Source organism: Pseudomonas mosselii, assembly GCF_019823065.1.
Taxonomy (GTDB): domain Bacteria; phylum Pseudomonadota; class Gammaproteobacteria; order Pseudomonadales; family Pseudomonadaceae; genus Aquipseudomonas; species Aquipseudomonas mosselii.
Map to the genome: position 1 here is coordinate 5136196 of NZ_CP081966.1, position 56661 is coordinate 5192856.

Sequence of the window (56661 nt, forward strand, 5' to 3'; positions counted from 1 at the left end):
GCACGAGGCGGTCCGCAAGAGACTCATGAGCGATCTCCATGCGCGGTGGCGGCACTCAGGCTCCACGGCCCAATTCGCTTGATTCCAAACAGGACTTCGTAAAGCAACGGAATCAAGCCCAACGTCACCAGCGTTCCGAGCGCCAGCCCACCGATCATCGCGATCGCCATCCCTGTCCATAACGGTCCGGAGAAGAGCATGAGTGGCACCAGTCCCGAAATGCAGGTGACCTTGGTCATCACGATTGGACGAAGTCGTTGTATCGCGGCCCCAACCAAGGCTTCATGGCGCGGCAGGCCTTCCGCTAAGCCCTGGTCGATGCGTTCCAGCAACAGCACGGCGTTGTTGACAATGATCCCGAACAAGGCCAGTACGCCGAAGGTCGCCATGAAGCTGAAAGGTGTGCCGGTTAGCTTCAGAGCCAATACCACGCCGATAAGCGTGAAAGGGATCGTCGCGAGGATCACACCGAGCTTGCGGAAGGAATTGAACTGCCATACGAACAGCATCAGCATCGCCAGAAATGCGAGGGGCATGTAGGTCGACAGCGCGGCGTTCGATTCGGCAGCTTCCTCGATCTCGCCGCCAAGTTCGACCGAGTAGCCCGCGGGCAGGTCCAAGGCAGCGACGCTAGGCACCAGGCGGTTGACGATCTCCTGGGCGGTGTAGGAGGTGTTCTGTCCTTGCACGGTGATCGTGCGGATGAGATTGCGCCGTTGGATGACCGATGGCTCGCTCGCGAGCGATACGTCTGCGACCTGGGCCAGCGTCACCGCCGGACCGCCGTTGCTGGGATAGATGAGCGTCGCGCCTACGTCTGCCGTGCTGCGACGCTCGCTTACGATGCTGCGCAGGACGATCGGAACGGAGGTGTCACCGTCGCGAATCACCGAGATCGATCGGCCGCTGTAGCGGACATCCAGCCCGCCAGCGATGTCTTCAGTCGTTACGCCCGCCCGACGCGCGCGGTCCTGGTCAACCTTTACGTCGATGCGGCCAATGCGCGTATCCCAATCGTTCTTGACGTTGATGGTTCCGGGCAGCTTGCGCAGTGCTGCTTCGATTTTGGACGCAGCCTCCAACAATACCTCCTCATCCGGACCGCTGACACGATAGATGGCGGTCCCTGATTCGGTCGCACCGAGCGAGAAGCGCTTGGGCTCGGCGCGCACGTCGCCATGTGCGTGCGCAAAGTAGCTGCGGGTTCGGGCGAGGACAGCGTCGATGTCGCTCTTCGGCTTCAGTGTGACAACGAAGTACGCGATGTTCGATGCCGGCAGCGGTGGATTCAGGCTAAGGATGAAGCGAGGTCCACCATCGGCGACGTAGCCGATGTGATCGGAGACTTCTGGATTGATGTTCTTGTCGCCCAGCCAACTACTGATCTGCTTCACGCGTGCGAGCGTTTCGCGCGAATCCGTACCTGGGGCGAGCTGCACCGGAATCTGGAACTGAAGCCGGTCGGACTTGGGCATGAAATCGTAAGGCAGGGTGGTGAAGCCATACAGCGCAATGGCAAGCGCCGCGATCATCGACGCTACATAGACCGCCTTATGGTGGAGAACCCACTCCAGTACGCGCCGGTAGCCACGGTAGAAGCGGGTGTCATACGCGTCGCCATGCTCCTGCTTGTGGTGGGGTTTGGCGAAGTGGTAGCACAACAGGGGCGTGACAGTCAGGCACAGCAGCCACGATGCGAACAACGTCAGTGCCAGCACGACCACGAGATTGTGCAGATACTCGCTCGTGGCGTTCTGGCCAAAAAAGAACGGCGAGAACACGATCACGATCACGAGCGAGGACGTGAGCAGCGGAATGGCGAGCGTGCGGCCCGCCTCGAGGCAGGCATGCTTACGATCTTCGCCACCGGCTAGGCGGCGTTCGATGTCTTCGGCAATCACAATGCCGTTGTCCACCAACAAGCCGAGCGCAATGATGATGGCGCCCATCGAGACGTTCTGAAGCTCGATGTTCATCGCGCGCATGACGATGAGTGCACTGAGGATCGTCAACGGCACGATCATGCCCACGATGATCCCGGTTCGCCAACCGAGGAATAGCACGACGACACCGAGGACGACGATGATCGTCTCCATCATGACGTGGTTCATTTTGCCCATCTCGTGCTTGACGACATCGGCCTGGAAAGTGACGTATGACAGATCGAAACCCGCCGGCAGCAGCTTCTCCTGGTCTGCAACCCGTGCTTTGAGCGCTTTTCCGAACTGCTCCACGTTTTGACCAGAGGCCATCGAAACCGCCATGACGACCGCGGGCTGGCCTTTGTAGATGGCGGCAGACTCCGGCGGATCGGCTGGCCGCACACTCACCTGCGCCAGTTCACCCAATGCGATCGTCGGCATGGGCGCCGTACTACTTTGCGGTCGCGGCAGCGCGATCGGCATTGCTCGCAGGGAGGGAGCGTCACTCACTTCGCCACTGACCGCCAAGGTTGCATTGATGCCGCCGACGACAATTTGTCCACCCGAAGCGACGACGTTCTGTTTGACGAGTTGGTCGATCACCCCCTGTGGTGTCAGCTCCAATCGCGCAAGCCTAGGCCGATCGAACTCGAGATAGACGCGCTCTTCCTGCAGGCCGTAGAAAGTGATGCGCTCAATACCAGGCACGGTGTACAGGCGGTCGCGCATCTGCTTGAGCGCGACGCGCATCTCGCTCATGGAGTAACCTGGTGCAGTGACCGCAATCGAGGCAACCGCGACGCGGCCGAAGTCTTCGTCGACGAAAGGCCCCATCGTGCCCTGTGGTAAGGCATCCTTCGAATCGGCGACCTTGGCCCGGACGCGCTGCCAGATCGGTGCCAAGTCGGTGTAGCGGTCCCAGATCGTGACCTGGATCATGGCGCTGCCTGCGCGCACGGTGCTCGTCACGCGCTTGACCTCTGCCAGTTCGCGCAAGCGCTCCTCGATCGGCCGGGCAATGAGTTGCTCAACGCGTTCGGCGGGCAGCCCCGGGTTCAACGCCGTGACCATCGCATCGCGGACCGTGACAGTCGGCTCCTCCTGAGAAGGAAAATTCAGGAAGGTCGCGATGCCGGCGACGAAAATGATAAGCGCTACAAAGTAGGTAAGTCGACTGGCGCGCAGCGCCATCTCGGTGATCTTCATGATGAAGTAACCTGGTGGATCGCGTTAGCGCTTGGTCAATTGAGTGGTGGCTTCCAGTGGTGTCACTGGCTGTCCATCGGTGAGCCATCCGCCTCCGGCGGCAACCACCGTCTCGCCGGGCTTAAGTCCAGCGAGGACGCGCGCGCTGTCTCCTTCCTGTGCCGGCGTGAAGCGCACCGCGCGACGGTGCACCTTCTTATCTGCAGGGGTGTAGACGAAGACGGAAGCCTCACCCGGCTTCGTGCCGAGCACCAGCGAGGCATAAGGGACGGATACAGTCTCGGGCCGAGAGGTCTTGGAGGTCGCCGCAGGTGCGTCGAGCACGACCTGTACGGGAATACCTGGCCGAAGTGCGCGCGCTTGCGCGTTATCTTCAGGCACTAGCACCACGGGTAGGAGCGAGCCATTTTCGGCGCGCAGACCGACACGACGTACCACCGCTCGGATTGGTTGTTCGGCTCCGCTCCAGAACAGTTCTGCGCGTTGGCCGACATCTATGTGAGGTGCCTGTGTAGTAGACGCGTTCGCGATGATCTCAGTGCCACTGCGCACACCGTCGACCTGAAATACCGGCGCACCAGCAGCAATGTCGGTGAACGCCAAAGCCAGCTTTTCCGCCACGACACCATCGAAAGGAGCGACGATCATCGTGCCACGTTGTGCTCGTTCGGCCAGGCCAAGCGCTGCCTTGGCAGTGCGCGCTTGGCCCTCTGCGACCGCTAGCTGCGCCTTGGCGCTCTCGAACGCAGCAGGGGAGATGACTTCGCTTTCGAGCAACCGGCGCTGTTGATCTGTCTGTACACGTCGATCCATCAGGCCGGCTTCGGCGGCCGCCAGGGATGCTTGCGCTTGCGTCACGCGAAGCCGGTCAGGTTCCGCATCAAGTTCTGCCATGACTTGACCGCGGGCGAACCGTTCACCCACGTCGACGTTCAACTTGGCGATCCGTCCTCCTGTTTCAAATCCTAGGATGCTGCGCTCGGTTGCTCGCGCCGAGCCAGTCAATTCGATGCGGGAGCTATGCGGAAGATCCGACTGCGCGGCGGCGAGCTTCACTGCGCGCGGAGGCTCGGATACGGTGGATTGCGAGTTTCCGCACCCTGAGACCAGGGTCGAAATGAATAGTGTGCAAGCAACCGTCAAGGAGCGCAGTGCGCACGCGGTCATGAAAGCTCTACGGACGCGACTCATGGGTGTCCTTTCGCAGGGATCAGTTCGAGATGGCCCGAGGCGAGATCCTGGAGCGCCCGAAAGAAATGCCGCCGCTCTGCGGGTGCGAGTATCGGCAGACCCAGGAGATCGGCGAACAGGGCGCCATCCAATGCCAGCATGATGAGTGCCGCGGTCTCGGTGCCACGCGGGGATCGACGCACGCGTTCGTACTGCACGCGATAACACTCGCGCAGTGGGTCGAGAAGTGTTGGATCTTCCGCAGCTGCCGCGAGCAGCGCTGCGCCCATCTTCTGCATCTCGTCGTCGGGTATCGCTTCCACCTGGCTCGACAGCCAGGGGTCCGGGTCTCCGGCAAACCTGCGCTCGTGATTGGCTTGTACCGCGTCGAACGCCCGGATCATCTCGTCGATCAGTGTCACGAACAAATCGCGTTTGGTCTTGAAATGATAGAGAAACGCCCCTTTGCTCAACCCGGCCCGCACGACGACGGCGTCCAGCGTCAGACGACTGGCGCCTTCCTCCAGCACCAGTTCGCGAGCGGCCTGCAGGATGCGCTCGCGAGTTAGCTGGGCTCCTTGCTGGAGAACGGGCTGCGCATCGGTGCTGCTATGGGCGGTGGACGGGGGGGGCAACTTTGTTTTCGCGCGAGGCGGCATGGTCGTGCTCCAAAAAAAGCTTGAGTCATATACAGTCCAGACGGTATAGTAGAAGGCGTAAAACAGTCCGTCAAGACTTTTTCGGAATGCAAGGACCTGCCATGTCTCAAATTCTTGAACGCTATCGCCTCATGGCCATGATTTCGCCGCTAATGCTTCTTGCGGCTTGCAGCCATGCTCCGCACTCTGCCGATCCGCCTCGCCTGGATGTACCGGCCCATTTCTCAAATGAAGAGGGAGGTGAAGGCATCCTGGACAAATCATCCCGCCGTACTCTTCCCGTCGACTGGTGGACGGCCTACGGCGATCCACAGCTCAATGTCCTAGTCCGGGCGGCGCTGGAGCGCAACACCGAACTGTCGATTGCGCGCGCGCGCGTCGACGAGGCCTCGGCCGCCACGCGGCGAGCACGGGCCTCCCTGCTCCCCTCGTTGTCCGCGGGCACGCAGGCAACTCGAGGACGCGACTATTCAGAGAACGTTGCGATCGGCAATGATGGCCGCGCCACGTTGTCTGCATCGTGGGAGGCAGACCTGTCGGGGCGGCTTTCGCAGGCAGCAGAAGGTGCGCGCCTGGATGCGGTGGCAGCCGAACAAGCGTGGGTTGCCACGCGTTGGCAGGTCGCGTTTGAAACAGTGTCGGCGGCTGTGCAGCAGCGCCAAGCCAGTGAACTCGAAGCGCTCGCCACGGCGCGGCTGGCATCCGCCGAGCGACTCGTCTTGCTGACACAACGGAAGTTCGAGGCCGGACAAGCTACCGGCTTCGACATCGAGCGAACCCGCTCCGGCGTCGTCGCACTGCGTGTGGAGCAAGAGCAACTTCGGCGTGCGCGCGGCGAGGCGACGCATGCACTTGATGTACTAGCGGGACAAACGCCCGGAGCGTCTGCAGCTTCTCCGACTCTTGCTTCACTCGCCGCCCCCAATTGGACACCGACACGCATACCTGCGGACCTGCTGAGTGAGCGGCCCGACGTGCGCGCCGCCGAAGCGAAGTTCGCAGCCGAAACCGCGCGCTGGAACGCAGCCGAAGGCGAACGCTTCCCTAAGCTGGTGTTGGACCTGAGCGGCGGACGGCAGCGCGTTGAGAGTGCGGGGACGCGCATTACCGGCAACATTTTTTCACTTGGGGCCGGGGTTTCGTTGCCGATCTTCGATGGTGGCGCGATCCGTGCCGGCATCGAGACCGGAGAGGCGCGCAGCCGAGCTGCGCGCGCGGAGTTCGAGCGCACTTTGTTGAGTGCATTGCAGGACGTAGAGAACGCATACCTCGGTTGGCATACGCAGCACGCCGCACTGGAGCATCAGACCGAGGGGGTCGCAGTCGCGGAGCGTCAGCTCGATCGCAGCCGCCGTCTGTTTGAGGCGGGACAAGTGGACGCCACGGTGGTGGCCGAGGCTGAGGCGGGGGTGATGTCAGCGCAGGCTTCGCTGATCCGCACGCGGGCCGAGACAGCCGTGCAATGGGGTGTGCTGGCAAAAGCACTATCCGGCCCACCTGTTTGATCGGGGAAGCTTGCTGGAGCAGCTTGCGAAGGCTAGATAGCGTGGCGCAAGGCGAAGGTGGTGAGGCCTAAGTGAGGAGGAATGCGAACATGGAAATTCGGCATCTGCGCTACTTTCTAGCGGTGGCAGAGGAACTGCACTTTGCCCGAGCCGCAGAGCGCCTCCACATCGAGACATCGCCGCTGTCGCGCGCCATCAAAGAGCTTGAAGAGGAGTTGGGCGTAGCGCTATTTGCGAGAACCACTCGGAGCACCCGCTTGACTCGTGCAGGCAGACTCTTCTTTGAGAGCGTACCCCGTGTCTTCGCAGCTTTGCAGCAGGCGCGCGACAGTGTGAACGCCGCAGCCAATGGCTTTCATTGCCAGCTCCGTATTGCATTGTCTGATGGAATCACGCCATCGCGCCTGCCTGCGTTGTTGGCGCTCTGCCGGCAGGAAGAGCCGGAAGTGGAAGTTCGCTTCTTCGAAGTGCCTTTGTCACAGCAAATCAAGGGATTGTGTGGCGAACTGTACGATCTCGGCTTCGCTCAATCGGATGAAGTCGGCGAAGGCATCATCGCCGTGCCGGTGTGGAGTGACCCTCTGATGGTAGCTGTGCCCGCACGGCACCCCTTGCTATCCCACAAACAGATTCCCCTGGAAGAGCTGTTGCGGTATCCGCTGGTGCTCTGCGACGCGGTGGCGTGTGAGGGCCATGCTCGGCAAGTTGAACGGGTGCTACGTCGCGTGGACATTGAGCCTCTAATTGCCGAACGCGTGACTTCCAGCGATCTAATGATGGTCCTGGTTTCGGCGGGACTTGCACTAGGCCTCACAGGAGGTGCGCATATTACTGCCAGCAGGGAACAGGGTGTGGTCGCACGGCCGCTGACTGGAGGTTCGCCCATGCTCACGACCTATCTGCTACGACCGGCCAGCGAGCCGTCAGAAATACTGACTCGCTTCATGGAACGCGTTCATTCGATCAAATCTCCAGACGCCAAAAGTCGGCGGTAAACCATCACACAATCTCCCAAGGAAACTTAACCATGAAGAAGATTGCTCTCATATTGCTTTCCTCGACACTGGCAGCCTGCAGCCCATCCGGGAAACCAGATAAAGGCAACCTTCCGACGGTCGATGAATTAGCGCTCAATCCTGAGCGGCTGAAAAAGTTGCGCCAGCAATGCAAGTTGGATCGTCCTATGCTGGGCGACCAACTATGTAACCGGGTTGCCGAGGCTACGCGAAAGCGCTTTTACGAAGATGGCGATGTGCCCTACACCACACCTAAAGAGCCGCCGAAGTTCTAAGCTGGTGGTCACGCTGGAGTATGTATGCCGGATATGAAAAACTTGAAGGAGAATTGCAATGGGCTGGATCTATCTTGTTTTGGCTGGATTGTTTGAAATCGGATGGCCGGTCGGGCTGAAAATGGCGCAAGAGCCAACATCGCGTTGGAGTGGGGTCGCAGTAGCCGTCTCTTTCATGACAATTAGCGGCGCCTTCCTATGGCTTGCTCAGCGTCAGATACCGATTGGGACTGCTTATGCGGTGTGGACGGGTATCGGAGCGGCGGGAACGTTCTTAGTCGGAATTCATTTCTATGGCGACCCAACCTCCCTGATGCGATACCTTGGCGTGGCGCTGATCATCCTGGGCGTTATCACGCTCAAGTTATCGAGTTGAGTACTAGCTCCTTTGATAGCGTAGTCACTGGGACACCCTGCGACACAGACTGGATCGGGTTCTGGGAACTCGCACGGTCACCTCCTCCTAGTCGTTATATGTGGTGAGCTTGCCGCAGCCTCGGGAGAGTTCGAGCCAGTGCGCGTAAGGCGGTGGAGCAGCCATTCCGGGTGCTCCACCTTCAGCTCCTGCAAAGGTGGAGAAAGAGTGTGGGTTGGCTAGCATGGCGCGGCCAAGAATCACCAAACCCATCTACCTGCCAGCGATCACGTGCTCGGCCATTCGCGGATCGTCGATGCCCCAACTCACTGCCACAGGTAGCCCAGTCTCGCGGCTCATGCGTTTGGCAAAGGGGCTGACGCGACGGCCGGCAACCAGCGGCTGGCCATTCGCTTCCTTGACATTAACCAGTCCGGCTCGGCCGTGGCAGGCCGCCGCGACCACCCTGCCGTCAGCCCAAGCGCCCGACAGCAGATTGACGAGCGCCCCGCTCCGGGTAAGTCCCACATGGTGCCATGGCCGCCGGGCAGGAACATCACCGCACCCCCTTCCGGGGCGATGCTGTCGATCTTCAGCGAGCCTTCGAGCTTGTCCATCGACACCTTGTCATCGAGGAAGCATTCCACGCTCGGCGGGTTCATGCCTTCGCTCGCTATGGAATGAGGATCCACCGGAATCTCGCCGCCGGCGATTGACGCAATATCCACATTGGCACCTGCATCGACCAAGGCGTAGTACGGGGTGGACTGTTCCTCGAACCACACGCCGGTCAGGCGCGGGTCGTCGCCCATCGTTGCCTGCGAAGTCAAAACCAGCAGAATCTCGAGGGGAGTTCCCATCATGGTTTTCTCAGTTCAGACGCTTGGGATCAAGCGGCCAGCGACCATTACGCCTGCTTGGCTTTGCGCGCTGTCTCGACCAAGCTGTCGAGCCAGTCCTGATGGCCGTTGATCATCGGGTTGGGTTTGGCGTTGTGCAGCTCCTCGGCCGGCTTGCCCTTCTGCGTTTCCTGCGTGAGGATGCGCACGCGCCCGCCGTCCAGGTTCTCGACCAGCCAGGCGTGATGCACATCCAGGCGCGTATCTGTGCCTTCCTCGCCGGACCAGCCGTGCCAGGCCACGCGGCCGGGTTGCCCATCCGCAGGTGCCACGTACTCGTTGCACTGCCCCTCTACCGGGAAGCCGAAGGTCTCGAAATAAAATCGATCGCCGTCGGCCAGTACCGGGCCTTTGCCGCCATGAAAGCGCACGTTAGCCGAGTTGGCGTAGTAGCTTGGCCACAGCGATGGTGTGACGAGTAGCGGCCATACGTCGGCCGCGCTCAAGCCGGCGGCGATGATCTCATTAGAGGCGAAATTCTCAGTAAAGCCCGGCGTGTAGCCTTCGGGCCAGAGGATGGCGTTCTGTTGCTTGCTCATATCGAAGCTCCTTCACAAAATGTCAATGACGCAACAGGGGTGGCTGCGTCATTCAAGTGGTCATAGAGCAATCATGAGCCTCCCTGTGAAATAAGTGAAATCCTAATTTTTTATTTTTGAAATCATATAATTTGATATCAGCGTCTAGGTTCTGCCATCCGCCGACAAGGCTATCTCGCAGCGGTGCTACGAAAGGGTCCGTCTCCAATTGAGCCGGCTGATTGCATATTTGTAGTGCGAGGCAGAGTTGTGCTGAGCATGACGATGAGAGCCATCTTGCCTACTTGTTGTTAGCACAGGAAGTGAACAGCAGTGCTCGTATCCAGCGATGTGCTGGATCGTGATGGGTGCGTTCGTGCCAAGCAGCCGTCTTGGTGAACCCCGGTATCTTCATCGGCGGCAGGGAGATAGCCAGCTTGTCCATACCGGCGACCAAGCGGCTCGGCAAGATCGCGACCATGTCACTGGCACGCAGGATGTCTGGCAAGATCAGAAAGCTCTTGACCGACAGTGTGACGCTTCGTTGTTTGCCCAACTGTTCTAGCGCATCGTCGGTGACGCCGCGGAAACCTCCACCATCGTAGGAAACAAGCGCATGGTCGAGAGCACAGAACTGCTTAACTGTCAGCTTGCGCCCCATAGCCGCTGGATGGTCTTCCCGCAGGACACACACGTAGTGCTCCTTGAATAGCTCTCGGGCATGCAGATTTGGCGGAGTGATCTCTGGCGTCAGGAGGGCTAGATCGATTTGACCGCGCTCAAGCTGGTTCTGTAGCAGTCCGCTCTCGACTGGCACTAATGAGACTCGAACGCGCGGTGCGTGCTGTTTGAGTGCCGATAGAAATGGGACAGCAATGGCACGCAGCGCATAGTCCGTCGCGGCGATGGAGAAGGTCAGTTGTGCGGTGGCCGGGTCGAAAGAAGGTGGCTGGAGCAGCGCGTCGATTTCCGCTAGCACCTGTTTGACAGATATCCCTATGTCTAGCGCCCGCTGCGTCGGAACGATGCCCCGCTGCGCACGCGCGAACAGCGGGTCGCCGAAGCTTTCACGCAGCCGCGCAAGCATGCCGCTCAAGGCCGGTTGGGTTAGTCCAAGACGTGCTGCCGCCCGTGTCACGTTGCGTTCGTCCAACAATACGTCCAGCGCCTTGAGTAAGTTGAGATCCATGCTCTTGATATCTTTCATTCTTATCCAGATTTCAATAAATAATTCTTTCCCATGATATCTAGATTCTGCTCATGAGGGGAGCGAGACCCAGCGAGAATTTTTTTCTGGGCAACCTCTTGGAAACTCCAAATGCGCCATAGGGTGCTTTAGTTTGCGGCGTTTGTCTTCGACTCGCCCCGCCGCTCATTCTTTCTTTTCCCTCGACCGTTGTGCTCAAAACGGTCTTTGACGGGCACCCACGCGGCACCGATCCTCGCTCTATGCGGCACGTTCCTGTGCCGCTTTTGAACGAGGAATCAGTGCAGGGAAATCGGAGGCCAGTCAATGCAAGCTCAGGGCGTACTGTTCGGGCAGATCGCCGCCGTATTCGGCATCGTGATCGCCGGCGTGTGGGGTGCAACGCAATGGACAGCCGCCGCCCTGGGCTATCAACTACGCCTTGGCTCGCCATGGTTCGACTTCTTTGGAACCCCGGTCTATCACCCTTGGCGGCTGTTCGAGTGGTGGTTCTTCTTTGATGCCTACGCGCCGCACGTCTTCGATATCGGCGGGGCCATCGCGGGTGGAAGTGGTCTGGTGGCCGTGGTGGTCGCCATCGCCATGTCGGTGTGGCGCTCGCGGCAAGCGCGCCTTGTCACCACCTACGGTTCGGCACGCTGGGCCGATGCGGAAGACATACGCAAAGCTGGGCTGATCCAGCCCGACGGGGTTTTCCTCGGGCTGCATCGCGGCCAGTACCTCCGCCATGAAGGCCCGGAACACGTCCTGACCTTCGCACCAACGCGCTCGGGCAAGGGTGTGGGCCTGGTCGTTCCCACCTTGTTGAGTTGGCCCGCATCCGTCGTCGTTCACGACATCAAAGGCGAGAACTGGACGCTCACCGCAGGCTGGCGTTCGCGGTTTAGCCACTGCCTCCTGTTCAACCCCACGGATGCGCAGTCGGCAGCCTACAACCCGCTGCTGGAAGTGAGGCGCGGCGCGCACGAAGTGCGCGACGTGCAGAACGTGGCCGACATTCTTGTCGATCCCGATGGCGCACTCGAACGCCGGAACCATTGGGAAAAGACCAGTCACGCGCTGTTGGTCGGCGCCATCCTGCATGTGCTGTACGCAGGCGAGGACAAGACGCTGCGCGGCGTCGCCAACTTCCTCAGCGACCCGGCGTGTCCGTTCGAGCTGACGCTGCACCGGATGATGACGACGAAGCACCTGGGCGATGCGCCTCACCCGGTTGTCGCATCCGCTGCCCGCGAAGTGCTTAACAAGTCGGACAACGAGCGATCGGGCGTGCTCTCCACCGCCATGTCGTTTCTCGGCCTGTACCGCGACCCGACCGTGGCCGAAGTCACATCGCGCTGCGATTGGCGCATCGCCGACCTGATTTCCGCCGAGCACCCGGTATCGCTCTATCTGGTGGTGCCGCCCTCCGACATAAGCCGCACCAAGCCGCTGATCCGGCTCATCTTGAACCAGATCGGGCGGCGGCTGACCGAATCGCTCGACGGCAGCGATGGCATCGCGCGCCGGCACAAGCTGCTGCTGATGCTGGACGAGTTTCCGGCGCTGGGCCGCCTCGATTTTTTCGAGTCCGCGCTTGCCTTCATGGCCGGGTACGGCATCCGCAGCTTTCTCATCGCTCAAAGCCTGAACCAGATCGACAAGGCGTATGGGCAGAACCATTCCATCCTCGACAACTGCCATGTCCGGGTGACTTTCGCCACCAACGACGAAAGGACGGCGAAAAGGATTTCAGAAACCCTCGGCACCGCCACCGAGCTTCGCGCGCAGCGCAACTACGCCGGCCACCGGCTCGCTCCGTGGCTGGGGCACCTGATGGTGTCGCGTCAGGAAACTGCACGGCCGCTGTTGACGCCCGGCGAGGTGATGCAGCTTCCACCTGATGACGCCGTGGTCATGGTGTCCAGCGTCGCCCCGATCCGCGCGAAGAAGCTGCGCTACTACGCCGACGCCAATTTCAAGAATCGCGTCCTGCCACCGCCCGCGCTCGTAGCCGGGAGGTACGCCGACGCGCCGCCAGCCCGCCCCGACGACTGGAGCGGCTTGGCGATCCCGGCCGTACCTGCGGCGCCGGCCTCGGCATCCGCCGATGGCCTGGGCGGCACCGATGACGGCGGCCCACGCCGCCAGCCCGAACTCTCCGAAACCGTCGCCTACGACCCCGAGCCGGACGCACATGCGAACGACCTGGCGCTGCTCGATGACGACGACCTGGCGCTGCCGCTTCCCGGCCAGCTCGACCCGGCCATGCAGCGCACGGCCCGGCTGGCTTCCCTCGACCCCAACGACGGAATCGACCTATGAGCCAATACCGCCTCAATCTTTTCATCCAGCCCGAGCACGCCCAGCGCCTGGACGAACTGGCCGCCAAGAAAGGCGTGTCCAAGTCGTCCATCGTCGCAGCGGCCTTGGCGTCCTGGCTGTCGCCCGATGCTGGCGACCAGCGCGAGGCCGCCATTGCCAAGCGGTTGGATCGACTGTCGCGGCAGACCGAACGCCTGGAGCGCGACCAGAACATCCAGATCGAAACGCTGGCGCTGTTCATCCGCTACTTCCTGACCGTCAGCACGCCGGTGCCCGAAGCCCATCAGGATGCGGCACGCGCCCAGGGCAAGGTGCGCTTCGAGCAGTTCGTCGAACAGTTGGGTCGCCACCTTCTGCGTGGCCGCAGTCTGGTGCGCGACGTGGTGGAGGAACTGCACCCCGATCCGATGCAGATGGATGACGCAGCAGCGATGGCCTCCGCCCATGAACGAACTGCGGAGCGTGCGTCATGAGTGCCGTTCCACAGATCCAGCCCGAACCTCGCTCATCCGCAGCAGCGTCCCAGGATCGCCGCATCCAGATGCTGCGCACTGCAATGGGGCCGCTGATCGCCGCTGCGCTCGAAGACCCGGATGTGGTGGAAATCATGCTCAACCCCGATCGCACCCTGTGGGTGGATCGGCTGTCGTCGGGTCGCTCGCCGCTGGGCGTGGAGATGCCCGAGGCCGATGGTGAACGCATCATCCGCCTGGTCGCCGCGCATGTCGGCGCGGAGGTGCATCGCGGCCAGCCGCTCTTGACCGCCGAGTTGCCGGAAACCGGCGAGCGTTTCGAGGGCATCCTGCCTCCGGCCGCCCCGGGGCCAGCCTTCGCGCTACGCAAGCGGGCCGTGAGCATCATCGGCCTGGATCGCTACGTGGCCGACGGCATCCTGACCGCCGGGCAGGCCGAGTTCCTGCGCCGCGCCGTGCGCGAGCGGCAGAACATCCTAATCGCCGGCGGCACCAGCACCGGCAAGACCACGCTGGCGAACGCGCTGCTGGCCGAGATCGCCGCCACAGGCGACCGCGTGCTGGTGCTCGAAGACACCATCGAGCTGCAATGCGCGGCCCGCGACCATGTGCCGCTGCGCACCCGCGCCGGCGTCGTCACCATGACCGAGCTGGTGCGGGCCACGATGCGCCTGCGGCCTGACCGCGTGATCGTCGGCGAGGTGCGCGGCGGCGAAGCCCTCGACCTCATCAAAGTGTGGGGCACCGGCCACCCCGGCGGCATTGCGACCATCCATGCCGGCTCCGCGCTGGGCGCGTTGCTGCGCCTCGAACAGTTGATTCTCGAAGTCGCTGTGAATCCGCCGCGGGCGCTGATCGCCGAGGCGGTCAACGTCGTCATCAACATCGCCGGACGCGGCCGCAAGCGCCACGTCGAAACCATCGCCCGTGTCGTCGGCTTCGACGGCACCGGCTATCGCCTGGCGGACGCACTGGAAACGCCGTTTCCCGAGCTGACGCCGGTTCCTCTCGCAGCCGACGCCGCTGCACATTCCCGTCCCCCAACCAACTTGGAGAACTGCCATGACGCACGTTGATTCTTTCCGCTTTTCCGTAAATCCGCTTCCTCGCCTGTCCGGCCTGGCGCGGCTGCGCAGCCTCACCCGCCCTGCGAGGCAGGGGCTGCTGCTGGCCGCGCTGCTGCTGTTGCTGGCCGGAACGGCGCAAGCCGCCGGTTCCTCGATGCCGTGGGAGGGGCCCTTGCAGTCGATTCTGGAGTCGATCCAGGGGCCGGTGGCACGCATCGTCGCGGTCATCATCATCATCGCCACGGGCCTGGCGCTGGCCTTCGGCGACACCAGCGGCGGCTTTCGCAAGCTGATCCAGATCGTGTTCGGGTTGAGCATCGCGTTCGCCGCTTCCTCGTTCTTCCTGTCGTTCTTCTCGTTCTCCGGCGGGGCCGTCGTATGAGTACGGCCAGCGACCTTCCAGGCTTCGAGGTGCCGCTGCATCGCTCGCTGACCGAGCCAATCCTGCTGGGCGGCGCGCCGCGCACCGTGGCAATTGCCAACGGCACGCTGGCCGCCGCCGTCGGGCTGGGCCTGCAACTGTGGATTCCCGGCGTGGTGCTCTGGATCGTCGGCCACTCGCTGGCCGTATGGGGTGCGCGCGTCGATCCGCAGTTCATGCAGGTCTTCGCGCGGCATATCAAACACCGCCCGCTTCTGGACGTGTGAGGGGAGGACGCCATGCTGAACCTTGCCGAATATCGTCAGCGCCCGGCCTTGCTTGCCGACTGGCTGCCCTGGGCCGGGCTGGTCGCGCCGGGCGTTGTGCTGAACAAAGATGGTTCGTTTCAACGCACGTTCCAGTTTCGCGGCCCCGACTTGGACAGTGCGACACAGGGCGAGCTGATTGCCACGTCGGCGCGGCAGAACAACGCGCTTCGCCGTACCGGGTCTGGCTGGGCCTTCTATATCGAGGCCGAGCGGATGCGGGCATCGAGCTATCCGCAATCCTCCTTTCCCGAACCACTGTCCTGGCTGGTGGATGAGGAGCGACGCGCGGCGTTCGAGGAGTCGGATGGCCATTTCGAGAGCGTCTATCACTTCACGTTGCAACACCTACCGCCGCAAGAGTCTCGCGCCCGTGCGGCTGGGATGCTGTACGAGAACCGGCCCACTGAGGGTGTGGACTGGCGTGGTCGGCTTGATTCCTTCGTGGCAGAGACCGATCGCGTGTTCGACCTGCTCGATGGTGTGATGCCGGAGATTGCCTGGCTGGACGATAGCCAGACGCTGACCTACCTGCATGCCACAGTCTCCACCCGGCGCTATCGCGTCGGCGTGCCCGACGTGCCGTTCCATATCGACGCACTGCTTGCCGATGCCGCGCTGGTCGGCGGCCTGGCGCCCATGCTGGGCGATCAGCACCTGCGCGTGGTGTCGGTACGAGGCTTCCCGACCTCGACCTGGCCGGGGATCTTGGACGACCTCAACCGCCTGGGCTTTGCGTATCGCTGGAGTACGCGCTTCCTGTGCCTGGACAAAGCCGAGGCGGAACGGGAATTGGGGCGCTTGCGGCGCCAATGGTTCGCCAAGCGCAAGAACGTCATCGCGCTGCTGCGCGAAACGATCTTTCAGCAGGAAAGCCCGCTGGTCGATACCGATGCCAGCAACAAGGCCGCCGACGCCGATGCCGCCTTGCAGGAGCTGGGCAGCGATCAAGTCGCCTTCGGCTACCTCACCGCCACGGTGACGGTGCTCGACGCCGACCCGGCCGTGGCCGACGAGAAGCTGCGCATGGTGGAGCGCGTCATCCAGGGCCGGGGTTTCGTGACCATCCCCGAAACCCTCAACGCAGTCGATGCCTGGCTGTCGTCCGTCCCCGGCAACGCATACGCGAACGTGCGTCAGCCCATCGTTTCGACGCTGAACCTGGCGCACATGATGCCGATGTCAGCGGTATGGGCTGGGCCGGAGAAGAACGAACACCTCGATGGCCCGCCGCTGATCGTCACCCGCACCGATGGCGCGACGCCGTTCCGGCTGGTGACGCACATCGGCGACGTGGGGCACACCCTTGTCGCCGGGCCGACCGGCATGGGCAAGTCGGTGCTGCTCGCCATCTTGGCCATGCAGTTCCGGCGCTACTTCGGCTCGCGGATCTTCGCCTTCGACATGGGCCGCTCGATGCGCGCCACCATCTTCGGCCTTGGCGGTGAGCACTATGACCTCGGCGCCGATGGCGGCATCGCCTTCCAGCCACTCGCGCGAATTGCCCACGAGGGCTACCGCACCTGGGCCGCCGAATGGGTGGAGGGCCGGCTGCTGCACGAAGGCGTGACGGTCGGCCCGGACGAGAAGGCTGCCATCTGGTCGGCGCTGAGAAGCCTTGCCGGTGCGCCGGTGGAGCAGCGCACCATGACCGGCTTGTCGGTGTTATTGCAGTTTAACGCGCTGCGCCAAGCGCTCGCGCCCTATGTGCTGGGCGGCGCACACGGCAAGCTGCTGGACGCTGACCACGACCGGCTGGGCATGGCCGACGTGCAGGGCTTCGAGATGGAAGAACTGATGCACAGCCCGGCCGCCGTGCAAGCGGTGCTGCGCTACCTGTTCGCCCGCTTCGACGAACGTTTCGACGGCGCGCCCACGCTGTTGATCCTCGATGAAGCGTGGCTGTTCCTCAATGAGCCGTCCTTCGCGGCCCGCATCCGGCAATGGCTCAAGACGCTCAGAAAAAAGAACGTCAGCGTCATCTTCGCCACGCAGTCGCTGGCCGACATCAAGGACTCGACCATCGCGCCAGCCATCATCGAAAGCTGCGCGAGCAGGATCTTCTTACCTAACCCGCAGGCCACCGAGCCGCAGATTCGCACGATCTACGAAGGCTTCGGCTTGAGCAGCCGCCAGATTGAGATCGTGGCGACCGCCCAGCCCAAGCGCGATTACTACTACCAGTCGCGCCTCGGCAATCGCCTGTTCGACCTCGACCTGGGGCCTGTCGCGCTCGCATTCGCGAGCGCATCCACCCCTCAAGACCAACGCGACATTGACCGCGTGCTGACGCAGGCCGGCGCTCCCGGCTTCGCCGGCGCGTGGCTGCGCCATCGCGGCCTCGGCTGGGCCGCCGACCTGCTGCCGTCCGCTCCGGCGGCAGCTTCCTTTCTCGCTTCTCAACCGCTGGAGGTTTCGCCATGATGACCAAGCCCCGTTTGCTCTCTGTCTCACTCGCTGCTGTGCTGTCGGTATCGCTGTTGGCCGTGCAGCCCGCATCCGCGCTGACGGTGTTCGACCCGTCCAACTTCGTGCAGAACACGCTGACCGCCGTGCGCACGCTGGAACAGATCAACAACCAGATCAACCAGCTCCAGAACGAGGCGCAGATGTTGATGAACCAGGCCAGGAACCTGGCAAATCTCGACTTCAACATCGTCAACCGCCTGCGCTCGACGCTCGCCACCACCGAGCGCCTGATCGCCGAGGCGCGCGGCTTGGCCTACGACGTGCAGAGCATGGATGCCACGTTCGCCCGCCTGTACCCGGAACAGTACGCCTCCACCATCAGCGGCGACCGCATGGCACAGGATGCCCGCGAACGCTGGCAGAACACCTTGAACGGCCTGCACACCGCGATGCGGATGCAGGCGCAGGTGTCGCAGAACCTCGCCCAAGACGAAAGCGCGCTGGCCGACCTCGTGAGCCAGAGCCAGTCGGCCACCGGCGCGCTGCAAGCGATGCAGGCGACGAACCAGCTCCTGGCTTTGCAGGCCAAGCAGTCGATCCAGGCGCAGCAGCTCCAGATCACGCAAGACCGGGCCGCTTCGCTGGAACTGGCGCGGCAAGCGGCGGCTATGGAGCGCGCCCGCGAAGTGCGGCGGCGCTTCCTCGGCACCGGCACGCCGTACACGCCGCAGTCCGTCAACTTCTACAACAACTGACCGGAGGCGGCCATGCGATGCGCTTCCGTCCTGCTGGCCGTGCTGCTGACCGCGTGCGGCCAGCAGCCGGCCGAGAACCTGGCCGACGCCCTGGCCGCAGATCCGGTGCGGCTCAAGGCGTTGCGCGGGCAATGCGCGGTCGACCGGCAGGCCATGGGCGAGGATGCCTGCCGCGCCGCCGCCGAAGCCTTCCGGCGGCGCTTCTTCGCCGGCCATACCGGGCCGGATGAATACAACTCGCTGGCTGAACTCCCGCCGATTCCGCCGAGCTTCGATACGCCCGCAGATGAATTGCCAGAGGGCGCCGTTCCGCTCACTCCGCCCGAGGATTCGCCATGAACGACGTGACCATCATCGACCGTTTCCTCGATACGTTCTCGCGCTACATCGACTCGGGCTTCGGCTTATTGCAGGGCGAAGTGGCATTTCTCACCGCCACGCTCATCGTCATCGACATGACGATCGCTGGCCTGTATTGGGCCATGAGCCACGCCACCGGCCAGGGCGACGACGTGATCGCCAAGCTGCTGCGCAAGGTGCTCTATGTCGGCGCGTTCGCCTACATCATCGGCAACTTCAACTGGCTGGCGAGCATCGTGTTCCGCTCGTTCGCCGGCTTGGGAATCACCGCTACCGGCTCGGCCATCACGATGGAGAACTTTCTTCAGCCGGGCCGGCTGGCGAAGACCGGCATCGACGCAGCCGCGCCGATTCTGGAACAGATCGGGGACATGGCTGGGTTCCCCGAGGTGTTCGTGAACATCGACCCTATCGTGGTTCTGTTCATCGCCTGGCTGGTGGTGATCCTCTGCTTCTTCGTGCTGGCCGTACAGCTTTTCATCACGCTGATCGAGTTCAAACTGACTACGCTCGCCGGCTTCGTCTTGATCCCGTTTGCACTCTGGAACAAGACCTCGTTCCTCGCGGAAAAGGTGCTAGGCAACGTGGTGTCGTCAGGCATCAAGGTCTTGGTGCTGGCCGTCATCGTCGGCATTGGTTCCGGGCTGTTTGCCGAGTTCCAGGTACATCCCGACGAACCATCAATCGACCACGCGCTGGTCGTGATGCTGGCCTCGCTCGCGCTGCTGGCGCTGGGCATTTTCGGCCCCGGTATCGCCACCGGCCTGGTGTCCGGTGCGCCACAGCTTGGTGCGGGCGCGATGGCTGGTGCTGCGGTCGGGGCTGTCGGCACCGGCGTTGCCATCGGAGCCGCCGCAACGGGAGTGGGCGGCGCCGTCATGGCTGGGGCACGAATGGCCCCGGCGGCCGCAAAGCTGGCCGGTGCCGGCGCGCGTGCCGCGACTTCGGCGGCCGGCAGTGCCCGATCGGCGTTCCAGGCCGGTTCCGCTGCGGCCGGCGGCGGTGCCAAGGGCGCGGCGGCTGGCCTCGGCAATGTCGCCAAGACCGGCGCACAAGCCGCAGGCCGCAGCGTCACCTCTGGTGCTTCCGCTGTTGGGCAGAAGGTGGCCGACTCCTTCCGCGCTGGCTGGAACGGCACAGAAGCCGGCAGCGACGGTGCTGGCCGCGGCCAGACCGCAGACGGCACCGCAGGCTCGCAGAAGCAAGAGCAACCGGCCTGGGCCAAGCGGATGCACCGCCGCCAGCAGGCTACCCATGCCGCGACCACTGCCGCCCACACGCTGCGCGGGGGCGACGGCGGCGGCTCCGGGCAAGGCCCGAGCCTGCGGGATTCCGATACCTAACCTTCAAGGAGAACACCCATGCGATTCAAACGACCGCAGGTGCGCTACGCCGATACGCCGCAGCCTGCCACCCCGTATCAAGCCGCCGCCCAGGTGTGGGACGACCGTATCGGCTCCGCCCGCGTGCAGGCGAAGAATTGGCGCCTGATGGCCTTCGGCTGTCTAGTGCTCGCGCTGTTGATGGCCGGCGGCCTGGTGTGGCGCTCGGCGCAGTCCATCGTGACGCCCTATGTCATCGAGGTCGATCAGGCCGGGCAGGTGCGCGCTGTAGGTAAGGCCGCTACGCCGTATCGGCCCGGCGACGCGCAGATCGCGCACCACCTGGCGCGCTTCGTGACGCTGGTTCGCTCGCTGTCCATCGACCCCATCGTGGTGCGGCAGAACTGGCTCGATGCCTACGACTACACCACCGACAAGGGCGCGGCGGTGCTCAACGACTACGCCCGCACCAATGACCCATTCGCCCGCATCGGCAAGGAATCGGTAACGGTGCAAATCACCAGCGTGGTTCGCGCCAGCGACACGTCTTTCAACGTGCGCTGGACAGAGCAGCGCTATGTCAACGGTGCGCCCGCCGGCACCGAACGCTGGAACGCCGTGCTTTCGACCGTCCTGCAAACCCCGCGTACTGAACAGCGCTTGCGCAAGAACCCATTGGGTATCTACGTCAACGGCCTGTCATGGAGCCGCGAACTGGATTCTTCCGAAGGAGCCAAACCATGAAACTTCGTTTCTGCCTTTACGTTTTTCCTTTGACGCTGCTGGCCCTCGCGGGCTGCGCCTCGCAGGGCAAGCCGCCGCCGTCCATCTCGCTCGACGAGCCGGTGCTGGCCCAGCCATTGCCCGAACCGCCCAAGCCCGTCGAAGTCGTCGCCGTCCCTGAACCGCTGGCGCTGCCGGCGCAGTTGAAGCCGCTGCCGGAACTCGATGAGGCCCCCGTTGCGCCGGAGCCGGCCGACGAAAAGGTGCGCGTTTCCCGTGCCAATGCAGAAGCGCGTATCGCGCCTACCCGTGAGGGCTACGTCAACGCGATTCAGGTGTGGCCGTTCACCGATGGCGCGCTTTATCAGGTCTATGCGTCGCCGGGGCGCGTGACGGTGGTTTCGCTTCAACCGGGCGAGGAACTGGTGACGGTCGCCGCCGGCGATACCGTGCGCTGGATCGTGGGCGACACGTCCAGCGGCGGCGGGGCCGATCTGCGCGTCAATGTGCTGGTCAAGCCCATCCGTTCCGGCCTGAAAACCAATCTCGTCATCACCACCAGTCGGCGCACCTACCTGCTGGAGCTGACCTCGACCGAGAAGGCATGGATGGCGTCGGTATCCTGGGACTACCCGAAAGACCGGATGCTCGCGTTGCAGCGCCAGGCGCAGGCTGCGCAGGCGACAACGCCTGTCGATACGGGCCTGTCGCTGGACAAGATCCGCTTCCGCTACGCGGTATCGGGCAGCAACCCGCCGTGGAAGCCGCTACGCGCCTTCGATGATGGAGAGAAGGTCTATATCCAGTTTCCGGCGGGCATCGCCCAGGGCGAGTTGCCGCCGCTGTTTGTCATCGGCGCGCAGGGCGACGGGCAATTGGTGAACTACCGTTTCCGCGCGCCGTACTACGTCGTGGATCGCCTGTTCGGCGCGGCCGAACTGCGGCTGGGCGGCGACGGCGGCGACGTGGTGCGGATCGAGCGCACCGATGGCGTTGCGCGGAGGAACTGACCATGAGCCAGGATGACACTCCCGACCTTGCCGCGCCGCAGGCGGCGGGCAAGATCGCTCCCGAGGCGGTCGCGCTTCGCGCCCAGCCGCGCCCGGTCACGCGCCTGAATCGGCGCACGCTGGCCATCCTCGCCGGCGTCCTGGCGGTGGCCGTGCTCGGCGCGGTGATGTGGTCGCTGCAACCTCAGCGGCGCGGTGCGGGCGAGCAGACCGAGCTTTACAACGTCGATCGTGTCTCGAAGTCTGAAGGACTGGATGCGCTGCCGACGGACTACTCCAAGCTGCCGCCGGCGTTGCCGCCTGCCGTTCCCGAACTGGGGCCGCCGCTGCCGGGCGATCTTGGCCCGGCCATCGTGAAGTCGCAGCAGCCGGCGACGGCCGCCTACGCGGCCCCCGGCCACGACCCGAACGATGCTCTGCGCAAAGAAGCCGAAGCGGCCGCGGCCTCGTCCGTGTTCTTCCGCTCGGGAGGGCAGAATGCGGCGCCGGTGGCGCAGACACAGGTGGCCGCTGCGCCGGGCTTCGCCGCCAATGCGGTGTTTGACCCGCTGGCGGCCGGGCCGGTCTCCACGGCGGCCCAGCCTGCTGACCCGACAGCGGTGCAAAACCGGCAAGACCATAAAGAGGCTTTCTTGAAAGGTGGCTCCACTGAAACCCGTAATTCCGGCAATCTGACCCTGCCAACTTCGCCGTATCAGGTCATGGCCGGAACGGTGGTCGCAGGTGCCTTGGTGACGGGGATTAAGTCGGACTTGCCCGGCGACGTGATCGCCACGGTGACGGAGCCGGTCTATGACACAGCCTCCGGGCGCTTCCTGCTGATTCCGCAGGGTTCGCGCATCCTGGGCAAATACAACAGCCAGGTCAGCTACGGGCAGAGCCGCGTTCAAGTCGTCTGGAACCGGATCATCCTGCCGGACACGTCTTCGCTCACGCTCGACAACCTGGCCGGCACCGACCCAGCCGGCTATGCCGGGCTGGAGGACGATGTGGACTACCACTGGGGCCGCATCTTTGCCGGTGCGGCACTCACCACGCTGCTGGGCGTCGGTGCCGAGCTGGCCGCGCCGGAGAACCGGCAGGATGGTGATCGCGTCATCATCGCTGGGCGCGACAGCGCGCAGGACAGCATCAATCAGGTCGGCCAGGAGATGACCCGGCGCAACCTCAACATCCAGCCGACCTTAACGCAACGGCCGGGCCTGCCGGTTCGCATCATCGTCAACCGGGATCTGGTGCTGCGGCGGTACCAGCCGCTGTTCTTCAACCGGGGGACTTCACGATGAGCACGACCAAGAAGCTGCGGCTCGGCCCGCTGCCGAAGACCGAGAGCACCAAGCTGACTTTCGTTTGCCCGACCAGCTTGAAAGCCGACCTCGACCGCTACGCCGCGCTACACGCGCAGGCGTATGGCGAGGCCGTTGATGCGGCGACGCTGATCCCGCATATGCTGGAAGCGTTCATGGCGGGGGATCGAGGATTCAGGAAGGGCACGGCGACCCGCAGCACACCACCGAAGCCGCCATGATTGCACCGCATGCTATTCAACGGCATCCATCGAACGCGCAGCCCAGGCTGCGCGTTCTTCATTCTGGATGCCGCCGAGCCTGTTGGGCTATGATGATGCGACAGGCCCGCCGTTCCTCGGCAATCCAGCACTACACAGTGCGATGCGGCTTTCTCTCCCAACGCTCCTATGTCGCTCCTAGCCGACAACGCCGCTCTTCTTCTAAGCGGCCCCGAAAGGAGCTAACCTACTGTCCCATATACGGTTTCAAGTCCTTCTTGATTTGCGCGAAAGACTTGACACCGGCACTTTTTTGTTGCCCGGCAGGATGCCGTCGAATTCGGCAACGACATACCTGACAGAAATATTTGCAACCGATCCGCGCGCTCTTGCTCAGACCGCATAGCGCGCTAACATCAACCATCTGGAAAGTTGACGCAGCGCACTCAAGTCGCATGACCGCTCGACCGATACAGAGCCAAGGGCATTTCCATCAACGGACGGGTTGCCTGACGGGGTCACGGGCCGATAGTCTCTCGCCATGGTTGATGGCAAAATAATGGCATGCGCATGGATTAAGGAAACCCCATTGAAGCTGGAATTTCGAAACAGCTTATCGGTCAAGCTGCTGAGGGTCGTACTGCTCTCGGCGCTGGCTGTCGGCGTCGTACTCAGCTGTGCGCAGATCGTCTATGACGCCTACAAGACCCGCCAGGCGGTGAACAACGATGCCCAGCGCATCCTCGACATGTTCCGCGACCCATCGACCCAGGCGGTGTACAGCCTCGACCGGGAAATGGGCATGCAGGTGATGGAAGGCCTGTTCCAGGACGAGTCGGTGCGCATGGCCTCCATCGGCCACCCCAACGAAACCATGCTGGCGGAAAAGTCACGGCCGCTGCAGGACATGTCCATGCGCTGGCTGACCGACCTGATCCTCGACCAGGAGCGCACCTACACCACGCAACTGGTCGGCCGTGGCCCTTACAGCGAGTATTATGGCGACCTGAGCATCACCCTCGACACCTCCTCCTACGGCGAGGACTTCCTGATCAATGCCGTGATCATCTTCATCTCCGGCGTGCTGCGCGCCCTGGCCATGGGCCTGGTGTTGTACCTGGTGTACCACTGGCTGCTGACCAAGCCGCTGTCGAAGATCATCGACCACCTGACCCAGATAAACCCCGACCGCCCCAGCCAGCACCAGATTCCGCAACTCAAGGGCCACGAGCGCAATGAGCTGGGCCTGTGGGTCAACACCGCCAACCAACTGCTGGCCTCCATCGAGCGCAACACCCACCTGCGCCACGAGGCCGAGAACAGCCTGCAGCGCATGGCCCAATACGACTTCCTCACCGGCCTGCCCAACCGCCAGCAGTTACAGCAGCAGCTGGACAAGATCCTGGTGGACGGCGGCCGCCTGCAGCGCCGTGTCGCCGTGCTGTGCGTGGGCCTGGACGACTTCAAGGGCATCAACGAGCAGTTCAGCTACCAGGTCGGCGACCAGTTGCTGCTGGCCCTGGCCGACCGCCTGCGCGCCCACAGCGGGCGGCTCGGCGCCCTGGCTCGCCTGGGCGGCGACCAGTTCGCCCTGGTCCAGGCCAACATCGAGCAACCCTATGAAGCCGCCGAGCTGGCCCAGAGCATCCTCGACGACCTCGAAGCGCCCTTCGACCTCGACCAACAGCAGATCCGCCTGCGCGCCACCATCGGCATCACCCTGTTCCCCGAGGACGGCGACAGCACCGAGAAGCTCCTGCAGAAGGCCGAGCAGACCATGACCCTGGCCAAGGCCCGCTCGCGCAACCGCTATCAGTTCTACATTGCCAGCGTCGACAGCGAGATGCGCCGCCGTCGCGAATTGGAAAAAGACCTGCGCGAGGCCCTGTCACGCAACCAGCTGTACCTGGTGTACCAGCCGCAGATCAGCTACCGAGACCACCGTGTGGTCGGCGTAGAAGCGCTGCTACGCTGGCAGCATCCGGAGCTGGGCATGGTCCCGCCCGACCAGTTCATCCCGCTGGCCGAGCAGAACGGCAGCATCATCGGCATCGGTGAATGGGTGCTCGACCAGGCCTGCCGGCAGCTGCGCGAATGGCACGACCAGGGCTTCAGCGAGCTGCGCATGGCGGTCAACCTGTCCACGGTGCAACTGCACCACAACGAACTGCCGCGGGTGGTCAACAACCTGCTGCAGGCCTACCGTCTGCCACCGCGCAGCCTGGAGCTGGAAGTCACCGAGACCGGCCTGATGGAAGACATCAGCACCGCCGCCCAGCACCTGCTGAGCCTGCGCCGTTCGGGCGCCTTGATCGCCATTGACGACTTCGGCACCGGCTATTCCTCGCTCAGCTACCTGAAGTCGCTGCCGCTGGACAAGATCAAGATCGACAAGAGCTTCGTTCAGGACCTGCTTGACGATGACGACGACGCCACCATCGTTCGCGCCATCATCCAACTGGGCAAGAGCCTGGGCATGCAGGTGATCGCCGAAGGCGTGGAAACCGTCGAACAGGAGAGCTACATCATCGCCCAGGGCTGCCACGAGGGTCAGGGCTACCATTACAGCAAGCCGTTGTCGGCACGCGAACTGACCAGCTTCCTCAAACAGGCACAACGCAACCAGGTTTCCGCCCTGTAAGCCCTGCCAGCCTTGGCGGTGCACCTTGAACGGGCGTTTGCATGAAATGCACGCCCGCCCCTTTACAGCAAATGCAAATCTTTCGCATGATGTATTGGTTTCGCGTGCCACGGCGCACGGTCCAACCACACCACGCAGGAAACCAACAATGATTCGAATGCCTCTGGCCTCCGCCAGTCTGCTGGCCATCGCCATCGCTCTCGCCGGTTGCGGCGAAGGCAAGGACGACAAGGCCGCCGCACCGCAAGCCCAGGCACCTGCCGCCGCCAGCACCACCGCCGCGGCGCCGGGGGCTGTCGATGAGGCGGCCGCCAAGGCTGTGGTCAAGCACTACGCCGAAATGGTCCATGCCGTGTACAGCGACTCGCTGAGCACCGCCAAACAACTGCAGACCGCCGTCGACGCGTTCCTGGCCAAGCCCGACGAGCAGACCCTGAAAGCCGCCCGTGATGCCTGGGTCGCCTCGCGCGTGCCGTACCTGCAGAGCGAAGTGTTTCGCTTCGGCAACACCATCATCGACGACTGGGAAGGCCAGGTGAACGCCTGGCCCCTGGACGAAGGCCTGATCGACTACGTCGACAAGAGCTACGAGCACGCCCTGGGCAACCCGGCGGCCAACGCCAACATCATCGCCAACACCGAGATCCAGGTCGGCGAAGACAAGATCGATGTCAAGGACATCACCCCCGAGAAACTCGCCACCCTCAACGAACTGGGCGGCTCCGAAGCCAACGTCGCCACCGGCTACCACGCCATCGAGTTCCTGCTCTGGGGTCAGGACCTCAATGGCACCGGCCCTGGCGCGGGCAACCGTCCGGCATCCGACTACCTGGAAGGCAAGGGCGCCACGGGCGGCCACAACGACCGTCGCCGCGCCTACCTGAAAGCGGTCACCGACCTGCTGGTCAAGGACCTCGAAGAGATGGTCGGCAACTGGGCGCCGAACGTCGCCGACAATTACCGCGCCACCCTCGAAGGCGAGCCGGCCAACGACGGCCTGCGCAAGATGCTGTTCGGCATGGGCAGCCTGTCGCTGGGCGAACTGGCCGGCGAGCGCATGAAGGTCTCGCTGGAAGCCAACTCGCCGGAAGACGAGCACGATTGCTTCAGCGACAACACCCACTACTCGCACTTCTACGACGCCAAGGGCATCCGCAACGTCTACCTGGGCGAGTACACCCGTGTCGACGGCACCAAGCTGAGCGGCCCGAGTCTGTCGTCACTGGTGGCCAAGGCCGACCCGGCCACCGACGCCACCCTCAAGGCCGACTTGGAAGCCACCGAGGCCAAGATCCAGGTGATCGTCGACCACGCCCTCAAGGGCGAGCACTACGACCAGCTGATCGCCGCCGACAACGCCGCCGGCAACCAGATTGTGCGTGATGCCATCGCCTCGCTGGTCAAGCAGACCGGCGCGATCGAACAGGCCGCTGGCAAGCTGGGCATCGACAACCTGAACCCGGATACCGCCGATCACGAGTTCTGATCAGCGTCGCGGTTCAGCAGAGGCGGCCCTTGGGCCGCCTTTTTGTTTTCCAGCAGCACCACTGCTCCTACAGGTACGGAACTCGCCGATAACGGCCAACTGACAGTGATTTCATCCAGCAATTGCAAATTGCTCTTATTCAAACACCCCCAGCCTGATAAGCTTGCACGCCGGTTTTTCGCCCATGCCCAGGATCCTCGATGTCCTTGCTCCGCCTAAGCCCCCTGCTCTTGGCCTTCGCCCTCGCCGCCTGTGACGACGCCCCGCGCTTCACCCAGGCCGAACCCGGCGAAGCCCTCTCCGGCGGCAAGGCCACGGTGCAACGCAGCGACCGCAACGCCTATTCGCTGCCCTCGGCCAACCTGACGCCCGAGCGGCGCCTGGATTTCGCCGTGGGCAACAGCTTTTTCCGCAATCCCTGGGTAATCGCCCCCTCCACCACCACCGCCCGCGATGGCCTCGGCCCATTGTTCAACACCAACGCCTGCCAGAACTGCCACGTGCGCGACGGTCGAGGCCATCCGCCGGAGCCGGGCGACAGCAACGCGGTGTCGATGCTGGTGCGCCTGTCGATCCCCGACCAGCCCTACTACGCCCGCGAAATCGAACGCCTGGGTGTGGTTCCCGAGCCGGTCTACGGCACCCAGCTGCAGGACATGGCCATCCCCGGCGTGGCCCCGGAAGGCAAGGTGCGGGTGAGCTACGACAAGCACAGCGTCACCTTCAAGGATGGCCACCAGGTCGAACTGCGCCGCCCGACGCTGCAGATCACCCAGCTCGGCTATGGCCCGCTGCACCCGGACACTCGCTTTTCGGCCCGGGTCGCCCCGCCGATGATCGGCCTGGGGCTGCTCGAGGCCATCCCCGAAGCCGACCTGCTGGCCAACGAAGACCCGGACGACCTCAACCGCGATGGCATCCGCGGCCGCGCCAACCGGGTATGGGACGACGCCCAGGGCAAGACCGTGGTCGGCCGCTTCGGCTGGAAGGCCGGGCAGCCCAACGTCAACCAGCAGAACGTGCACGCATTTGCCGGCGACATGGGCCTTACCACCACCCTGATGCCGAAGGACGATTGCACCGCCGCGCAGGTCGATTGCCTGGCCGCGCCGAACGGTGACGGTCAGGACGGCGAGAAGGAAGTCAGCGACAACATCCTGCGCCTGGTCACCTTCTACACCCGCAACCTCGCCGTGCCGGCCCGACGCAAAGTGGATACGCCCGAAGTGCTGGCGGGCAAGAACCTGTTCTACCAGGCCGGCTGCCAGGGCTGCCACACCCCGCAGTTCACCACCGCCGCCGATGCGTCCGAACCGGAACTGGCCGGCCAGGTGATCCGTCCCTACAGCGACCTGCTGCTTCACGACATGGGCCCGGGCCTGAGCGATGAACGCACCGAGTTCGCCGCCAATGGCCAGGACTGGCGCACCCCGCCACTGTGGGGCATCGGCCTGAGCGAGACCGTCAGCGGCCACAGCCAGTTCCTCCACGACGGCCGCGCCCGCAACCTGCTTGAAGCCGTGCTCTGGCACGGTGGCGAGGCCCAGGCGGCGCGCGATCACGTGTTGACCTTCAATGCCGAGCAGCGCGCCGCGCTGCTGGCGTTCCTGAATTCCCTTTAAACCGCACAAGGAGCCGGGCATGTTCCGACCCAAACTGTTGTTCACCAGCCTCGCCGCACTTGCCCTCGGCGCCTGCTCGCCGCAAGATCCGCAGGCGGTGACCTCCGCTGCCATCGCCAAGCAAGTGATCCTGCCGACCTATAGCCGCTGGGTCGAGGCCGACCGGCAGTTGGCCGCCAGCGCCTTGGCCTACTGCGAAGGCAAACAGTCCCTGGAGACCGCCCGCACCGACTTCCTCCACGCCCAGAAGGCCTGGGCCGAACTGCAGCCATTGCTGGTCGGCCCGCTGGCCGAGGGCAACCGCCCGTGGCAGGTGCAGTTCTGGCCGGACAAGAAGAACCTGGTCGGCCGCCAGGTCGAGCAGTTGGTCAACGGCGAACAGGCGGTCACCGCCGAGTCGCTGGGCAAAGCCAGCGTGGTGGTGCGTGGCCTGTCGGCCTACGAATACATCCTGTTCGACAGCAAGCCGGACATCGCCAGCGCCGAGCAGAAAGCCCGCTACTGCCCGCTGCTGGTGGCCATCGGCGAACACCAGAAGGCCCTGGCCGAGGAAATCCTCAAGGGCTGGAACAGCACCGACGGCATGCTGTCGCAGATGACCAAGTTCCCCAACCAGCGCTACGCCGACTCCCACGAGGCGATCGCCGACCTGCTGCGGGCCCAGGTCACCGCCCTGGACACCCTGAAGAAGAAACTCGGCGCGCCGATGGGCCGCCAGAGCAAGGGGATCGCGCAGCCGCTGCAGGCCGAGGCCTGGCGCAGCCACTCGTCGATCAAGAGCCTGGAAGCCTCGCTCAAGGCCGCCCAGACGGTTTGGGTCGGGGTCGACAACCAGGGCCTGCGCGGCCTGCTGGGCAAGGATCAGGCGGCACTGGCGCAAAAGATCGACGACGCCTACGCTGCGGCGATCAAGCTGCTGGCCGACAACCAGAAGACCTTGGGCGAACTGCTGGCCGACGACGCCGGCAAGCAGACCCTCAACCAGATCTACGACGCACTCAACGTCGTCCACCGCCTGCACGAAGGCGAGCTGGCCAAGGCGTTGAACATCCAGCTGGGCTTCAATGCCAACGACGGTGACTGATCATGCTGCGACGCCAGGCCCTGAAACTCGGTAGCGTGTTGCTCAGCGCCCTGACCCTGGGCGGCTGGAGCCTGTTCCGCGGCAAAGGCAGCGAACCGTTGCTGCTGTCGGCGCGCGACGACAGCGACGGCAAGCACTACGCCGTGGGCTTTCGCCTGGACGGCACCCAGGTGTTCAGCACCCAGGTGGCCCAGCGTTGCCATGCGATCATCAACCACCCGACGCTGCCGATCGCCTTGTTCGTCGCGCGCCGCCCCGGTACCGAGAGCTACCTGGTCGACCTGCGCGACGGCCGGCTGCTGCAGACCCTCGCCTCGCAACCGCAGCGGCACTTCTACGGCCATGCGGTGATCCACAAGGACGGCGAGTGGCTGTACACCACCGAGAACGACACCACCGACCCCGGTCGCGGCGTGCTGGGCGTCTATCGGTTCGAAGGCGAACGTCTGGTGCACAGCGGCGAGCTTTCCACCCACGGCATCGGCCCCCATGAGGTGGCCTGGCTGCCCGATGGCGAAACCCTGGTGGTGGCCAACGGCGGTATCCGCACCGAGGCCGAAAGCCGGGTGGAGATGAACCTCGACGCCATGGAGCCGAGCCTGGTGCTGATGCAGCGCGACGGCACCCTGTTGAGCAAGGAGACCCTGGCCCAGCAGATGAACAGCGTGCGCCACCTGGCGGTGGGCGACGATGGCACCATCGCCGCCTGCCAGCAGTTCATGGGCGGCTCCGAGGAGACCGCCGAGCTACTGGCGATCAAGCGTCCGGGCGAGCCGTTCAAGGCCTTCCCGGTGCCGGAGCGCCAGCTGCAGTCGATGGCCCAATACACCGCCAGCGTCGCCATCCACAGCGACCTGCGCCTGGTGGCCTTGACCGCGCCACGGGCCAATCGCCTGTTCATCTGGGATCTGGACAGCGGCGCGGTGAAGCTCGATGCACCGATGCCCGATTGCGCCGGGGTCGGGGCGGTGAAGGATGGCTTCGTCGTTACCTCCGGGCAGGGGCGTTGCCGGTTCTACGATTGCCGCAAGGCAGAGCTGATCGGCCAGCCGATGAACCTGCCTTCAGGCTTCTGGGATAACCACCTGCATCTGGTCTGATTTGTCGTAAAAGCTATCGCGGTGCGCCGATGCGACTTGCACCGCGATTTGGCCGGCACACGTTTGTCCCTCCTCTTTTCCAGAAAACCGACAATACTTTCCCTCACCGCACGTGGGCCGGATCGCCCGAGGTCGTGCCCGATAAATAACAAACCCACCTCCAGGGAACCGGACCATGTTGCGCCGCCGCATGCTGATCATGTTGGCCGTCGTCCTGCTGATCGTATTGATCCTGGGGGGCATCAAGGCCTTTTCCATCTACAAGCAGGTGCAGATGTTCTCGCAGCCCCGGCCGCCGGTCAGCGTGGCCGCGGCCCAAGCCGAGCGGCGCCAATGGCAGGAGCGCCTGCCAGCGGTTGGCAGCCTCAAGGCCTATCAGGGCGTGGAACTGAGTCTGGAAGTTGCCGGTACCGTGAAGTCGCTGCACTTCGAATCCGGGCAACAAGTGAAAGCCGGCCAGTTGCTGCTGCAACTGGACAGCGACCAGGAAACCGCCCTGCTCGGCACTGCGCAGGCCGACCTGGGGCTGGCCAAGGTCGACTTCGGCCGGGGTAGCCAGCTGGTCGGCGATTCGGCCATCTCCCGCGGCGAGTTCGACCGCCTGACCGCCCAGTACCGGCGTAACCAGGCAGTGGTCGAACAGCTCAAGGCCTCGCTGGCGAAAAAGAGCATCAGCGCCCCGTTCAGCGGCACCATCGGCATTCGTCAGGTGGACGTCGGCGCCTACCTGGCCAGCGGTACGGTGATCGCCACCCTGCAGGACCTGTCCAGCCTCTATGTCGACTTCAATGTGCCCGAGCAGGCGCTGCCGCACCTGAGCCTGGGCCAGCGAGTACTGGCACAAGTGGCCGCCTACCCCGACCAGACCTTCTCCGCCAGCCTCAGTGCAATCAACCCCAAGGTCGAGGAAAGCACCCGCAACCTGCTGGTCCGCGCCACCCTGGCCAACCCCGAAGGCAAGCTCCTGCCGGGCATGTTCGCGAGCCTTCAAGTGCTGTTGCCCGACCCGCAGCCGCTGGTGGTGGTGCCGGAGAACGCCATCACCTATACCCTCTACGGCAATTCGGTGTACCGGGTCAGCGAGAAAAAGGGCGAGGACGGCCAGCCCCAGCGTGACGCCAACGGCCAGCCAAAGCTGATTGCCGAACAGCTCACCGTGCAGACGGGCGAGCGCCGTGAAGGCTGGGTCGTGGTGCTCAAGGGGCTGCAGGCCGGCGATCAGGTGGTCACTGCCGGCCAGCTCAAACTGAGCCCCGGCGCGGCGATCCGCATCAGCGCCGACAACGCCCTCAAGCCCGCCGCGCCCGGCGCGAAGTGAACGGGAGGCGGCCATGGCGTTCACCGACCCGTTCATCCGCCGCCCGGTGCTGGCCTGCGTGGTCAGCCTGCTGATCCTGCTGCTCGGCCTGCAGGCTTGGAACAAGCTGCAGATCCGCCAGTACCCGCAGATGGAAAACGCACTGATTACCGTCACCACCGCCTACCCCGGGGCCAATGCCGAAACCATCCAGGGCTATATCACCCAACCCTTGCAGCAGAGCCTGGCCAGCGCCGACGGCATCGACTACATGACCTCGGTGAGCCGGCAGAACTTTTCGGTGATCTCGGTCTATGCGCGAATCGGCGCCGACACCGACCGTCTGTTCACCCAGTTGCTGGCCAAGGCCAACGAGGTGCGCAACAAGCTGCCCCAGGACTCCGAGGACCCGGTGCTGAGCAAGGAGGCCGCCGATGCCTCAGCGCTGATGTACATCAGCTTCTACAGCGACGAAATGAGCAACCCGCAGATCACCGACTACCTGTCCCGGGTCATCCAGCCCAAGCTGGCCACGCTGCCCGGCATGGCCGAGGCCGAGATCCTTGGCAACCAGGTGTTCGCCATGCGCATCTGGATCGACCCGGTGAAGCTGGCCGGCTTCGGCCTGTCGGCGGTGGACGTGACCAACGCCGTGCGCCGCTACAACTTCCTCTCCGCCGCCGGTGAGGTGAAGGGCCAGTACGTGGCCACCAGCATCAACGCCACCACCGAGCTGAAATCCGCCGAGGCCTTTGCCGCCCTGCCGGTCAAGACCAGTGGCGACAGCCGGGTGTTGCTGGGCGATGTGGCGCGGGTGGAAATGGGCGCGGAAAACTACGACACGGTCAGTTCGTTCGACGGCACGCCGTCGGTGTACATCGGCATCAAGGCCACGCCGGCAGCCAACCCGCTGGAGGTGATCAAGGAGGTGCGGCGGATCATGCCGCAGCTCGAAGAGGCGCTGCCCGCCAGCCTCAAGGTGTCCATCGCCTACGACGCCACCCTGTTCATCCAGGCGTCCATCGACGAAGTGATCAAGACCCTCGGCGAAGCGGTGCTGATCGTCATCGTCGTGGTGTTCCTGTTCCTCGGCGCCCTGCGTTCGGTGGTGATCCCGGTGGTGACCATCCCGCTATCGATGATCGGCGTGCTGTTTTTCATGCAGATGATGGGCTACTCGCTGAACCTGCTGACGCTGCTGGCCATGGTGTTGGCCATCGGCCTGGTGGTGGACGACGCGATCGTCGTGGTGGAGAACATCCACCGTCATATCGAGGAGGGCAAGTCGCCCTTCGACGCAGCCCTGGAAGGTGCCCGCGAGATCGCCCTGCCGGTGGTGTCGATGACCATCACCTTGGCCGCGGTGTACGCGCCCATCGGTTTTCTCACCGGGTTGACCGGTGCCCTGTTCAAGGAGTTTGCCCTGACCCTGGCCGGGGCGGTGGTCATTTCCGGCATCGTCGCCCTCACACTGTCACCGATGATGTGCGCCCTGCTGCTGCGCCACGAGCAGAACCCCAGCGGCCTGGCCCATCGCCTGGACCTGATCTTCGACGCGCTCAAGGTGCGCTACCAGCGCCTGCTGCACGGCACCCTGAACAGCCGCCCGGTGGTGCTGGTGTTCGCCGTGCTGATTCTGTGCCTGATCCCGGCCTTGCTGATGTTCACCCGCACCGAACTGGCGCCGGAGGAAGACCAGGGGGTGATCTTCATGATAAGCAGCTCGCCGCAGACCGCCAACCTGGACTACCTCAACGCCTACACCGACCAGTTCACGCCGATCTTCAAGCGCTTCCCCGAGTACTACTCGTCGTTCCAGATCAACGGTTTCAACGGTGTGCAGAGCGGGATCGGTGGCTTCCTGCTCAAGCCCTGGAACGAGCGCGAGCGCACGCAGATGCAGTTGTTGCCGCTGGTGCAGGCCGAGCTTGAGCAGATTGGCGGGCTGCAGATCTTCGGCTTCAACCTGCCGTCGCTGCCCGGCACCGGCGAGGGCCTGCCGTTCCAACTGGTGATCAACACCGCCGGTGACTACCCAGCCCTGCTGGAGGTGGCCCAGCGGGTCAAGGAACGCGCCCAGGCGTCGGGCAAGTTCGCTTTCCTCGACATCGACCTGGCCTTCGATAAACCCGAGGTGGTGATCGACATCGACCGCGCCAAGGCGGCGCAGATGGGGGTGTCGATGGACACCCTGGGCAGCACCCTGGCGACCTTGCTGGGCGAGGCCGAGATCAACCGCTTCACCCTGGAGGGCCGCAGCTACAAGGTAATCGCCCAGGTCGAGCGTCCTTACCGGGCCAATCCTGGCTGGCTGAACAACTACTACGTGAAGAACGAGCAGGGCCAGTTGCTGCCGCTCGCGACCCTGATCACCCTCAACGACCGTGCCCGGCCGCGCCAGCTCAACCAGTTCCAGCAGTTGAACTCGGCGATCATCCAGGGGGTGCCGCTGGTGAGCATGGGCGAGGCCCTGGAAACCGTGCGCGCCATCGCTCGCGAGGAGGCGCCTGAGGGGTTCTCGCTGGACTATGCCGGGACGGCGCGGCAGTTCGTCCAGGAGGGCAGTGCGTTGTGGGTGACCTTCGGCCTGGCGCTCGCGATCATCTTCCTGGTGCTGGCGGCGCAGTTCGAGAGTTTCCGGGATCCGCTGGTGATTCTGGTAACGGTGCCGTTGTCGATCTGCGGGGCGTTGTTGCCGTTGTTCCTGGGGGTTTCGAGCATGAACATCTATACCCAGGTGGGGTTGGTGACCCTGATCGGGCTGATCACCAAGCACGGGATTCTTATTGTCGAGTTTGCCAATCAGCTACGGGACGAGCGAGGGCTTGGGGTGCGGGAGGCGATCGAGGAGGCCGCCGCGATTCGCCTGCGGCCTGTGCTGATGACCACGGCGGCCATGGTGTTTGGCATGGTGCCCCTGATTTTGGCCTCCGGGGCCGGGGCGGTCAGCCGGTTTGATATCGGGATGGTGATTGCGACCGGGATGTCGGTTGGGACGCTGTTTACGCTGTTTGTTTTGCCTTGCATTTATAGTGTTTTGGCGCATAAGGGGGGGCACGGTATTGTTGATGCTCGCGGGTGATTTGCTTTGGTTTTTTATGCGCATTCGTAGAATATACCGACATTTAGTCACCTTTTCGCCTTTACGGCGACCTACTTTTCTCTAGGGAAAAGTAGGCAAAACCGTTCCGCTCCGTTCATCCGGCCCTGCGCTTCGCTCCGGGGTTCCCTCGCTCCTGAAGTCGCAATTGGCGGTGCCTGAACTGTCGCGCGCTTAGAAGCAAGAGCAAGAACAGGAAAATGCGAAGTTTACTGTTTGAAAATTAGTTATATATTGGCTGTTCCGGCCTATCGCGGGCTTGCCCCGCGAAACAATCGAGAGATTAATTCCGCTTCAACTAGCGACAGCTGCGCCAGTCCAGTCGCCGCCCGTAACTTCGCGACTTCAGGAGGCCGAACGCAGGTCTTGCGAAGGGAGGTGACGGGCATGGATGCCCGTCAAGCGCTGCGCCCCAGGATGGGGCGTTCAGCGCGGTCCTCCCGGGAGCAAGGCCGGAGTGAGGGAACCCGGAGCGAAGCGCAGGGCCGGATGAATGGAGCGAGGATTTTTTGGTTCCTTTTTGATCCTTCAAAAAGGGACCCGCCGTAAGGGCGGAAAGGTGAATAAGCGTCGACATCAAAAATGAATGCGCATACAACTTCCAAAACCACCAAACAACAATAACAACAAGGGGCGAATCAGAAGTCAAAATAACCAACCCCAATCCGCCCCCAGTCAAACCCCTGAAATCAATTCAAAGCATCAAGCAAAGCCTGGTTCATCTCCGGCGTCCCAACGGTAATCCGCAGGAACTGCGCAATCCGCTCCTGTTTGAAGTGCCGAACAATCACCCCCTGCTCACGAAGCCGCGCCGCGATCCCGGCAGCATCCTGCCCGGGATGCCGGGCGAAGATGAAGTTCGCCGCCGAAGGCAACACCTCGAACCCACGCGCCACCAACTCGGCAACCAGCACGTCCCGGCTTTCGATAACCTTGCGACAGGTCTGATCGAAATACGCACGGTCATCGAACGCAGCCGCCGCCCCGACAATCGCCATGCGATCCAACGGATAGGAGTTGAAGCTGTTCTTGATCCGCTCCAACGCCTCGATCAGGTCAGGATGCCCCACCGCCAGGCCAACCCTGAGCCCCGCCAGCGACCGTGACTTGGACAAGGTCTGGGTCACCAGCAGGTTGTCGTAGCGATCGACCAGGCTGATAGCCGTCTCGCCACCGAAATCGATATAGGCCTCATCGACCACCACCACCGAATCCCGGTTGGCCTGCAGCAGTTGCTCGACCGCCTCAAGCGGCAACAGGCAACCGGTCGGCGCATTGGGGTTGGGGAAGATGACCCCGGCATTGGGCTTGCTGTAATCAGAAACCCGAATCTGGAACTGCTCATCCAGCGCCAACTGCTCGAACGCGATACCGTACAGGCCGCAATACACCGGGTAGAAGCTGTAGCTCACGTCCGGGAACAGCAGCGGCCCACGGTCATGCTGGAACAGGCCGTGGAAGATGTGCGCCAGCACCTCGTCCGAGCCATTGCCAACGAACACCTGCGCCGGCGTCACGCCGTAATACTCGGCCACCGCCTGCTTGAGGCGGTCACCGTTCGGGTCCGGATACAGCCGCAGGTTGTCGTTAAGCTCGCCGCGCATGGCCTCCAGCGCCTTGGGCGACGGTCCATAAGGGTTCTCGTTGGTGTTCAGCTTGACCAGCCGCGCAAGCTTGGGCTGCTCGCCCGGCACGTAAGGCACCAAGTCCTTGACGAAGGGACTCCAGAAACGACTCATGCTCAGTTCCCCTTCTCGTTGAGGATGCGGTATTCGGCGCTGCGCGCATGAGCGGTCAGCGATTCGCCCCGGGCCAGCACCGAAGCGGTGTGACCCAGCTCGGACGCGCCCTGCTCGGAGCAGAAGATGATCGACGAACGCTTCTGGAAGTCATACACGCCCAGTGGCGAAGAGAAGCGCGCAGTGCCGGAAGTCGGCAGCACGTGGTTGGGGCCGGCGCAGTAGTCGCCTAGCGCCTCGCTGGTGTGGCGGCCCATGAAGATCGCGCCGGCGTGGCGGATCTGCGGCAACCAGGCCTGTGGATCAGCCACCGACAGCTCCAGGTGCTCGGGGGCGATGCGGTTTGCCACCTCGATGGCCTGCTGCATGTCACGCACCTGGATCAGCGCGCCTCGGCCGTTGATCGACTTCTCGATGATCTCGGCGCGCTCCATGGTCGGCAGCAGCTTGTCGATGCTGGCGGCCACCCGATCGAGGAACTCGGCATCCGGGCTGACCAGGATGGCCTGGGCGTCCTCGTCGTGCTCGGCCTGGGAGAACAGGTCCATGGCGATCCAGTCCGGATCGGTCTGGCCGTCGCACACCACCAGGATCTCCGAAGGGCCGGCGATCATGTCGATGCCGACCTGGCCGAACACATGGCGCTTGGCGGTGGCCACGTAGATATTGCCCGGACCGACGATCTTGTCGACTTGCGGCACGCTTTCGGTGCCGTAGGCCAAGGCCGCGACCGCCTGGGCGCCACCGAGGGTGAACACCCGGTCGACCCCGGCGATGCAGGCCGCGGCCAGCACCAGCTCGTTGACCTCGCCACGCGGGGTCGGCACGACCATCACCACCTCGGCCACACCGGCGACCTTGGCCGGAATCGCGTTCATCAGCACCGACGACGGGTACGATGCTTTTCCGCCCGGCACGTACAGGCCGGCGCGGTCAAGCGGGGTAACTTTCTGGCCGAGCACAGTGCCGTCGGCCTCGGTGTACTGCCAGGAATCCTGCTTTTGCCGTTCGTGGTAGATACGCACACGGTTGGCGGCTTTTTCCAGGGCTTCGCGCTGCACCGGGGTAATGCGGGTCAGGGCCAGCTCCAGGCGTGCGCGGTCCAGGATCAGATCATTGATCGATGTGGCATCGACACCGTCGAAACGCTGGGTGAACTCCACCAACGCCGCGTCGCCGCGCTCGCGCACGGCCTTGATGATGTCGAGCACGCGCTGGTTGACCGCGTCATCGGACACGCTTTCCCAGCTCAGCAGATGATCCAGATGTCGGGCGAAATCCTGGTCAGCGGCGTTGAGACGGGCAATTGCAGTGGACACGGTCATGGCGAGGGCCTCGTTATTAGCGGATGTTCAGGCGCCCTAAAGCTACCACTCCATCCGCGCGGGCACCTGAGAAAATTGGCTATGACGCGGATAGACGGGCGCGACAGCGGAGGTCGCGCGCAGAGGTCAGCCGCGGTGTCGCGATTCGACGGCGTTGCGCAGGGTGTCGATCAGGCTCTGGATACGGGCGTGCTGCATTTTCATGGAAGCCTTGTTGACCACCAGGCGCGAGCTGATCGTGGCGATCAGTTCCTGGGGCTCGAGGCCGTTGGCGCGCAGGGTGTTGCCGGTGTCGACCACGTCGATGATCTTGTCGGCGAGGTTGATCAGCGGGGCCAGCTCCATGGAGCCGTACAGCTTGATGATGTCGACCTGGCGGCCCTGCTCGGCGTAGTAGCGCTTGGCTACGTTGACGAACTTGGTGGCCACGCGCAGGCGGCCCTTGGGCTCGGGCGCGCCGGTCACGCCGGCGGTCATCAGCTTGCACTGGGCGATCTGCAGGTCCAGGGGCTCGTACAGGCCCTGGCCGCCGTATTCCATCAGCACATCCTTGCCGGCCACACCGAGGTCGGCGGCGCCATGCTCGACATAGGTCGGCACGTCGGTGGCACGCACGATGAGCAGGCGGACATCATCCTGGGTGGTCGGGATGATCAGCTTGCGGCTCTTGTCCGGATTCTCGGTCGGCACAATACCGGCTTCGGCCAGCAGTGGCAGGGTATCGTCGAGAATCCGGCCTTTGGATAGCGCGATGGTCAACATTGGAACGTCGGTCCTTAAGCAGCTATAGCCAGCCGGGCACTGCCCGGCCGCATAAAATTCGGGGCGCGTCCCTGCGCCATGCAGACTAGCCCGGTACGCGACGGATCTTCGCGCCCAGCATCTGCAGTTTTTCCTCGATGCACTCGTAGCCACGGTCAATGTGGTAGATGCGGTCGATCAGGGTGTCGCCTTCAGCGACCAGCGCCGACAGTACCAGGCTGGCGGAAGCGCGCAAGTCGGTGGCCATCACCGGAGCACCTTTGAGCGCCTTGACGCCAGTGACGATGGCGGTGTTGCCCTCGACCTGGATCTGCGCGCCCATGCGGTGCATCTCGTAGACATGCATGAAGCGGTTTTCGAAGATGGTCTCGATCACCGCGCCGGTGCCTTCGGCGATGGCATTGAGCGAGATGAACTGCGCCTGCATGTCGGTCGGGAACGCCGGGTACGGAGCGGTACGCAGGTTCACGGCCTTCGGACGCTTGCCGTGCATGTCCAGCTCGATCCAATCTTCACCGGTGGTGATATCGGCGCCGGCTTCCTTGAGTTTCTCGAGGACGGCTTCGAGGATGGTCGGATCGGTGTCCTTGACCTTGACGCGGCCGCCGGTCACGGCAGCGGCGACCAGGTAGGTGCCGGTTTCGATACGGTCAGGCATGACCCGGTAGTTGGCCGAGTGCAGGCGCTCGACGCCATCGATGGTGATGGTGTCGGTGCCAGCGCCCTGAATCTTCGCACCCATGGCGATCAGGAAGTTGGCCAGGTCGACCACCTCCGGCTCGCGGGCGGCGTTCTGCAGCACGCTGCGGCCCTTGGCCAGGGCGGCGGCCATCATGATGTTCTCGGTACCGGTGACGCTGACGGTGTCGAAGAAGAAGTGTGCGCCGCGCAGGCCGCCCTCGGGTGCCTTGGCTTTGATGTAGCCGCCTTCAACGTCGATTTTCGCACCCATGGCCTCCAGGCCGCGGATGTGCAGGTCCACCGGACGCGAACCGATGGCGCAACCGCCCGGCAGCGCCACTTCGGCCTCACCGAAGCGGGCGACCATCGGACCGAGTACCAGAATCGAGGCGCGCATGGTCTTGACCAGCTCATAGGGCGCGACGAGGGTCTTGATGGTGCGCGGATCGATTTCCACCGAGAGCTTCTCGTCGATCACAGGCTCGATGCCCATGCGACCGAACAGCTCGATCATGGTGGTGATGTCGTGCAGGTGCGGCAGGTTGCCGACCGTAACCGGACCATCGGCCAGCAGGGTGGCCGAGAGAATCGGCAGGGCAGCGTTCTTCGCGCCGGAAATGCGGATCTCGCCGTCGAGGCGCGGGCCGCCAGTGATAATCAGTTTGTCCATACGTATCTCGCCGCCAAGTTGGCTCAGGTGCGCTCAGCCCAGGCTGCGCTGCTGAAGAATTTCATGGTTACCGCGTGAATGCTGCCGTTGGCGATCCACGGATTGAGGTGAGCATAAATCGCCTGCTGGCGCTTGACCGGGCTCTGGCCGGCCAGCTCATCGCTGATCACGTTCAACTGGAAGTTGCAGCCTTCGCCTTCAACTTCGACCCGGGTTCCCGGCAATTTCTCTTCCAGAAAGCTTTTGACTTCTACGGCCTGCATGCTCAACCTCGATCGGCGCCCAACGCGCGCGGGTCGGCCATCATACAAAAAAGCCCCTCGCCTGCGAAGCCCATGAGTGGGCGCGCTGACCGAGGGGCCTTTCGCGAACGGCAGGGCATCAGCCTGCCAGCACTTCATCAAGGTCATAGACCCCGGCGATTTCCCGCATATCCTCCGGGATACCGCGCAGTTCCCAGGTCTTGCCGGCCGCCTGCGCATCGCGCATGAAGCCCAGCAGCAACGACAGGCCGACGCTGCTGGACTTCTCCACCGCAGAGCAGTCGAGCACCAGGCGTGGTTCGCGGCACGCCGTGACCAGCGCCTTGCCCTGCTTGCGCAGGGCCGGACCGCTGCGATAGTCCAGCACGCCTGCCAGGGAGAGGACGCCCGGCTCGGCCATGCTCACGGCGGCGTCACTCATTTGACTTCCTTATCCGGCGAGCTGTCCGCCGCTTCCTTGGCCTTGGCCACTTCGCCGGCCCAGCCGTCGATGGTCTTGTCCAGGTTGTTGCCGTTGCGCTGCATGGCGTCCTGGAACTGGTCGCGGAACAGCTTGCCGATGTTGATGCCGTTGACGATGACGTTACGCACCTTCCACTCGCCGTCCAGCTTGACCATGGTGTATTGCACCGGATAGACCGCGCCGTTGGTGCCGGTGATCTTCATGCCGACGCTGGTGCGATCATCACCCTCGGCCTTGGCCGGATCGACGGTGATGCCCTGGTTGTTGTACTCCAGCAAGGCGTTGCCGTAGAACTGCATCAGGCTGCGTTTGAAGTTCTCCTGGAAGCGCTGCATCTGCGCAGGGGTCGCCTTGCGCGAGTACTTGACGGTCATGATGCTCTTGGAAATACCGTCGGCATCGACCACCGGGCCAAGGTTGCTGTTAAGCGCGCTGTAAAAGGCCTCGGGGTTGGCCTTGTACTGCTCCTTGTTGGCCTTCAGGTCGCTGAGCAACTGCGTGGTGGTGCCCTGGATCACATCACGGGCGGATTGCCCCGGCGCCGCCAGGGCCAGCAGGGGGAAGGCCGCCAGCAGAACCAGCAAGCCACGTCGCAGGATCGAAATCATGGAAACTCCTTAATTAGCCGGTTGCGCTTCTTTCGGTTCCTTGCCCACCGAGTTGAGCAGGAACTTGCCGATCAGGTCTTCCAGCACCAGTGCCGACTGGGTGTCGTGGATGGTGCTGCCATCCTTGAGTACCGCGTCCTCGCCGCCCACGCTGATACCGATGTACTTCTCGCCCAGCAGGCCTGCGGTCAGGATCGAGGCAGTGGAGTCGGTCGGCAGGTTGTCGACATGCTTGTCCAGCTGCAGCGTAACCCGGCCAGTGTAGGAATCGCGGTCCAGATCGATGGCCGTGACCTTGCCGATGGTCACACCGGCCATGGTCACCTTAGCTCTGACCGTCAAACCGGCGATATTGTCAAAATAAGCATAAACTTTATACGTGTCGCTGCTCGGGCTGGCCGACAGCCCGCTGACACGCAGGGCCAGCAGCAGCAGCGCCAGGATCCCGGCCAGGAGGAACAGGCCGACACCGATTTCCAGGGTGCGGTTTTGCATCAGAAATCTCCAAACATCAAGGCGGTCAGAATAAAGTCCAGACCCAGGACTGCCAGCGAGGCATAGACCACGGTCTTGGTGGTGGCACGGCTGATCCCTTCTGAGGTGGGCTCACAGTCGTACCCCTGGAATACGGCGATCCAGGTGACGACGAAAGCGAACACCAGGCTCTTGATCAGCCCGTTGATCACGTCGTCGCTGAACGAAACGCTGTTCTGCATGTTGGCCCAGAACGAACCTTCATAGACGCCCAGCCAGTCCACGGCGACCCACGAGCCACCCCAAATGCCGACCACGCTGAAGATAAGCGCCAGCAGCGGCAGCGAGATGAAACCGGCCCACAGCCTGGGGGCGACGATGTACTTGAGCGGGTCGACGCCGATCATCTCCAGGCTCGACAGTTGCTCGGTGGACTTCATGTTGCCGATCTCGGCGGTCAGCGCGGAGCCCGCGCGGCCGGCGAACAGCAAGGCGGTGACCACCGGCCCCAGCTCGCGCAGCAGGGTCAGGGCGACCATTTGCCCCACAGCCTGCTCCGAGCCGTACTTGGTGAGGATGCTGTAGCCCTGCAGGGCCAGTACCATGCCGATGAACACGCCGGACACGACGATGATTGCCAGCGACAATACGCCCACCGAGTACAGTTGCTTGACCAGCAGTTGGAAACCGCCGCCGATGCCGCTGCGTCCACCCAGCGAATGGCCGAGGAACAGGCACGAGCGTCCCAGCACGGCCAGTACATCGATGGCCGAACGGCCGAACAGACGGATACGTTCGAGTAAGGATTTTCTGCGCATCAACGCGTCCCCAACAGATCGGCGCGGTAGTCAGGCGCAGGGAAGTGGAAAGGTACCGGGCCGTCCGGGTCGCCTTTCATGAACTGGCGGATGCGCGGGTTGTCCGAGCCCATTAGTTCGTCCGGCGTGCCCTGCCCCAGCACCTGGCCGTCGCCAACCACATAGATGTAGTCGGCGATGCTCGCGGTTTCCGCGAGATCGTGGGAAACCACGATACTAGTGATGCCGAGGGCGTCGTTGAGCAGGCGGATAAGGCGCACCAACACGCCCATGGCGATGGGGTCCTGCCCGACGAACGGCTCGTCGTACATGAGGATCTGCGGATCGAGGGCGATCGCCCGTGCCAGCGCCACGCGGCGCTTCATGCCGCCGGACAACTCGTCGGGCATCAGGTCGATGGCGCCGCGCAAGCCCACGGCCTGCAACTTCATCAACACGATGTCACGGATCATCTCGTCCGACAGCTGCGTATGAACCCGCAGCGGGAAGGCCACGTTCTCGAACACATCCAGGTCGGTGAACAGCGCACCACTCTGAAAGAGCACGCCCATCTGCTTACGCGCGTCGAACAGGTCGCTGCGCGACAGCGCGGGAAGGTTCTGCCCGTTGACCCAGACCTCGCCACCGGACGGGCGCAACTGCGCGCCCATCAGGCGCAGCAAGGTGGTCTTGCCGCATCCCGAAGGCCCCATGATGCCGGTGACCTTGCCGCGGGGAATGCGTATGTCCACGTTGCTGAAAATGCTGCGCGAACCGCGCTTGAAGGTGACACCCTTCAACTCGACCGCGTAGGCGCTATCCACACTCATCTAGACTCCTTGCTAGTGCAGCCTCGTCATGTGGACGCCTGCCTTCATCTTGAAGGCACACAGGTCCCCTGCGGGCCGAATAGCGGCGAACTATAGCACCGCTGATAGGCCCGCCCCAAGGGCGTCCCCCCACTCGTTCAGGCCGCAGACAGGCTGGTGTGGCATCCATATGACATTCGAAGGATGAGCCTTTCACACATTACGGCTATAATCGCCGCCTTTTCATCAGGCATTGCGTTTCAACATGACCCAATCCAGCGAGCTGATCCAATCCGCCCAGCGCACCCTGCGCCTCGAACTCGAGGCCGTGGAGGCCCTGCTGGCCCGCATCGACGGTGACTTCGTCAAGGCCTGCGAGCTGATCCTGGCCAGCAAGGGACGGGTCGTGGTGGTGGGCATGGGCAAGTCGGGGCATATCGGCAACAAGATCGCCGCCACCCTGGCCAGCACGGGCACCCCGGCGTTCTTCGTGCACCCGGCCGAGGCCAGCCACGGCGACATGGGCATGATCACCCGGGACGATGTCATTCTTGCCCTGTCCAACTCCGGCAGCACCGCCGAGATCGTCACCCTGCTGCCGCTGATCAAGCGCCTGGGCATCCAGATGATCAGCCTGACCGGCAACCCGGGCTCGCCCCTGGCCCAGGCCGCCGAGGTCAATCTCGACGCCAGCGTCGCCCAGGAAGCCTGCCCGCTCAACCTGGCGCCGACCTCCTCCACCACCGCCGCGCTGGCGCTGGGCGACGCCCTGGCCATTGCCCTGCTCGAGGCCCGCGGCTTCACCGCCGAGGACTTCGCCTTCTCCCACCCCGGTGGCGCGCTGGGTCGTCGCCTGCTGCTGAAGGTCGAGAACGTCATGCATGCCGGCGAGGAGCTGCCCCTGGTGAAGCGCGGCACCCTGCTCAAGGACGCGCTGCTTGAAATGTCTCGTAAGGGTCTGGGCATGACCGTGGTCCTGGGTGACGACGGCAAGCTCGCCGGCGTGTTCACCGACGGTGACCTGCGCCGCAGCCTGGACCGCAACATCGACGTGCACAAGACCCTCATCGACGAGGTCATGACCGTGCACGGCAAGACCGCCCGCGCCGAGATGCTCGCCGCCGAGGCGCTGAAGATCATGGAAGACCACAAGATCAGCGCGCTGGTGGTCGTCGATCAGGAAGACCGCCCGACCGGCGCCCTGAACATGCACGACCTGCTGCGCGCCGGAGTGATGTAAATGAACCAGGACCTGATGCAACGCGCCAAGGCCATCAAGCTGGCGGTGTTCGACGTCGACGGCGTGCTCACCGACGGCCGCCTGTACTTCCTCGAGGACGGCAGCGAGTTCAAGACCTTCAACACCCTCGACGGCCACGGCATCAAGATGCTCATGGCCGCGGGCGTGACCACCGCGATCATCAGCGGGCGCAAGACCCCGGTGGTCGAGCGCCGGGCGAAGAACCTCGGCATCCCGCACCTGTTCCAGGGCCGCGAGGACAAACTGGTGGTGCTCGACGGCCTGCTCGCCGAACTCAATCTAAGCTATGAACAGGTCGCCTACCTCGGCGACGACCTGCCCGACCTGCCGGTTATCCGCCGCGTCGGCCTGGGCATGGCGGTGCACAACGCCGCGGCATTCGTTCGCCAGCACGCCCATGGCGTTACCCAGGCTCGCGGCGGCGAAGGCGCCGCCCGCGAGTTCTGCGAACTGATCATGCAGGCCCAGGGCACCCTGGACGCTGCCAACGCCCATTACCTGTAAGGCTGCCCATGCTCAGCAAGAAGATCAGAAATGTCGCGCTGCTAGGCGGGATCGCCGCCGTGCTCGTTGCAGTAGGCTATTGGAATATCAGCCCGGAGAGCTTCCTCGACCAGCCGCAGGCCCAGGTCGACCAGAGTGCCATCGACTACTATGCGATCAACGCCCACAGCCTGCAGTTCCTGCCCGACGGCAAGCTGCAGTACGAGATGACCGCCGCCAAGGTCGAGCATTTGAAGGCCAGCGAGGTCACCCTAGTGACCACGCCCGACCTGCACATGTACCGTGGCACCGAGTATCCCTGGCACGTGCAGAGCAAGCGCGCCGAGGTCAATCCGGACGGCACCGAGGTCGAGCTGATCGACGATGTGCGCGTGGCGCGCACCGACGAGAAGCAACGTGAAACCATCATCACCAGCACACGCATGACCGTGTTCCCGCAGAAGCAATATGCGCAGACCGAGCAAGCCGTTAGAATCGACGGCGCCGGTGGCACGACTACGGGCAAAGGAATGAAAGCGTATTTGAAAGAAGGCAGGATGGACCTGCTCTCTAACGTAAGAGGACAGTATGAGGCTCGTTAAAACCATCCCCCTTCTGCTCAGCCTGGGCGTAGCACTGGGAAGCGCGAGCGCCTTCGCCCTGCCGAACGACCGTGACCAGCCGATCCGCATCCAGGCGGACAACGCCCACCTGGACGACAAGCAGGGCGTTGCCACCTATACCGGCGACGTGATCATCACCCAGGGTTCGATGATGATCAAAGGCAACACCGTGACCATGACCCGCGCCGCCTCCGGCGACATCGACGTGGTCACCTCGGTGGGCAACCTGGCCTACTTCGAGCAACAGCAGAGCGCCGCCAAGCCCGACAAGATGAAAGGCTGGGCCGTGACCATCCAGTACCAGGCGCAGAAAGACATGGTGATCCTCACCGATCGCGCCAAGGTCGAGAACGAAGGCAACACCACCGAAGGCGAGAAGATCGTCTACAACACCAAGACCCAGGTGGCTACCGCCGGTCGCGGTGGCAACGTGACTGCACCACGTCAGCGCATCGACATGGTCATTCAACCGAAGAAAAAGGCCGAGTAAATGGCAACCCTCAAAGCCCAGCACCTGGCCAAGAGCTACAAGGGCCGGCAGGTCGTTCGCGACGTCAGCCTGTCCATCGACAGCGGCCAGATCGTCGGCCTGCTAGGCCCCAACGGCGCCGGCAAGACCACCTGTTTCTACATGATCGTCGGCCTGGTCCAGGCCGACCAAGGTCGCGTGCTGATCGACAGCCTCGACGTCAGCCACCAACCCATGCACGGGCGCGCCCAGGCCGGTATCGGCTACCTGCCGCAGGAAGCCTCGATCTTCCGCAAGCTGTCGGTGGCCGACAACATCATGGCCATCCTCGAGACACGCAAGGACCTCGACCGTGACGGTCGGCGCAAGGAGCTGGAAAGCCTGCTGCAGGAGTTCCACATCAGCCATATCCGCGACAACCTCGGCATGAGCCTCTCCGGCGGCGAACGCCGCCGCGTCGAGATCGCCCGTGCCCTGGCCACCGCGCCCAAGTTCATCCTGCTGGACGAACCCTTTGCCGGTGTCGACCCGATCTCTGTCGGCGACATCAAGCAGATCATCCACCACCTCAAGAACAAGGGTATCGGCGTCCTGATCACCGACCACAACGTTCGCGAGACCCTGGACATCTGCGAGACCGCCTACATCGTCAACGATGGCCAGCTGATCGCCGAAGGCGACGCCGAGACCATCCTGGCCAACCAGCTGGTCAAGGAAGTATACCTGGGGCACGAGTTCCGACTCTGACCCTGGCCTGCCCGGAGCACTGGCGCAGGCGCCTGTTCGAGGCTTAAGTTGTTACAGTGCTCTAGGCAAACGCTGCAATTTCAGGCATATAACTTGCTTAAAATCGGCGCCCAGGCGCCCTCCGTGTAGTGGATGGCGCATGCGCGCCGGCAACAAGGTATCAAGCCCCAGCCATGAAACCATCGCTCGTCCTAAAAATGGGCCAGCAACTGACGATGACCCCGCAGTTGCAACAGGCCATCCGTCTGCTTCAGCTCTCCACCCTGGACCTCCAGCAGGAAATCCAGGAAGCGCTGGAGTCCAATCCGATGCTCGAACGTCAGGAAGACGGCGAGGACTTCGACAACAGCGACCCGATGGCGGACAACGCCGAGAACAAGCCGGCCGCCGAAGTCCAGGACAACAGCTTCCAGGAAACCAGTACCAGCAGCACCGCTGAAAACCTCGAAGACGGCGAATGGGCCGAGCGCATCCCCAACGAACTGCCGGTCGACACCGCCTGGGAGGACATCTACCAGACCAGCGCCAGTAGCCTGCCGAGCAATGATGACGACGAGTGGGACTTCACCACCCGCACCTCGGTCGGCGAGAGCCTGCAGAGTCACCTGCTGTGGCAGCTCAACCTGGCGCCGATGTCCGACACCGACCGCCTGATCGCCGTCACCCTGATCGACAGCATCAACGGCCAGGGCTACCTGGAGGACTCCCTCGAGGAAATCTGCGCAGGCTTCGACCCGGAACTCGACATCGAGCTGGACGAGGTCGAGGCGGTGCTGCACCGCATCCAGCAGTTCGAACCCGCCGGCATCGGCGCCCGCTCCCTGGGCGAATGCCTGCTGCTGCAACTGCGCCAACTGCCGGCCTCGACGCCTTGGATGGGTGAGGCCCAGCGCCTGGTCACCGACTTCATCGACCTGCTCGGCAGCCGCGACTACAGCCAGCTGATGCGCCGCATGAAGCTCAAGGAAGACGAGCTGCGCCAGGTCATCGAACTGGTGCAGACCCTCAACCCGCGCCCCGGCTCGCAGATCGAGTCCAGCGAGCCCGAGTACGTCGTGCCCGACGTCATCGTGCGCAAGGACAGCGAGCGCTGGCTGGTCGAGCTCAACCAGGAAGCGGTACCGCGCCTGCGGGTCAACCCGCAGTACGCCGGCTTCGTTCGCCGCGCCGACACCAGCGCCGACAACACCTTCATGCGCAACCAGCTGCAGGAAGCGCGCTGGTTCATCAAGAGCCTGCAGAGCCGCAACGAGACGCTGATGAAGGTGGCGACACAGATCGTCGAGCACCAGCGCGGCTTCCTCGACCATGGCGACGAGGCCATGAAGCCGCTGGTGCTGCACGATATCGCCGAGGCGGTGGGCATGCACGAGTCGACCATTTCCCGGGTGACCACGCAGAAATACATGCACACCCCGCGCGGCATCTACGAACTGAAATACTTTTTCTCCAGCCACGTGAGCACCGCCGAAGGCGGCGAATGCTCGTCCACGGCGATTCGTGCGATCATCAAGAAACTGGTGGCGGCGGAAAATCAGAAAAAGCCATTGAGTGACAGCAAGATCGCTGGTTTACTGGAGGCACAAGGCATCCAGGTAGCCCGTCGCACCGTCGCCAAGTACCGCGAATCGTTGGGCATCGCCCCATCGAGCGAGCGCAAGCGACTGATGTAGCCCCAGGATGTGCCACAGCGTTTCAGTGGCAGGTGCAAGACCTGCCTCTTTATGCACGGGCAACAAAGGAGAAGCTGTATGCAAGTCAACATCAGTGGACAGCATGTAGAAGTCACCCAACCACTGCGCGATTACGTGCTCGAGAAGCTCGCCCGCGTGGAGGGTCATTTCGACAAGATCACCAATGCGACGGTGATCATGAAGGTCGAGAAGCTGCAGCAGAAGGTGGAAGCCACACTCCAGATTCCCGGTGGCGAAGTCGTCGCCAACGCCGAACACCAAGACATGTACGCGGCGATCGACGCCCTGGCCGACAAACTCGATCGCCAACTGAAAAAACACAAGGAAAAACAGCAAAGCCTGCTGCAAGGCGCAGCCGCCCGCTGATCCCCCTCATCCATGATCCGACTTGAAACCATCCTGACCCCCGGCCGTTCACTCGTGAACGTGCCGGGCGGCAGCAAGAAGCGCGCCCTGGAAAAGGTCGCCACCCTGATCGCCGAGCAAGTACCCGAGCTGGAGATGCAAGATGTCTTCGACAAGCTCATCGCTCGGGAAAAACTCGGCTCCACCGGTTTTGGCAATGGCATCGCCATTCCGCACTGCCGGCTTGTGGGTTGCAGCGCGCCAGTAAGCGCCCTGCTGCACCTGGATGCCCCCATTGATTATGACGCCATCGATGGTGCCCCGGTCGACCTGCTGTTCGTCCTGCTGGTCCCGGAAGCTGCCACCGATGCCCACCTTGAACTGCTGCGCCAGATCGCCAGCATGCTAGATCGCAAGGAGGTCCGCGATCGCCTGCGTGCCGCCGACAGCAGCGAGACCCTTTACCAGGTCGTCCTGGACGTACAGAACGAGCACTGAACATGCGCCTGATCATCGTCAGCGGCCGCTCCGGCTCCGGTAAGAGTACCGCCCTCGACGTGCTGGAAGACAACGGCTACTACTGCATCGACAACCTGCCCGCCGGGCTGCTGCCGCAACTGGCGGAAAACGCGCTGCTCAACACCGAGCTGCTGCAACCGAAGGTCGCTGTGTCCATTGATGCGCGCAACCTGCCCAGCCACCTGTCACGCTTCCCCGAACTGCTGACAGATGCACGTTCGCGCCATATCCAGTGCGACGTGCTGTACCTGGACGCCGACGAAGACACCCTGCTCAAGCGCTTCTCGGAAACCCGCCGCCGCCACCCGCTGACCAACGACAGCCGTTCGCTGGCCGAGGCGATCCGCGTGGAAAGCGAGCTGCTCGGCCCGATCGCCGACCTCGCCGACCTGAAGATCGACACCACCAGCCTGAACCTCTATCAACTGCGCGATTCGATCAAGCTGCGCCTGCTCAACCAGCCCGAGCCAGGCACCGCGTTCCTGGTCGAGTCATTCGGTTTCAAGCGTGGCATGCCGGTGGACGCCGACCTGGTGTTCGACGTGCGCTGCCTACCCAATCCGTACTGGAAGCCGGAACTTCGTGAGCATTCCGGCCTCGAACAGCCGGTAATTGATTACCTGGCCGCCCAACCGGACGTCGAGGAAATGTTCCAGGACATCTCCGGCTACCTGCTCAAGTGGCTGCCGCGCTTCGCCGCCAGCAACCGCGCTTACGTCACCATCGCCATCGGCTGTACCGGCGGCCACCACCGCTCGGTGTACATCACCGAACGGCTTGGCCAACTGCTCCAGCAATCCCTGAAAAACGTCCAGGTCCGCCACCGCGACCTCTAGCCCACAGGATCCGCCCCACGATGCCCGCCCGCGAAATCACCATCATCAACAAGCTGGGCCTGCATGCGCGGGCGGCCGCCAAGTTCGTCGGCGTGGCCGGTCGCTTTCCCTGCCAGGTACGGGTCGGCCGCGCACCGGACAAGCTGGTGGACGGCAAGAGCATCATGGCGGTGATGATGCTCGCCGCCGGCAAGGGCACGCCGGTGCACCTGCACACCGAGGGCGAACAGGACGGTGAGGCCATGGATGCACTGGTCGCGTTGATCGAGAACTTCTTCGACGAAGGCGAGTAAGCGCCGTTAACGACTGCGCACGCTCCTACAGGGAATGTGCCGGGCTCAAGACAGCGCCGTGTCCATCACCATCATCAGGCAGAACCCGGCACACAGCCCCAGGCTCGCCAGGCGGTGATGCCCGTTGCTGCGCGATTCGGGAATGATCTCCTGGGTCACCACCAGCAGCATCGCCCCCGCCGCACAGGCCAAGCCCAGCGGTAGCAACAGTTCGGCGATGTTCACCAGCCAGGCGCAGATCACCGCGGCCAGCGGTTCGACCAACCCGGACGTCGCGCCGATCAGGAACGCCTTGAACCGCGACATGCCGGCCCCGGCCAGCACCAGCGCGATTACCAGACCCTCCGGCACATCCTGAAGCGCGATGCCCATGGCCAGGCTGTCGGCATCGGGCATGCCACCGCCAGCAGACACGCCAATGGCCATGCCTTCGGGGATGTTATGGGCAATGATGGCGATGACGAACAACCAGATTCGCGCCGCGATCACCGGTTGCTGATCGCTGCCGACCAGGGCTTCTGGCGAAGCACCAGAGACCTTGAGGTCGACCAGGAACAGGCACAGCGCGCCGAACAGCAGGCCGCCGCTGATCAGGCCACCGGCGCCCCACGGGCTGAAACCGATGGATTGGGCCGCATCCAGCCCGGGCATGATCAGCGAGAACGCGGTGGCCGCCAGCATCACGCCGGCACCGAAGCCAAGCAAGGTATCGGCCACGGCCACCGGCATGTTGCGGATCACCAGCACCGGTACCGCGCCCAACGCCGTCCCCAGTGCGCACAATGCGCCGCCCTCAAGGGCACGCAACATGCGCGGTTCCAGGTCCAGCCAGGCGATGCCGCGTGCCACCAACAATGCGGTGCCAACCAGCAACAGCATGGTCCCAAGCGCCAGGCGGAACAGGCGCACACTGCTGACAGACATCACCTCGGCACGCATACCGGTCAGGCTCACTTCAGGGCTTCAAGGTAGCGACGTTCCACTTCGGCCCAGTCGACCACGTTGTAGAAAGCGCCAATGTATTCCGGACGACGGTTCTGATACTTCAGGTAGTAGGCGTGCTCCCACACGTCCAGGCCAAGGATCGGCGTGTTGCCGTGCATCAGCGGGCTGTCCTGGTTGCCGCTGCTCTCCACTACCAGCGTGTTCTGCGGGGTCACGCTCAACCAGGCCCAGCCGCTGCCGAAACGGGTCAGCGCGGCCTTGGTGAAGGCCTCCTTGAACGCCTCGAAGCCGCCGAGCTGCGCATCGATGGCCTTGGCCACCTGCCCTGCCGGCTGGCCGCCGCCCTTGGGCGACATGACGGTCCAGAACAGGGTGTGGTTGGCATGCCCACCGCCCTGGTTGATCACCGCGCCCTGGAGCTTCTCGGGCAGTTGCCTGACCGCGCCCACCAACTGCTCCACGGGCCACTCGGCCCACTCGGTGCCCTCGATGGCGGCGTTGAGATTGTTGATATAGGTCTGGTGATGCTTGCTGTGGTGAATCTCCATGGTCTGGGTGTCGATGTGCGGCTCCAGCGCATCGTAGGCATAGGGCAACGCAGGCAAGGTATGCGGCATGTCAGTGGATTCCGTAGGCAGGTGTGCGATCAGTGATATCCGTATATACGACCAGCTCGCTGGTCACCGGAGCCTGCCGATTGAGCAGGCGCTCGGTACGCGGGTATTGGCCGTATTCGGCGATGAAGCTCAGCAACTCGGTGTAGGTGCGCCCGCTATGGCGTAACGCGGCGTCGCGCAGGGCCTGGGGCAGGCGCGGGTCCTGACTGGCCTGGAGCAGCCGCTGGTGCGCCGCGCACAGGTAGTCGGCGCTTTCCTGCGGCTGGTTCAGGCGCAGGTGCAGGTCGGCCAGGTTGTGATGGGCGATGACCAGTGCGGCCACCGCCTCGTCGACGTCATGCCAGCGCTCGAACAGCACCTGGGCCAGGGCCAGGGCTTGCAGGTAGTGTTCCCGGGCATCGACCAGCTCGCCCTGCTCGAACAGGCGGTTGGCGTCTTGCGTGGTGTGTTTCCAGTGCTGCATGACGTGTCTCCTGGACGGCCCGGGCTCAGATGCCGCCGGCAGTGAGTTTTTCCGGATCCAGCAGCGCCTCGAGCTGGTCACGCGACAAGTCGGTGTGCTCCAGCGCCACGTCGATGATCGGGCGCCCCTGTTTGTAGGCGGTCTTGGCGATCTCGGCGGCCTTGAGGTAGCCGATGATCGGGTTCAACGCAGTGACCAGGATCGGGTTGCGCGACAGCGCCTCCTTGAGCTTGGTGTCATTGACCTTGAAGCTGGCGATGGCCTTGTCGGCCAGCAGGCGGCTGACGTTGGCCATCAGCTCGATGCTTTCCAGCAGGTTGCGGGCAATCACCGGCAGCATCACGTTGAGCTCGAAGTTGCCCGACTGCCCGGCCACGGCGATGGTGGCATCGTTGCCGATCACCTGGGCCGCGACCATGGCGGTGGCCTCCGGGATCACCGGGTTGACCTTGCCCGGCATGATCGACGAGCCCGGCTGCAGACCCTGCAACTCGATTTCACCGAGGCCGGCGAGCGGGCCGGAGTTCATCCAGCGCAGGTCGTTGGCGATCTTCATCAGCGCCACGGCGGCGGTCTTGAGCTGGCCGGACAGGGCCACGGCGGTGTCCTGGGAGCCGATCAGGGCGAACAGGTTCTCGCCGGGGGTGAACTTGACCTGGGTCAGGCCACTTAACTGGCGGGCAAAGCCTGCGGCGAACTGCGGGTGGGCGTTGATGCCGGTGCCCACGGCAGTACCGCCCTGAGCCAAGGCCTGCAGGCTCGGCAGGGTGGCTTCGATATGCGCCTGGGCGCCCTTGACCTGCGCGGCCCAGCCTTCGAGCACCTGGCTCATGCGCACCGGCATGGCATCCATCAGGTGGGTGCGGCCGGTCTTCACGTGCTTGTGCACTTCGACCGCCTTGGCCTCGATAACCTGGGTGAGGTGGCGCAGGGCCGGCAACAATTGCTCGTGCAGGGCCAGGGCGGCGCTGACGTGGATGGTGGTGGGGATGATGTCGTTGCTGCTCTGGCCACAGTTGACGTGGTCGTTGGCATTGACCGGCTCGCCCAGCACGCGGCTGGCCAGGGTGGCGATGACCTCGTTGGCGTTCATGTTCGAACTGGTGCCGGAACCGGTCTGGAACACATCCACCGGGAAGTGCTGGATGAAGTCGCCGGCCAGCAGTTGCTCCACCGCCCTGACGATGGCCTCGCCCTGCCCCGCGCTCAGCTGGGACAGCTCGACGTTGGCCTTGGCCGCAGCCGCCTTGGCCAGCAGCAAGGCACGGATGAACTGGGCCGGCATCGGCTTGCCGCTGACCGGGAAGTTGTCGACCGCGCGCTGGGTCTGGGCACCGTACAGGGCCTGGGCCGGCACCTGCAGTTCGCCCATGCTGTCACGCTCGATACGGGTATCACTCATCTTCAAGTCCTTGCATCAGTTCTTCGGGAGAAATCGACGGCAGCAGCACGCTGTTGGCGAGCTGCATCGCGTAGGGCTGCCAGCGCAGGTTTTGTTCGCGGCGATCGAGGTTGCGCAGATCGAGCAAGGGCCGCCAGGCCTGGTCCAGGCACAGGCAGCGCCAATGCCACGGCAGCATGCGATCGTTGGCGGTATCCAACAGCAGGCGGAAGGCGGTCAGCGCCACGGTCCAGGGCGAGGTTTCGGTGCAGCACACCAGGTAGCGGCCTTCGGCCAGGTAATGCTCGATCAGACGCGGCTCGTCGGGTTCGAGCGCGCAGCGGATGCGCCGGCTGAGCCAGCGCCAGTTTTCCAGGTAAGGCAGTTCGTGGAGGACGGATTTCATGAACATCATCGCCGGGTTACTGGATAATGATATTCATTATTATGTGATAACTAGAATCAGTTCAAGTCGAGCAATGGGCAAAAGAAACCCGGCGCGATGGCCGGGTCTTTTACAAGGTATGAGCAGGGCAGCGTGGGAGCGAGCTTGCCTCGCGATTGCAGGTAAGATTACCGCGGGGCAAGCCCGCTCCCACGCACCGCTACTTCCCTGCTGATGACAGAGCGCCGATCAGCTGCCTGCCACCGTCATCCGTTCGATCAGCACCGAGCCACTGTGGATATTGCTGCGGGTCTCGATATCGCTGCCGATCGCCACGATCTGCTGGAACATATCCTTCATATTGCCGGCGATGGTCACTTCCTGGACCGGGAACTGGATCTCGCCGTTTTCGACCCAGAAGCCCGCCGCACCACGAGAATAGTCACCGGTCACCATGTTCAGGCCATGCCCCATCAGCTCGGTCACCAGCAGGCCGCGACCCATGCGGCGAATCAATGCCGCCTGGTCTTCCACACCGTGGGTGACGAACAGGTTATGCACGCCCCCGGCGTTGGCGGTGCTCGGCAGGCTCAGCTTGCGCCCGGAATAGGTGCCCAGGATGTAGGACACCAGCTCGCCCTTGTCGACGAACGGCTTGGCGTAGGTGGCCAGGCCATCGCCGTCGAACGCCGCGCTGCCCAGCGCACGCGGGATGTGTGGACGCTCATCAAGGGTCAGCCAGGTGGGGAACAGGCGCTGGCCGAGGGTGCCTTCGAGGAACGACGACTTGCGGTACAGGTTGCCGCCGGAAATCGCCGACAGGAAGCTGCCGAACAGGCCGCCGGCAAGCTCCGCCGAGAACAGCACCGGCACCTCGCAGGTCGGCACCGGACGCGCGCCCAGACGGCTGGCGGCGCGTTGCGCGGCGCGCTGGCCGATGCTGCGCGGGTCGGCCAGCAGGTTGCCCTGGCGATTGACGTCGTACCAGTAGTCGCGCTGCATCTGCCCTTCGGCCTCGGCGATCATCACGCAGCTCAGGCTGTGCCGGGTGGACGCGTAGCCGCCGATGAAGCCGTGGCTGTTGCCATAGACCCGCACGCCCTGATGGGTATTGAGGGTGGTGCCATCAGCGTTGAGGATGCGCTTGTCGGCGTCGAACGCCGCCGCCTCGCAGGCCAGCGCCATCTCGATGGCCTTCTCCGGCTCGATGTCCCAGTCGTGGTACAGGTCCAGATCAGGGATCTCGCGGGCCATCAAGGCAGCATCGGCCAGCCCCGAACACGCGTCCTCGGAGGTATGCTTGGCGATTGCCAGGGCCGCCGCGACGGTC

General features: G+C 63.6%; 55 protein-coding genes and 1 pseudogene (1 of these 56 only partly in view). 34 read left to right on the forward strand and 22 right to left on the reverse strand.

Going from position 1 to position 56661, the window contains the following annotated elements:
* Positions 1 to 23: 23 nt before the first annotated feature.
* The 3 genes from K5H97_RS23890 to K5H97_RS29795 all read right to left on the reverse strand — a co-directional run bounded on the left by K5H97_RS23890 (position 24) and on the right by K5H97_RS29795 (position 4957).
* On the reverse strand, positions 24 to 3128 hold the full coding sequence (locus K5H97_RS23890) for an efflux RND transporter permease subunit (RefSeq protein WP_016487828.1): 3105 nt from the start codon (positions 3126 to 3128) through the stop codon (positions 24 to 26).
* Between the two features lie 24 nt (positions 3129 to 3152).
* The gene (locus K5H97_RS23895) at positions 3153 to 4184 is read right to left on the reverse strand and encodes an efflux RND transporter periplasmic adaptor subunit (RefSeq protein ID WP_223231736.1); all 1032 of its coding nucleotides are present in this window, start codon (positions 4182 to 4184) and stop codon (positions 3153 to 3155) included.
* Positions 4185 to 4315: 131 nt separating this feature from the next.
* Positions 4316 to 4957, reverse strand: a complete 642-nt coding sequence (locus tag K5H97_RS29795) for a TetR/AcrR family transcriptional regulator (protein WP_028689677.1) — start codon at positions 4955 to 4957, stop codon at positions 4316 to 4318.
* Between the two features lie 101 nt (positions 4958 to 5058).
* On the opposite strand from K5H97_RS29795, the gene K5H97_RS23905 reads away from it, so the two are divergent.
* The 4 genes from K5H97_RS23905 (at position 5059) to K5H97_RS23920 (ending at position 8129) form a co-directional block, all read left to right on the forward strand.
* Complete coding sequence (locus K5H97_RS23905) at positions 5059 to 6462, forward strand: efflux transporter outer membrane subunit (RefSeq protein ID WP_016487825.1); 1404 nt, start codon at positions 5059 to 5061, stop codon at positions 6460 to 6462.
* A gap of 89 nt (positions 6463 to 6551) precedes the next feature.
* Positions 6552 to 7457 (forward strand): LysR family transcriptional regulator, encoded by a 906-nt coding sequence (locus K5H97_RS23910; RefSeq protein WP_006378999.1) that lies wholly within the window; start codon positions 6552 to 6554, stop codon positions 7455 to 7457.
* A 32-nt stretch (positions 7458 to 7489) separates the two neighbouring features.
* A complete protein-coding gene (locus tag K5H97_RS23915; RefSeq protein ID WP_016487824.1) occupies positions 7490 to 7753 on the forward strand; it encodes an EexN family lipoprotein in 264 nt (87 codons plus the stop codon).
* A gap of 58 nt (positions 7754 to 7811) precedes the next feature.
* Positions 7812 to 8129: a DMT family transporter gene (locus K5H97_RS23920; RefSeq protein ID WP_000539741.1), complete on the forward strand. Its 318-nt coding sequence runs from the start codon at positions 7812 to 7814 to the stop codon at positions 8127 to 8129.
* A 335-nt stretch (positions 8130 to 8464) separates the two neighbouring features.
* On the opposite strand, the gene K5H97_RS23925 is transcribed toward K5H97_RS23920, so the two are convergent.
* From K5H97_RS23925 to K5H97_RS23935, 3 genes are all read right to left on the reverse strand, one after another.
* Positions 8465 to 8971, reverse strand: coding sequence for a type 1 glutamine amidotransferase family protein (locus K5H97_RS23925; protein ID WP_006378996.1), 507 nt, complete (start codon positions 8969 to 8971; stop codon positions 8465 to 8467).
* A gap of 44 nt (positions 8972 to 9015) precedes the next feature.
* On the reverse strand, positions 9016 to 9546 hold the full coding sequence (locus K5H97_RS23930; RefSeq protein ID WP_016487823.1) for an SRPBCC family protein: 531 nt from the start codon (positions 9544 to 9546) through the stop codon (positions 9016 to 9018).
* A gap of 280 nt (positions 9547 to 9826) precedes the next feature.
* Positions 9827 to 10732 (reverse strand): LysR family transcriptional regulator, encoded by a 906-nt coding sequence (locus K5H97_RS23935; protein ID WP_006378991.1) that lies wholly within the window; start codon positions 10730 to 10732, stop codon positions 9827 to 9829.
* Positions 10733 to 11038: 306 nt separating this feature from the next.
* Here K5H97_RS23935 and K5H97_RS23940 point away from each other — a divergent pair, with 306 nt between their 5' ends.
* From K5H97_RS23940 to K5H97_RS24035, 20 genes and pseudogenes are all read left to right on the forward strand, one after another.
* Entirely contained in the window at positions 11039 to 13036 is a 1998-nt protein-coding gene (locus K5H97_RS23940; protein ID WP_016487822.1) for a conjugal transfer protein TraG, read from the forward strand.
* Positions 13033 to 13509: a CopG family transcriptional regulator gene (locus tag K5H97_RS23945; RefSeq protein ID WP_006378865.1), complete on the forward strand. Its 477-nt coding sequence runs from the start codon at positions 13033 to 13035 to the stop codon at positions 13507 to 13509. The genes K5H97_RS23940 and K5H97_RS23945 overlap by 4 nt, the downstream gene beginning before the upstream one ends.
* A pseudogene (gene trbB / locus K5H97_RS23950) lies at positions 13506 to 14575 on the forward strand (P-type conjugative transfer ATPase TrbB). Before K5H97_RS23945 ends, trbB begins: the two are co-directional and overlap by 4 nt.
* Complete coding sequence (locus K5H97_RS23955; protein ID WP_006378803.1) at positions 14572 to 14958, forward strand: TrbC/VirB2 family protein; 387 nt, start codon at positions 14572 to 14574, stop codon at positions 14956 to 14958. Before trbB ends, K5H97_RS23955 begins: the two are co-directional and overlap by 4 nt.
* Positions 14955 to 15224, forward strand: a complete 270-nt coding sequence (locus tag K5H97_RS23960; RefSeq protein ID WP_006378802.1) for a VirB3 family type IV secretion system protein — start codon at positions 14955 to 14957, stop codon at positions 15222 to 15224. The genes K5H97_RS23955 and K5H97_RS23960 overlap by 4 nt, the downstream gene beginning before the upstream one ends.
* A 12-nt stretch (positions 15225 to 15236) precedes the next feature.
* Positions 15237 to 17687 carry a conjugal transfer protein TrbE gene (trbE, locus tag K5H97_RS23965; RefSeq protein WP_006378801.1) on the forward strand — a complete coding sequence of 817 codons (2451 nt, stop codon included), beginning with the start codon at positions 15237 to 15239 and terminating at the stop codon, positions 17685 to 17687.
* A complete protein-coding gene (trbJ, locus tag K5H97_RS23970; RefSeq protein ID WP_006378800.1) occupies positions 17684 to 18427 on the forward strand; it encodes a P-type conjugative transfer protein TrbJ in 744 nt (247 codons plus the stop codon). The genes trbE and trbJ overlap by 4 nt, the downstream gene beginning before the upstream one ends.
* Before the next feature lie 12 nt (positions 18428 to 18439).
* Positions 18440 to 18766, forward strand: a complete 327-nt coding sequence (locus tag K5H97_RS23975) for a hypothetical protein (protein WP_006378798.1) — start codon at positions 18440 to 18442, stop codon at positions 18764 to 18766.
* Positions 18763 to 20130: a P-type conjugative transfer protein TrbL gene (gene trbL / locus K5H97_RS23980; RefSeq protein ID WP_006378795.1), complete on the forward strand. Its 1368-nt coding sequence runs from the start codon at positions 18763 to 18765 to the stop codon at positions 20128 to 20130. Before K5H97_RS23975 ends, trbL begins: the two co-directional genes overlap by 4 nt.
* Positions 20131 to 20148: 18 nt before the next feature.
* On the forward strand, positions 20149 to 20853 hold the full coding sequence (gene trbF / locus K5H97_RS23985) for a conjugal transfer protein TrbF (RefSeq protein ID WP_006378793.1): 705 nt from the start codon (positions 20149 to 20151) through the stop codon (positions 20851 to 20853).
* The gene (gene trbG / locus K5H97_RS23990) at positions 20850 to 21842 is read left to right on the forward strand and encodes a P-type conjugative transfer protein TrbG (RefSeq protein WP_016487821.1); all 993 of its coding nucleotides are present in this window, start codon (positions 20850 to 20852) and stop codon (positions 21840 to 21842) included. Before trbF ends, trbG begins: the two co-directional genes overlap by 4 nt.
* 2 nt (positions 21843 to 21844) lie before the next feature.
* Complete coding sequence (locus tag K5H97_RS23995; protein WP_016487820.1) at positions 21845 to 23128, forward strand: TrbI/VirB10 family protein; 1284 nt, start codon at positions 21845 to 21847, stop codon at positions 23126 to 23128.
* A complete protein-coding gene (locus tag K5H97_RS24000; RefSeq protein ID WP_006378741.1) occupies positions 23125 to 23370 on the forward strand; it encodes a DUF2274 domain-containing protein in 246 nt (81 codons plus the stop codon). Before K5H97_RS23995 ends, K5H97_RS24000 begins: the two co-directional genes overlap by 4 nt.
* Before the next feature lie 568 nt (positions 23371 to 23938).
* A complete protein-coding gene (locus K5H97_RS24005) occupies positions 23939 to 25990 on the forward strand; it encodes a putative bifunctional diguanylate cyclase/phosphodiesterase (protein WP_028689676.1) in 2052 nt (683 codons plus the stop codon).
* A 148-nt stretch (positions 25991 to 26138) separates the two neighbouring features.
* Positions 26139 to 27476, forward strand: a complete 1338-nt coding sequence (locus K5H97_RS24010; protein ID WP_028689675.1) for an imelysin family protein — start codon at positions 26139 to 26141, stop codon at positions 27474 to 27476.
* A 200-nt stretch (positions 27477 to 27676) separates the two neighbouring features.
* Positions 27677 to 29098, forward strand: a complete 1422-nt coding sequence (locus tag K5H97_RS24015; protein ID WP_028689674.1) for a di-heme oxidoreductase family protein — start codon at positions 27677 to 27679, stop codon at positions 29096 to 29098.
* Between the two features lie 19 nt (positions 29099 to 29117).
* Positions 29118 to 30182, forward strand: a complete 1065-nt coding sequence (locus K5H97_RS24020) for an imelysin family protein (RefSeq protein ID WP_028689673.1) — start codon at positions 29118 to 29120, stop codon at positions 30180 to 30182.
* A gap of 2 nt (positions 30183 to 30184) precedes the next feature.
* Positions 30185 to 31282: a DUF1513 domain-containing protein gene (locus tag K5H97_RS24025; protein WP_028689672.1), complete on the forward strand. Its 1098-nt coding sequence runs from the start codon at positions 30185 to 30187 to the stop codon at positions 31280 to 31282.
* A gap of 175 nt (positions 31283 to 31457) precedes the next feature.
* Positions 31458 to 32600, forward strand: coding sequence for an efflux RND transporter periplasmic adaptor subunit (locus K5H97_RS24030; protein WP_028689671.1), 1143 nt, complete (start codon positions 31458 to 31460; stop codon positions 32598 to 32600).
* A gap of 13 nt (positions 32601 to 32613) precedes the next feature.
* Positions 32614 to 35661 (forward strand): multidrug efflux RND transporter permease subunit, encoded by a 3048-nt coding sequence (locus K5H97_RS24035; protein WP_028689670.1) that lies wholly within the window; start codon positions 32614 to 32616, stop codon positions 35659 to 35661.
* A gap of 707 nt (positions 35662 to 36368) precedes the next feature.
* Here the strand turns inward: K5H97_RS24035 and hisC are convergent.
* The 10 genes from hisC to K5H97_RS24085 form a co-directional block, all read right to left on the reverse strand.
* Complete coding sequence (gene hisC, locus K5H97_RS24040; protein WP_028689669.1) at positions 36369 to 37418, reverse strand: histidinol-phosphate transaminase; 1050 nt, start codon at positions 37416 to 37418, stop codon at positions 36369 to 36371.
* Between the two features lie 2 nt (positions 37419 to 37420).
* Positions 37421 to 38743, reverse strand: a complete 1323-nt coding sequence (hisD, locus tag K5H97_RS24045; RefSeq protein ID WP_028689668.1) for a histidinol dehydrogenase — start codon at positions 38741 to 38743, stop codon at positions 37421 to 37423.
* 126 nt (positions 38744 to 38869) lie between these two features.
* Complete coding sequence (hisG, locus tag K5H97_RS24050) at positions 38870 to 39505, reverse strand: ATP phosphoribosyltransferase (protein WP_011532429.1); 636 nt, start codon at positions 39503 to 39505, stop codon at positions 38870 to 38872.
* A gap of 85 nt (positions 39506 to 39590) precedes the next feature.
* Positions 39591 to 40856, reverse strand: a complete 1266-nt coding sequence (murA, locus tag K5H97_RS24055; RefSeq protein WP_028689667.1) for a UDP-N-acetylglucosamine 1-carboxyvinyltransferase — start codon at positions 40854 to 40856, stop codon at positions 39591 to 39593.
* Positions 40857 to 40879: 23 nt separating this feature from the next.
* Positions 40880 to 41119 carry a BolA family protein gene (locus K5H97_RS24060; RefSeq protein WP_028689666.1) on the reverse strand — a complete coding sequence of 80 codons (240 nt, stop codon included), beginning with the start codon at positions 41117 to 41119 and terminating at the stop codon, positions 40880 to 40882.
* Between the two features lie 118 nt (positions 41120 to 41237).
* Positions 41238 to 41540: an STAS domain-containing protein gene (locus K5H97_RS24065; RefSeq protein ID WP_028689665.1), complete on the reverse strand. Its 303-nt coding sequence runs from the start codon at positions 41538 to 41540 to the stop codon at positions 41238 to 41240.
* Complete coding sequence (locus K5H97_RS24070; RefSeq protein WP_028689664.1) at positions 41537 to 42190, reverse strand: MlaC/ttg2D family ABC transporter substrate-binding protein; 654 nt, start codon at positions 42188 to 42190, stop codon at positions 41537 to 41539. Before K5H97_RS24070 ends, K5H97_RS24065 begins: the two co-directional genes overlap by 4 nt.
* A gap of 9 nt (positions 42191 to 42199) precedes the next feature.
* Complete coding sequence (gene mlaD / locus K5H97_RS24075; protein ID WP_028689663.1) at positions 42200 to 42685, reverse strand: outer membrane lipid asymmetry maintenance protein MlaD; 486 nt, start codon at positions 42683 to 42685, stop codon at positions 42200 to 42202.
* Entirely contained in the window at positions 42685 to 43482 is a 798-nt protein-coding gene (gene mlaE / locus K5H97_RS24080; protein WP_028689662.1) for a lipid asymmetry maintenance ABC transporter permease subunit MlaE, read from the reverse strand. Before mlaE ends, mlaD begins: the two co-directional genes overlap by 1 nt.
* On the reverse strand, positions 43482 to 44291 hold the full coding sequence (locus K5H97_RS24085; RefSeq protein WP_028689661.1) for an ATP-binding cassette domain-containing protein: 810 nt from the start codon (positions 44289 to 44291) through the stop codon (positions 43482 to 43484). Before K5H97_RS24085 ends, mlaE begins: the two co-directional genes overlap by 1 nt.
* A 244-nt stretch (positions 44292 to 44535) precedes the next feature.
* On the opposite strand from K5H97_RS24085, the gene K5H97_RS24090 reads away from it, so the two are divergent.
* From K5H97_RS24090 to K5H97_RS24135, 10 genes are all read left to right on the forward strand, one after another.
* Complete coding sequence (locus K5H97_RS24090; RefSeq protein ID WP_028689660.1) at positions 44536 to 45510, forward strand: KpsF/GutQ family sugar-phosphate isomerase; 975 nt, start codon at positions 44536 to 44538, stop codon at positions 45508 to 45510.
* A complete protein-coding gene (locus K5H97_RS24095) occupies positions 45511 to 46035 on the forward strand; it encodes a KdsC family phosphatase (RefSeq protein ID WP_028689659.1) in 525 nt (174 codons plus the stop codon).
* An 8-nt stretch (positions 46036 to 46043) separates the two neighbouring features.
* Positions 46044 to 46616, forward strand: a complete 573-nt coding sequence (gene lptC / locus K5H97_RS24100) for an LPS export ABC transporter periplasmic protein LptC (protein WP_028689658.1) — start codon at positions 46044 to 46046, stop codon at positions 46614 to 46616.
* A complete protein-coding gene (gene lptA, locus K5H97_RS24105) occupies positions 46603 to 47127 on the forward strand; it encodes a lipopolysaccharide transport periplasmic protein LptA (RefSeq protein WP_011532418.1) in 525 nt (174 codons plus the stop codon). The genes lptC and lptA overlap by 14 nt, the downstream gene beginning before the upstream one ends.
* Complete coding sequence (lptB, locus tag K5H97_RS24110) at positions 47128 to 47853, forward strand: LPS export ABC transporter ATP-binding protein (RefSeq protein WP_011532417.1); 726 nt, start codon at positions 47128 to 47130, stop codon at positions 47851 to 47853.
* Positions 47854 to 48026: 173 nt separating this feature from the next.
* Positions 48027 to 49526 carry an RNA polymerase factor sigma-54 gene (locus K5H97_RS24115; protein ID WP_028689657.1) on the forward strand — a complete coding sequence of 500 codons (1500 nt, stop codon included), beginning with the start codon at positions 48027 to 48029 and terminating at the stop codon, positions 49524 to 49526.
* A 78-nt stretch (positions 49527 to 49604) separates the two neighbouring features.
* Entirely contained in the window at positions 49605 to 49913 is a 309-nt protein-coding gene (hpf, locus tag K5H97_RS24120) for a ribosome hibernation-promoting factor, HPF/YfiA family (protein WP_011532415.1), read from the forward strand.
* Between the two features lie 12 nt (positions 49914 to 49925).
* Positions 49926 to 50390 carry a PTS IIA-like nitrogen regulatory protein PtsN gene (gene ptsN / locus K5H97_RS24125; RefSeq protein ID WP_028689656.1) on the forward strand — a complete coding sequence of 155 codons (465 nt, stop codon included), beginning with the start codon at positions 49926 to 49928 and terminating at the stop codon, positions 50388 to 50390.
* Positions 50391 to 50392: 2 nt separating this feature from the next.
* Positions 50393 to 51247 (forward strand): RNase adapter RapZ, encoded by an 855-nt coding sequence (rapZ, locus tag K5H97_RS24130; protein WP_028689655.1) that lies wholly within the window; start codon positions 50393 to 50395, stop codon positions 51245 to 51247.
* A 20-nt stretch (positions 51248 to 51267) separates the two neighbouring features.
* Positions 51268 to 51540, forward strand: a complete 273-nt coding sequence (locus K5H97_RS24135; protein WP_028689654.1) for an HPr family phosphocarrier protein — start codon at positions 51268 to 51270, stop codon at positions 51538 to 51540.
* 45 nt (positions 51541 to 51585) lie between these two features.
* On the opposite strand, the gene K5H97_RS24140 is transcribed toward K5H97_RS24135, so the two are convergent.
* From K5H97_RS24140 to pmbA, 6 genes are all read right to left on the reverse strand, one after another.
* A complete protein-coding gene (locus K5H97_RS24140) occupies positions 51586 to 52479 on the reverse strand; it encodes a ZIP family metal transporter (RefSeq protein ID WP_028689653.1) in 894 nt (297 codons plus the stop codon).
* An 11-nt stretch (positions 52480 to 52490) separates the two neighbouring features.
* Positions 52491 to 53102, reverse strand: a complete 612-nt coding sequence (locus K5H97_RS24145) for a superoxide dismutase (protein ID WP_028689652.1) — start codon at positions 53100 to 53102, stop codon at positions 52491 to 52493.
* Between the two features lies 1 nt (position 53103).
* Complete coding sequence (locus K5H97_RS24150) at positions 53104 to 53565, reverse strand: hypothetical protein (protein WP_028689651.1); 462 nt, start codon at positions 53563 to 53565, stop codon at positions 53104 to 53106.
* A 25-nt stretch (positions 53566 to 53590) separates the two neighbouring features.
* The gene (locus tag K5H97_RS24155; RefSeq protein ID WP_028689650.1) at positions 53591 to 54967 is read right to left on the reverse strand and encodes a class II fumarate hydratase; all 1377 of its coding nucleotides are present in this window, start codon (positions 54965 to 54967) and stop codon (positions 53591 to 53593) included.
* On the reverse strand, positions 54960 to 55361 hold the full coding sequence (locus tag K5H97_RS24160) for a hypothetical protein (protein ID WP_028689649.1): 402 nt from the start codon (positions 55359 to 55361) through the stop codon (positions 54960 to 54962). Before K5H97_RS24160 ends, K5H97_RS24155 begins: the two co-directional genes overlap by 8 nt.
* A gap of 219 nt (positions 55362 to 55580) precedes the next feature.
* On the reverse strand, positions 55581 to 56661 hold the 3' portion of the coding sequence (gene pmbA, locus K5H97_RS24165; protein ID WP_028689648.1) for a metalloprotease PmbA. Its footprint extends 266 nt past the window's final position; 1081 of the gene's 1347 nt are visible here — the last part of the coding sequence; its start codon lies off the right edge, out of view; it ends in the stop codon at positions 55581 to 55583.

Coding starts and splice junctions, on each gene's coding strand:
- K5H97_RS23940 (WP_016487822.1), top strand. CDS start 11,039: ATGCAAGCTCAGGGCGTACTGTTCGGGCAGATCGCCGCCGTATTCGGC.
- K5H97_RS24140 (WP_028689653.1), bottom strand. CDS start 52,479: ATGCGTGCCGAGGTGATGTCTGTCAGCAGTGTGCGCCTGTTCCGCCTG.
- K5H97_RS24160 (WP_028689649.1), bottom strand. CDS start 55,361: ATGATGTTCATGAAATCCGTCCTCCACGAACTGCCTTACCTGGAAAAC.
- K5H97_RS23890 (WP_016487828.1), bottom strand. CDS start 3,128: ATGAAGATCACCGAGATGGCGCTGCGCGCCAGTCGACTTACCTACTTT.
- K5H97_RS23905 (WP_016487825.1), top strand. CDS start 5,059: ATGTCTCAAATTCTTGAACGCTATCGCCTCATGGCCATGATTTCGCCG.
- lptA (WP_011532418.1), top strand. CDS start 46,603: ATGAGGCTCGTTAAAACCATCCCCCTTCTGCTCAGCCTGGGCGTAGCA.
- K5H97_RS24015 (WP_028689674.1), top strand. CDS start 27,677: ATGTCCTTGCTCCGCCTAAGCCCCCTGCTCTTGGCCTTCGCCCTCGCC.
- K5H97_RS24020 (WP_028689673.1), top strand. CDS start 29,118: ATGTTCCGACCCAAACTGTTGTTCACCAGCCTCGCCGCACTTGCCCTC.
- K5H97_RS29795 (WP_028689677.1), bottom strand. CDS start 4,957: ATGCCGCCTCGCGCGAAAACAAAGTTGCCCCCCCCGTCCACCGCCCAT.
- lptB (WP_011532417.1), top strand. CDS start 47,128: ATGGCAACCCTCAAAGCCCAGCACCTGGCCAAGAGCTACAAGGGCCGG.
- K5H97_RS24155 (WP_028689650.1), bottom strand. CDS start 54,967: ATGAGTGATACCCGTATCGAGCGTGACAGCATGGGCGAACTGCAGGTG.
- K5H97_RS23925 (WP_006378996.1), bottom strand. CDS start 8,971: ATGATGGGAACTCCCCTCGAGATTCTGCTGGTTTTGACTTCGCAGGCA.
- K5H97_RS24090 (WP_028689660.1), top strand. CDS start 44,536: ATGACCCAATCCAGCGAGCTGATCCAATCCGCCCAGCGCACCCTGCGC.
- hisG (WP_011532429.1), bottom strand. CDS start 39,505: ATGTTGACCATCGCGCTATCCAAAGGCCGGATTCTCGACGATACCCTG.
- K5H97_RS23955 (WP_006378803.1), top strand. CDS start 14,572: ATGACGCACGTTGATTCTTTCCGCTTTTCCGTAAATCCGCTTCCTCGC.
- trbG (WP_016487821.1), top strand. CDS start 20,850: ATGAAACTTCGTTTCTGCCTTTACGTTTTTCCTTTGACGCTGCTGGCC.
- K5H97_RS24060 (WP_028689666.1), bottom strand. CDS start 41,119: ATGCAGGCCGTAGAAGTCAAAAGCTTTCTGGAAGAGAAATTGCCGGGA.
- lptC (WP_028689658.1), top strand. CDS start 46,044: ATGCTCAGCAAGAAGATCAGAAATGTCGCGCTGCTAGGCGGGATCGCC.
- K5H97_RS23910 (WP_006378999.1), top strand. CDS start 6,552: ATGGAAATTCGGCATCTGCGCTACTTTCTAGCGGTGGCAGAGGAACTG.
- K5H97_RS24010 (WP_028689675.1), top strand. CDS start 26,139: ATGATTCGAATGCCTCTGGCCTCCGCCAGTCTGCTGGCCATCGCCATC.
- K5H97_RS24035 (WP_028689670.1), top strand. CDS start 32,614: ATGGCGTTCACCGACCCGTTCATCCGCCGCCCGGTGCTGGCCTGCGTG.
- K5H97_RS23935 (WP_006378991.1), bottom strand. CDS start 10,732: ATGAAAGATATCAAGAGCATGGATCTCAACTTACTCAAGGCGCTGGAC.
- hisC (WP_028689669.1), bottom strand. CDS start 37,418: ATGAGTCGTTTCTGGAGTCCCTTCGTCAAGGACTTGGTGCCTTACGTG.
- K5H97_RS23975 (WP_006378798.1), top strand. CDS start 18,440: ATGCGATGCGCTTCCGTCCTGCTGGCCGTGCTGCTGACCGCGTGCGGC.
- K5H97_RS24085 (WP_028689661.1), bottom strand. CDS start 44,291: ATGAGTGTGGATAGCGCCTACGCGGTCGAGTTGAAGGGTGTCACCTTC.
- trbE (WP_006378801.1), top strand. CDS start 15,237: ATGCTGAACCTTGCCGAATATCGTCAGCGCCCGGCCTTGCTTGCCGAC.
- K5H97_RS23995 (WP_016487820.1), top strand. CDS start 21,845: ATGAGCCAGGATGACACTCCCGACCTTGCCGCGCCGCAGGCGGCGGGC.
- K5H97_RS23960 (WP_006378802.1), top strand. CDS start 14,955: ATGAGTACGGCCAGCGACCTTCCAGGCTTCGAGGTGCCGCTGCATCGC.
- rapZ (WP_028689655.1), top strand. CDS start 50,393: ATGCGCCTGATCATCGTCAGCGGCCGCTCCGGCTCCGGTAAGAGTACC.
- K5H97_RS24145 (WP_028689652.1), bottom strand. CDS start 53,102: ATGCCGCATACCTTGCCTGCGTTGCCCTATGCCTACGATGCGCTGGAG.
- K5H97_RS24030 (WP_028689671.1), top strand. CDS start 31,458: ATGTTGCGCCGCCGCATGCTGATCATGTTGGCCGTCGTCCTGCTGATC.
- K5H97_RS24025 (WP_028689672.1), top strand. CDS start 30,185: ATGCTGCGACGCCAGGCCCTGAAACTCGGTAGCGTGTTGCTCAGCGCC.
- K5H97_RS24135 (WP_028689654.1), top strand. CDS start 51,268: ATGCCCGCCCGCGAAATCACCATCATCAACAAGCTGGGCCTGCATGCG.
- K5H97_RS24000 (WP_006378741.1), top strand. CDS start 23,125: ATGAGCACGACCAAGAAGCTGCGGCTCGGCCCGCTGCCGAAGACCGAG.
- trbJ (WP_006378800.1), top strand. CDS start 17,684: ATGATGACCAAGCCCCGTTTGCTCTCTGTCTCACTCGCTGCTGTGCTG.
- murA (WP_028689667.1), bottom strand. CDS start 40,856: ATGGACAAACTGATTATCACTGGCGGCCCGCGCCTCGACGGCGAGATC.
- mlaE (WP_028689662.1), bottom strand. CDS start 43,482: ATGCGCAGAAAATCCTTACTCGAACGTATCCGTCTGTTCGGCCGTTCG.
- hisD (WP_028689668.1), bottom strand. CDS start 38,743: ATGACCGTGTCCACTGCAATTGCCCGTCTCAACGCCGCTGACCAGGAT.
- K5H97_RS23930 (WP_016487823.1), bottom strand. CDS start 9,546: ATGAGCAAGCAACAGAACGCCATCCTCTGGCCCGAAGGCTACACGCCG.
- K5H97_RS23945 (WP_006378865.1), top strand. CDS start 13,033: ATGAGCCAATACCGCCTCAATCTTTTCATCCAGCCCGAGCACGCCCAG.
- mlaD (WP_028689663.1), bottom strand. CDS start 42,685: ATGCAAAACCGCACCCTGGAAATCGGTGTCGGCCTGTTCCTCCTGGCC.
- trbL (WP_006378795.1), top strand. CDS start 18,763: ATGAACGACGTGACCATCATCGACCGTTTCCTCGATACGTTCTCGCGC.
- K5H97_RS24095 (WP_028689659.1), top strand. CDS start 45,511: ATGAACCAGGACCTGATGCAACGCGCCAAGGCCATCAAGCTGGCGGTG.
- hpf (WP_011532415.1), top strand. CDS start 49,605: ATGCAAGTCAACATCAGTGGACAGCATGTAGAAGTCACCCAACCACTG.
- ptsN (WP_028689656.1), top strand. CDS start 49,926: ATGATCCGACTTGAAACCATCCTGACCCCCGGCCGTTCACTCGTGAAC.
- K5H97_RS23915 (WP_016487824.1), top strand. CDS start 7,490: ATGAAGAAGATTGCTCTCATATTGCTTTCCTCGACACTGGCAGCCTGC.
- K5H97_RS24065 (WP_028689665.1), bottom strand. CDS start 41,540: ATGAGTGACGCCGCCGTGAGCATGGCCGAGCCGGGCGTCCTCTCCCTG.
- trbF (WP_006378793.1), top strand. CDS start 20,149: ATGCGATTCAAACGACCGCAGGTGCGCTACGCCGATACGCCGCAGCCT.
- K5H97_RS24070 (WP_028689664.1), bottom strand. CDS start 42,190: ATGATTTCGATCCTGCGACGTGGCTTGCTGGTTCTGCTGGCGGCCTTC.
- K5H97_RS23920 (WP_000539741.1), top strand. CDS start 7,812: ATGGGCTGGATCTATCTTGTTTTGGCTGGATTGTTTGAAATCGGATGG.
- K5H97_RS24115 (WP_028689657.1), top strand. CDS start 48,027: ATGAAACCATCGCTCGTCCTAAAAATGGGCCAGCAACTGACGATGACC.
- K5H97_RS24150 (WP_028689651.1), bottom strand. CDS start 53,565: ATGCAGCACTGGAAACACACCACGCAAGACGCCAACCGCCTGTTCGAG.